Source organism: Planococcus sp. ISL-110 (assembly GCF_018613575.1).
Lineage (GTDB): Bacteria > Bacillota > Bacilli > Bacillales_A > Planococcaceae > Planococcus.
Map to the genome: position 1 here is coordinate 1 of NZ_JAGGPX010000020.1, position 57,671 is coordinate 57,671.

The 57,671-nt window shown below is 45.3% G+C and carries 60 protein-coding genes, 1 pseudogene and 1 riboswitch (1 of these 62 running past the window's edge); of the genes and pseudogenes, 47 read left to right on the top strand and 14 right to left on the bottom strand.

Annotated elements, in window-relative coordinates:
- Positions 1–125 precede the first annotated feature (125 nt).
- The 4 genes from J7I83_RS13475 to J7I83_RS13490 form a co-directional block, all read right to left on the bottom strand.
- Entirely contained in the window at positions 126–821 is a 696-nt protein-coding gene (locus J7I83_RS13475) for a hypothetical protein (protein WP_215101561.1), read from the bottom strand.
- 24 nt (positions 822–845) lie between these two features.
- On the bottom strand, positions 846–2,285 hold the full coding sequence (locus J7I83_RS13480; RefSeq protein ID WP_215101563.1) for an MATE family efflux transporter: 1,440 nt from the start codon (positions 2,283–2,285) through the stop codon (positions 846–848).
- Between the two features lie 614 nt (positions 2,286–2,899).
- Positions 2,900–3,301 carry a D-alanyl-D-alanine carboxypeptidase gene (locus J7I83_RS18150; RefSeq protein WP_215101780.1) on the bottom strand — a complete coding sequence of 134 codons (402 nt, stop codon included), beginning with the start codon at positions 3,299–3,301 and terminating at the stop codon, positions 2,900–2,902.
- Positions 3,302–3,316: 15 nt separating this feature from the next.
- The gene (locus J7I83_RS13490; protein ID WP_215101565.1) at positions 3,317–4,768 is read right to left on the bottom strand and encodes a UDP-N-acetylmuramoyl-L-alanyl-D-glutamate--2,6-diaminopimelate ligase; all 1,452 of its coding nucleotides are present in this window, start codon (positions 4,766–4,768) and stop codon (positions 3,317–3,319) included.
- A gap of 818 nt (positions 4,769–5,586) precedes the next feature.
- Here J7I83_RS13490 and J7I83_RS13495 point away from each other — a divergent pair.
- Together J7I83_RS13495 and J7I83_RS13500 are read left to right on the top strand one after the other, a co-directional pair.
- Entirely contained in the window at positions 5,587–6,492 is a 906-nt protein-coding gene (locus J7I83_RS13495; RefSeq protein WP_215101567.1) for a F510_1955 family glycosylhydrolase, read from the top strand.
- Between the two features lie 118 nt (positions 6,493–6,610).
- Positions 6,611–6,802 (top strand): annotated as a pseudogene (locus J7I83_RS13500) (hypothetical protein); the annotation flags it as partial.
- Between the two features lie 147 nt (positions 6,803–6,949).
- Here the strand turns inward: J7I83_RS13500 and J7I83_RS13505 are convergent.
- Entirely contained in the window at positions 6,950–7,930 is a 981-nt protein-coding gene (locus J7I83_RS13505) for a 4-hydroxy-3-methylbut-2-enyl diphosphate reductase (RefSeq protein WP_215101569.1), read from the bottom strand.
- A gap of 130 nt (positions 7,931–8,060) precedes the next feature.
- On the opposite strand from J7I83_RS13505, the gene J7I83_RS13510 reads away from it, so the two are divergent.
- From J7I83_RS13510 to J7I83_RS13530, 5 genes are all read left to right on the top strand, one after another.
- Positions 8,061–9,356: a DEAD/DEAH box helicase gene (locus J7I83_RS13510; RefSeq protein WP_215101571.1), complete on the top strand. Its 1,296-nt coding sequence runs from the start codon at positions 8,061–8,063 to the stop codon at positions 9,354–9,356.
- A gap of 12 nt (positions 9,357–9,368) precedes the next feature.
- The gene (locus tag J7I83_RS13515) at positions 9,369–10,262 is read left to right on the top strand and encodes a deoxyribonuclease IV (protein WP_215101573.1); all 894 of its coding nucleotides are present in this window, start codon (positions 9,369–9,371) and stop codon (positions 10,260–10,262) included.
- A 279-nt stretch (positions 10,263–10,541) separates the two neighbouring features.
- Positions 10,542–11,309, top strand: coding sequence for a metal ABC transporter ATP-binding protein (locus tag J7I83_RS13520; protein ID WP_215101575.1), 768 nt, complete (start codon positions 10,542–10,544; stop codon positions 11,307–11,309).
- On the top strand, positions 11,306–12,160 hold the full coding sequence (locus tag J7I83_RS13525) for a metal ABC transporter permease (RefSeq protein ID WP_215101577.1): 855 nt from the start codon (positions 11,306–11,308) through the stop codon (positions 12,158–12,160). Before J7I83_RS13520 ends, J7I83_RS13525 begins: the two co-directional genes overlap by 4 nt.
- On the top strand, positions 12,157–12,567 hold the full coding sequence (locus tag J7I83_RS13530) for a Fur family transcriptional regulator (RefSeq protein WP_215101578.1): 411 nt from the start codon (positions 12,157–12,159) through the stop codon (positions 12,565–12,567). Before J7I83_RS13525 ends, J7I83_RS13530 begins: the two co-directional genes overlap by 4 nt.
- 48 nt (positions 12,568–12,615) lie before the next feature.
- Here the strand turns inward: J7I83_RS13530 and J7I83_RS13535 are convergent, their stop codons facing one another.
- From J7I83_RS13535 to J7I83_RS13545, 3 genes are all read right to left on the bottom strand, one after another.
- On the bottom strand, positions 12,616–13,206 hold the full coding sequence (locus J7I83_RS13535; RefSeq protein ID WP_215101580.1) for a hypothetical protein: 591 nt from the start codon (positions 13,204–13,206) through the stop codon (positions 12,616–12,618).
- Between the two features lie 12 nt (positions 13,207–13,218).
- Complete coding sequence (gene ispG / locus J7I83_RS13540) at positions 13,219–14,340, bottom strand: flavodoxin-dependent (E)-4-hydroxy-3-methylbut-2-enyl-diphosphate synthase (RefSeq protein ID WP_285228703.1); 1,122 nt, start codon at positions 14,338–14,340, stop codon at positions 13,219–13,221.
- A gap of 187 nt (positions 14,341–14,527) precedes the next feature.
- Positions 14,528–15,046 (bottom strand): DUF1189 family protein, encoded by a 519-nt coding sequence (locus tag J7I83_RS13545; protein WP_251047652.1) that lies wholly within the window; start codon positions 15,044–15,046, stop codon positions 14,528–14,530.
- A 162-nt stretch (positions 15,047–15,208) separates the two neighbouring features.
- Between J7I83_RS13545 and J7I83_RS13550 the strand changes: the two genes are divergently transcribed.
- The 14 genes from J7I83_RS13550 to J7I83_RS13615 all read left to right on the top strand — a co-directional run bounded on the left by J7I83_RS13550 (position 15,209) and on the right by J7I83_RS13615 (position 29,394).
- Positions 15,209–16,840, top strand: a complete 1,632-nt coding sequence (locus tag J7I83_RS13550; protein ID WP_215101585.1) for a Na/Pi cotransporter family protein — start codon at positions 15,209–15,211, stop codon at positions 16,838–16,840.
- Between the two features lie 275 nt (positions 16,841–17,115).
- A complete protein-coding gene (locus tag J7I83_RS13555) occupies positions 17,116–17,595 on the top strand; it encodes a DUF456 domain-containing protein (RefSeq protein WP_215101587.1) in 480 nt (159 codons plus the stop codon).
- A 154-nt stretch (positions 17,596–17,749) separates the two neighbouring features.
- Positions 17,750–18,358, top strand: a complete 609-nt coding sequence (locus tag J7I83_RS13560) for a superoxide dismutase (RefSeq protein WP_215101589.1) — start codon at positions 17,750–17,752, stop codon at positions 18,356–18,358.
- 111 nt (positions 18,359–18,469) lie between these two features.
- A complete protein-coding gene (locus tag J7I83_RS13565) occupies positions 18,470–20,647 on the top strand; it encodes a peptidoglycan D,D-transpeptidase FtsI family protein (protein WP_215101591.1) in 2,178 nt (725 codons plus the stop codon).
- A gap of 168 nt (positions 20,648–20,815) precedes the next feature.
- Entirely contained in the window at positions 20,816–21,790 is a 975-nt protein-coding gene (locus J7I83_RS13570) for a PstS family phosphate ABC transporter substrate-binding protein (RefSeq protein ID WP_215101593.1), read from the top strand.
- A 73-nt stretch (positions 21,791–21,863) separates the two neighbouring features.
- A complete protein-coding gene (pstC, locus tag J7I83_RS13575; RefSeq protein WP_215101595.1) occupies positions 21,864–22,790 on the top strand; it encodes a phosphate ABC transporter permease subunit PstC in 927 nt (308 codons plus the stop codon).
- A 1-nt stretch (position 22,791) separates the two neighbouring features.
- Positions 22,792–23,670, top strand: a complete 879-nt coding sequence (gene pstA, locus J7I83_RS13580; RefSeq protein ID WP_215101597.1) for a phosphate ABC transporter permease PstA — start codon at positions 22,792–22,794, stop codon at positions 23,668–23,670.
- Positions 23,671–23,698: 28 nt separating this feature from the next.
- Entirely contained in the window at positions 23,699–24,511 is an 813-nt protein-coding gene (gene pstB / locus J7I83_RS13585) for a phosphate ABC transporter ATP-binding protein PstB (RefSeq protein ID WP_215101599.1), read from the top strand.
- Positions 24,512–24,529: 18 nt separating this feature from the next.
- Positions 24,530–25,189, top strand: coding sequence for a phosphate signaling complex protein PhoU (gene phoU, locus J7I83_RS13590; protein WP_215101601.1), 660 nt, complete (start codon positions 24,530–24,532; stop codon positions 25,187–25,189).
- 237 nt (positions 25,190–25,426) lie between these two features.
- Positions 25,427–25,576 carry a 50S ribosomal protein L33 gene (gene rpmG, locus J7I83_RS13595; RefSeq protein WP_006830468.1) on the top strand — a complete coding sequence of 50 codons (150 nt, stop codon included), beginning with the start codon at positions 25,427–25,429 and terminating at the stop codon, positions 25,574–25,576.
- Positions 25,577–25,640: 64 nt separating this feature from the next.
- Positions 25,641–26,216: a 5-formyltetrahydrofolate cyclo-ligase gene (locus J7I83_RS13600; protein WP_215101603.1), complete on the top strand. Its 576-nt coding sequence runs from the start codon at positions 25,641–25,643 to the stop codon at positions 26,214–26,216.
- Entirely contained in the window at positions 26,213–26,410 is a 198-nt protein-coding gene (locus tag J7I83_RS13605) for a YqgQ family protein (RefSeq protein WP_215101605.1), read from the top strand. Before J7I83_RS13600 ends, J7I83_RS13605 begins: the two co-directional genes overlap by 4 nt.
- Positions 26,411–26,646: 236 nt before the next feature.
- A complete protein-coding gene (locus J7I83_RS13610) occupies positions 26,647–28,551 on the top strand; it encodes an LTA synthase family protein (protein ID WP_215101607.1) in 1,905 nt (634 codons plus the stop codon).
- A 261-nt stretch (positions 28,552–28,812) separates the two neighbouring features.
- The gene (locus J7I83_RS13615) at positions 28,813–29,394 is read left to right on the top strand and encodes a hypothetical protein (RefSeq protein ID WP_215101608.1); all 582 of its coding nucleotides are present in this window, start codon (positions 28,813–28,815) and stop codon (positions 29,392–29,394) included.
- 78 nt (positions 29,395–29,472) lie between these two features.
- Here the strand turns inward: J7I83_RS13615 and J7I83_RS13620 are convergent, their stop codons facing one another.
- The 3 genes from J7I83_RS13620 to J7I83_RS13630 form a co-directional block, all read right to left on the bottom strand.
- The gene (locus J7I83_RS13620; RefSeq protein WP_215101610.1) at positions 29,473–31,440 is read right to left on the bottom strand and encodes an insertion element protein; all 1,968 of its coding nucleotides are present in this window, start codon (positions 31,438–31,440) and stop codon (positions 29,473–29,475) included.
- Between the two features lies 1 nt (position 31,441).
- Positions 31,442–31,660, bottom strand: coding sequence for a hypothetical protein (locus tag J7I83_RS13625; protein ID WP_215101612.1), 219 nt, complete (start codon positions 31,658–31,660; stop codon positions 31,442–31,444).
- Between the two features lie 308 nt (positions 31,661–31,968).
- Entirely contained in the window at positions 31,969–32,151 is a 183-nt protein-coding gene (locus tag J7I83_RS13630; protein ID WP_215101614.1) for a DUF2759 domain-containing protein, read from the bottom strand.
- Between the two features lie 152 nt (positions 32,152–32,303).
- On the opposite strand from J7I83_RS13630, the gene J7I83_RS13635 reads away from it, so the two are divergent.
- Positions 32,304–32,942: an MBL fold metallo-hydrolase gene (locus J7I83_RS13635; RefSeq protein WP_215101616.1), complete on the top strand. Its 639-nt coding sequence runs from the start codon at positions 32,304–32,306 to the stop codon at positions 32,940–32,942.
- 85 nt (positions 32,943–33,027) lie between these two features.
- On the opposite strand, the gene J7I83_RS13640 is transcribed toward J7I83_RS13635, so the two are convergent.
- Positions 33,028–33,264 carry a DUF2626 domain-containing protein gene (locus J7I83_RS13640; protein WP_215101618.1) on the bottom strand — a complete coding sequence of 79 codons (237 nt, stop codon included), beginning with the start codon at positions 33,262–33,264 and terminating at the stop codon, positions 33,028–33,030.
- Positions 33,265–33,579: 315 nt separating this feature from the next.
- Here J7I83_RS13640 and comGA point away from each other — a divergent pair, with 315 nt between their 5' ends.
- From comGA to gcvPB, 11 genes are all read left to right on the top strand, one after another.
- Positions 33,580–34,623 carry a competence type IV pilus ATPase ComGA gene (gene comGA, locus J7I83_RS13645; protein WP_215101620.1) on the top strand — a complete coding sequence of 348 codons (1,044 nt, stop codon included), beginning with the start codon at positions 33,580–33,582 and terminating at the stop codon, positions 34,621–34,623.
- Positions 34,577–35,620: a competence type IV pilus assembly protein ComGB gene (comGB, locus tag J7I83_RS13650; protein ID WP_215101622.1), complete on the top strand. Its 1,044-nt coding sequence runs from the start codon at positions 34,577–34,579 to the stop codon at positions 35,618–35,620. Before comGA ends, comGB begins: the two co-directional genes overlap by 47 nt.
- Positions 35,621–35,631: 11 nt before the next feature.
- Positions 35,632–35,949, top strand: coding sequence for a competence type IV pilus major pilin ComGC (gene comGC, locus J7I83_RS13655; RefSeq protein WP_215101624.1), 318 nt, complete (start codon positions 35,632–35,634; stop codon positions 35,947–35,949).
- A complete protein-coding gene (gene comGD, locus J7I83_RS13660) occupies positions 35,940–36,374 on the top strand; it encodes a competence type IV pilus minor pilin ComGD (RefSeq protein ID WP_353048283.1) in 435 nt (144 codons plus the stop codon). Before comGC ends, comGD begins: the two co-directional genes overlap by 10 nt.
- A 40-nt stretch (positions 36,375–36,414) precedes the next feature.
- The gene (locus J7I83_RS13665) at positions 36,415–36,663 is read left to right on the top strand and encodes a hypothetical protein (RefSeq protein WP_251047653.1); all 249 of its coding nucleotides are present in this window, start codon (positions 36,415–36,417) and stop codon (positions 36,661–36,663) included.
- Complete coding sequence (gene comGF / locus J7I83_RS13670; RefSeq protein WP_215101628.1) at positions 36,651–37,088, top strand: competence type IV pilus minor pilin ComGF; 438 nt, start codon at positions 36,651–36,653, stop codon at positions 37,086–37,088. Before J7I83_RS13665 ends, comGF begins: the two co-directional genes overlap by 13 nt.
- On the top strand, positions 37,069–37,272 hold the full coding sequence (locus J7I83_RS13675) for a hypothetical protein (protein ID WP_215101630.1): 204 nt from the start codon (positions 37,069–37,071) through the stop codon (positions 37,270–37,272). The genes comGF and J7I83_RS13675 overlap by 20 nt, the downstream gene beginning before the upstream one ends.
- Before the next feature lie 22 nt (positions 37,273–37,294).
- Entirely contained in the window at positions 37,295–37,807 is a 513-nt protein-coding gene (locus tag J7I83_RS13680) for a shikimate kinase (protein ID WP_215101632.1), read from the top strand.
- Positions 37,808–37,949: 142 nt separating this feature from the next.
- Positions 37,950–38,041: riboswitch (glycine riboswitch) on the top strand.
- A gap of 166 nt (positions 38,042–38,207) precedes the next feature.
- On the top strand, positions 38,208–39,308 hold the full coding sequence (gene gcvT / locus J7I83_RS13685; protein ID WP_215101634.1) for a glycine cleavage system aminomethyltransferase GcvT: 1,101 nt from the start codon (positions 38,208–38,210) through the stop codon (positions 39,306–39,308).
- Between the two features lie 27 nt (positions 39,309–39,335).
- Positions 39,336–40,703: an aminomethyl-transferring glycine dehydrogenase subunit GcvPA gene (gcvPA, locus tag J7I83_RS13690; protein WP_215101636.1), complete on the top strand. Its 1,368-nt coding sequence runs from the start codon at positions 39,336–39,338 to the stop codon at positions 40,701–40,703.
- Positions 40,696–42,159: an aminomethyl-transferring glycine dehydrogenase subunit GcvPB gene (gcvPB, locus tag J7I83_RS13695; protein WP_215101638.1), complete on the top strand. Its 1,464-nt coding sequence runs from the start codon at positions 40,696–40,698 to the stop codon at positions 42,157–42,159. Before gcvPA ends, gcvPB begins: the two co-directional genes overlap by 8 nt.
- 164 nt (positions 42,160–42,323) lie before the next feature.
- Here gcvPB and J7I83_RS13700 read toward each other — a convergent pair whose 3' ends face one another.
- Positions 42,324–42,470 (bottom strand): ATP-binding protein, encoded by a 147-nt coding sequence (locus tag J7I83_RS13700; RefSeq protein ID WP_215101640.1) that lies wholly within the window; start codon positions 42,468–42,470, stop codon positions 42,324–42,326.
- A gap of 336 nt (positions 42,471–42,806) precedes the next feature.
- Positions 42,807–43,190 (bottom strand): rhodanese-like domain-containing protein, encoded by a 384-nt coding sequence (locus J7I83_RS13705; RefSeq protein WP_215101642.1) that lies wholly within the window; start codon positions 43,188–43,190, stop codon positions 42,807–42,809.
- Between the two features lie 99 nt (positions 43,191–43,289).
- Between J7I83_RS13705 and J7I83_RS13710 the strand changes: the two genes are divergently transcribed.
- The 14 genes from J7I83_RS13710 to dxs all read left to right on the top strand — a co-directional run.
- Positions 43,290–44,126, top strand: coding sequence for a lipoate--protein ligase family protein (locus J7I83_RS13710; protein ID WP_215101644.1), 837 nt, complete (start codon positions 43,290–43,292; stop codon positions 44,124–44,126).
- 187 nt (positions 44,127–44,313) lie between these two features.
- Positions 44,314–46,872, top strand: a complete 2,559-nt coding sequence (locus J7I83_RS13715) for a vitamin B12-dependent ribonucleotide reductase (RefSeq protein WP_215101646.1) — start codon at positions 44,314–44,316, stop codon at positions 46,870–46,872.
- A 417-nt stretch (positions 46,873–47,289) separates the two neighbouring features.
- On the top strand, positions 47,290–47,730 hold the full coding sequence (gene aroQ, locus J7I83_RS13720) for a type II 3-dehydroquinate dehydratase (protein WP_215101648.1): 441 nt from the start codon (positions 47,290–47,292) through the stop codon (positions 47,728–47,730).
- Positions 47,727–48,794, top strand: coding sequence for a M24 family metallopeptidase (locus J7I83_RS13725; RefSeq protein ID WP_285228704.1), 1,068 nt, complete (start codon positions 47,727–47,729; stop codon positions 48,792–48,794). The genes aroQ and J7I83_RS13725 overlap by 4 nt, the downstream gene beginning before the upstream one ends.
- Positions 48,795–48,811: 17 nt before the next feature.
- Complete coding sequence (efp, locus tag J7I83_RS13730; RefSeq protein ID WP_215101652.1) at positions 48,812–49,372, top strand: elongation factor P; 561 nt, start codon at positions 48,812–48,814, stop codon at positions 49,370–49,372.
- A 128-nt stretch (positions 49,373–49,500) separates the two neighbouring features.
- Positions 49,501–50,004 carry an acetyl-CoA carboxylase biotin carboxyl carrier protein gene (gene accB / locus J7I83_RS13735; protein WP_215101654.1) on the top strand — a complete coding sequence of 168 codons (504 nt, stop codon included), beginning with the start codon at positions 49,501–49,503 and terminating at the stop codon, positions 50,002–50,004.
- Between the two features lie 17 nt (positions 50,005–50,021).
- Entirely contained in the window at positions 50,022–51,371 is a 1,350-nt protein-coding gene (gene accC / locus J7I83_RS13740) for an acetyl-CoA carboxylase biotin carboxylase subunit (protein ID WP_215101656.1), read from the top strand.
- A gap of 15 nt (positions 51,372–51,386) precedes the next feature.
- The gene (locus J7I83_RS13745; RefSeq protein ID WP_215101658.1) at positions 51,387–51,782 is read left to right on the top strand and encodes an Asp23/Gls24 family envelope stress response protein; all 396 of its coding nucleotides are present in this window, start codon (positions 51,387–51,389) and stop codon (positions 51,780–51,782) included.
- A gap of 207 nt (positions 51,783–51,989) precedes the next feature.
- Positions 51,990–52,379 (top strand): transcription antitermination factor NusB, encoded by a 390-nt coding sequence (gene nusB, locus J7I83_RS13750; RefSeq protein WP_215101660.1) that lies wholly within the window; start codon positions 51,990–51,992, stop codon positions 52,377–52,379.
- A gap of 14 nt (positions 52,380–52,393) precedes the next feature.
- Positions 52,394–53,254, top strand: a complete 861-nt coding sequence (folD, locus tag J7I83_RS13755; RefSeq protein ID WP_215101662.1) for a bifunctional methylenetetrahydrofolate dehydrogenase/methenyltetrahydrofolate cyclohydrolase FolD — start codon at positions 52,394–52,396, stop codon at positions 53,252–53,254.
- A gap of 84 nt (positions 53,255–53,338) precedes the next feature.
- Positions 53,339–54,700 (top strand): exodeoxyribonuclease VII large subunit, encoded by a 1,362-nt coding sequence (xseA, locus tag J7I83_RS13760; RefSeq protein WP_215101664.1) that lies wholly within the window; start codon positions 53,339–53,341, stop codon positions 54,698–54,700.
- Positions 54,693–54,929 carry an exodeoxyribonuclease VII small subunit gene (gene xseB / locus J7I83_RS13765; RefSeq protein ID WP_215101666.1) on the top strand — a complete coding sequence of 79 codons (237 nt, stop codon included), beginning with the start codon at positions 54,693–54,695 and terminating at the stop codon, positions 54,927–54,929. Before xseA ends, xseB begins: the two co-directional genes overlap by 8 nt.
- Positions 54,926–55,807, top strand: coding sequence for a polyprenyl synthetase family protein (locus J7I83_RS13770; RefSeq protein ID WP_215101668.1), 882 nt, complete (start codon positions 54,926–54,928; stop codon positions 55,805–55,807). The genes xseB and J7I83_RS13770 overlap by 4 nt, the downstream gene beginning before the upstream one ends.
- A 92-nt stretch (positions 55,808–55,899) precedes the next feature.
- On the top strand, positions 55,900–57,671 hold the 5' portion of the coding sequence (gene dxs, locus J7I83_RS13775) for a 1-deoxy-D-xylulose-5-phosphate synthase (protein WP_215101783.1). It continues 133 nt past the right edge of the window; only the first 1,772 of its 1,905 coding nucleotides appear in the window; its start codon is at positions 55,900–55,902; its stop codon lies beyond the right edge, outside the window.

The following is a 57,671-nucleotide window of genomic DNA, read 5'->3' on the forward strand; positions in this document are numbered from 1 at the left end:
GAAAGCGTCCGCCTGGAGCGCAGGATCCGGTATAAATACCATGAAATGTGTAATCATTCTGCATTACTTTTCTTTACTTCAGTATGGACTTCGCTTTTTGTGTTTATCATCTACTTTCTTCTAAGTTAATTACTTTCAGCAACTTTTACGACAAAAGGAAAATTGAGAACGCCGGTATCAGCGAATTTAAATTCAGCCCATAGTTTGTAAAACCCTGGGGATGGAAACTGAGCTTCAAATACGGTTTGGTCATTTGATATTGGATGAACATGGATAAAGCGTGTTCCTTGCTCATCCAGTACAACTACATGTCCCAATGCTCCCAAGTAAGGCAAAGGGGTATCATCGTGTAAATCAAAAGATAAAGTAGCGGATTTTCCGGCAATCAATTCGGGATGTTGAAACGTGACTGTTTTCCCTGCGAATTCTTTTGTTGAACTTTCGTTTTTAACAAGCGAATCCCAATTCGTTTCAGGTGTCTCAGCCCCTTCGCCGACGGTTATCATTATTGGCTCGATGACATAAGTCATCCCGGCAGGATTAATGTCAGCAAAAGCAAGGTAGCGCCCCGATGGCAGTTCCAACTCCACTTCATAATCTCCTGAGTCGTTCTCAACGGGATGGACATGTAAGAAAGTCTCTAAATCCGCACTGACAATAACCAGGTGCATTCTTTTTTCGTGAGTTTCTGTTAATGTTACTGCATTATTGTGAGTATCCCGAACTTCAATTGTCACAATTCCGGAATTATAAGCAGTATTTACTTGAACCTTAGGAAGTTTTTCATCCATTTCGTGATGGTGATGTTGATCATGTTTCATAATAAATTGCCTCCTTGTTGGCTATTAGTAGTTGTTGGCATTTGTCGACATGTTTTCTTTGTTTGTTTGCGGATGACACTGAGCTTCTGGTTCTGGCGCTTTCTCGAGCGCCATCCATTTATCGCGTCGAAATTGAATCACTAAAACCATTGCGCGAAACGTGATGTCTATGCCAATTGCAATCCAGACGCCGGCCAACCCCCATCCCAACTGTATTCCTAACAGGTATACGAGCAGTGTACGGATAGCCCACATGCCAAAAGCGGTCAAATACATAGGGAATTTTGTGTTGTTCGCCCCTTGAAATGCTCCGGTCAGAACCATTAACACAGCAAGAAAAGGTTGGAAAACGCCTGAAATTTTCAATGCAGTCCCAATATCACTGATTACTTCCGGGTCTTCGGTAAAGAATGAGGCGGCCCAGTCTCCAAAGAAGAACAAGACTGCTCCCAAAAGCGTCATGAACACTACGGTTAATTGGGTGGAAAGTTTTGCATACTTTCTGGCTTCTGCCAAGTTTCCGGCGCCAATCTGTTGACCTACCAGGATTGTTGCTGCGGTAGCAAAGCCATACCCAATCATGTAGGAAAACACTTCAACATTACCGGCAATCTGGTGAGCCGCAAAGGCATTGGTTCCAAGGGCTACCACGAACCCGAAATAGACTATTTGGCCGGCCCGCATGACCAAGCGTTCTCCGGCTGCGGGTGCACCAAGTGTGGAAAGTTCCATTAAGTGCCCCTTATCCAGTTGCCAGTATTCTTTTCTGAATGCCAGTACTTTTTCTTTGTTGACGTAGTAGAAAAGGGCTAAGCTGCCTATTAAACGGGAAACCACAGTGGCTATGGCAGCGCCGACAATTCCAAGTTCCGGAATAAACAAAAAACCGAATATCAAAACATAATCAAGTACAGCATTGATGCCGTTGATGACTATACTTATCATCATCGGCGTTTTGGTGTCACCGGCTCCTCTTAGAATCGCACTCATTACAAACATTAAAGACATGATGACAGAAGGAATCCCTACAATCCGTAAATACAATGATCCCAATTCCAGGACTTCTTCTTCAATGCCCATTAGCCGTAACAGTGGTTCTGCAAAGAACCATGTAGCCACGCCGGTGAGAATCCCGAAAAGGATTGCCAGAATAATGGATTGCTGGGAGATGTGCCTTGCCTTCTCGGGCTGGTTTGCGCCCAGGAAGTTAGCAATTCGGACATTGGCTGCAACCCCGATCGCCATAAACAGGGCAAAGTAAATGGCGAGGACAGCGTTCGTGATCCCAACTGCTGAAACGGCTGCCAAGCTAATTTGAGAAACAAAATAAGTATCCACAAAACCCAGCAGAGTCTGAAAAAAGTTCTCTATTACTGCGGGTATGGCTAATACAATTATAATCTTCAACCGATCTCTATCTGTCTTCGGTTGAAGAGGTTGGTCGATCAATATATTCTCTTTCATCAGTTACTCCTTTCTAGAACCCTCCCTCACAAAACAAAAGTACACATAAAGTGTGCCATGTTCCAATTGTTGAGAACTTTATTATGCAATGTTTCAATACATAACTTTCTATCCGGGTCTTTAGCTGAGTTTTATAAAGATTCACGGCTTCGTCTCTACAAAACAGAGACTAATGAGTTGATTCTTTACAGGCAACTATTCATTTCTCAGCTGTCTAAAATGCTCTAACGCTTTTTGTGGCTCTTCCGGATTGCTGAAAGGGCTGACTTTGGTTTCATTTTCTTTTAAGAACTTAGTTGCTTCTTTTAACTGTTGAAATGAGCCCATCATGTGATTCTAGGTGAGACGTGAGTAACCCGGTATCTGTAGATGGCAATAACTTAATAAAACATCTTTCCGTATGGTTATTTACTTGGTGCTATATAAACTTCTACCCTTAAACACCCTTTACAAACTCCATAGAAAATGCAGATTTACTTTTGACAAACTGGGACTGTACAAAGTTGAAAGTTCTACAACTTTAACAAGTGAATTTAGTAGGATCTATAAAGAGGATTCCGGAAAAGATTGTCATCGATGTTTAAAAAGGAAGTTTTCACTTTCGCAAACTGTTCTTAATAGGCAAGATGAAAGATTCCATACGGGAGGTTGCTGAGGGAGAAAAAAGAACAAGGCGGAAAAATAAAGAATCGGAAGTTTCCACCCAAGCGTGAAGATATTAAAGTAACTGGCAAGTTGTCGACTTTTTCCTTTTGGGTGACTGTGACAACATCATTAAAATTTACGCTTTCAATGGCAAAAATTGCTGTGGCGATTTTTTTTGCACTGGCAGGATACACCTGAGACCGTGTGTTCTTTTGGTAGAAGACTTTTCCAGTAGTTGCCTCTAAAATAATAGCTGCTTCACTGAATAGGCTAGGCAGGGAGGGGGCAACAGTTTTACTGAAAACTGTAGAAATGATAAATATGTTGTTAATAATTAAAATAGTTGAAACAATACTTAATTTTTCATAAATACTCCTGAGTGATTTTTATTTCAGCTTCGTTATAAAATTAATGGTTTCCCGGTCCGAGGCAGTCGGTAACTTGAAGTTTTGCCGATACTTCTCGTGTCCTTTGCCGGTAATCACAATCCAGTCGCCTGACTGGCTGTCTTCTATAGCATACTTAATGGCCAGAGTGCGGTCAGGAATAATGCTTCCCTTTTCACTTCCGTAGGTATCCTGTAAATTGCTTAGCGTTTTTATCATTTCATCAGAGGAAACGGAATTTAAGTCATCCAATGTTAAAACGTACTTGTCGCTTAAATCGGTTGTTAACGAAAGCATTGTCTGTCTTTTACTGGAGTCTCTGTCTCCCCGAAACCCGAAAATATGAATTATTCTTTTGGCGCCCTGCTGTTTTGCTGTCGTTAAGCAATAGGAAATAGCGTCAGGTGTATGCGCGTAGTCAACGATAACCGTAGCACCATTCAGTAGTGGATAGGCTTCAAACCGTCCTTCAACACCTTTAAATTCACCGGTTGATTTAAGAATATCATTCGGATTAATCCCGACTAACTTTGAAGTCATGTAAGCCATCAAGGTGTTATAAACGTTGTGTATTCCGTTCATAGGAGAATGGATAGTTCGGTATTCGTTGTCCTCCTCAATCAAGGCGCTGGATTTTTGTGAATGCAAACTCGAAATCCGAAGGTGATTTTCTTCGGACTCGCCGATCGTGTAAACGGTTTTTCCTCTGTTCCGTAAAATCTTTGTTAGTTTCATACCCCAGGGGTTATCCTTATTCACAATAGCTTTACCGTGGATTTTCAACTGGTTAAACAACAGCAATTTGATGGAGAAGTATTCTTCTATAGTGGAATGATAATCCAGATGTTCAGGGTGTAGATTAGAAAATAAACAATAGTCAAATTCAATGCCTTCTATCCGATGCTGGCTTAATGCGTGGGATGAAACTTCCATAATGATGACATCATCCTTGCTCATGGACAAAAGTTTATGTAAAACAAGCGGGTTGGGCGTTGTATGTGCGCTTTGAATTCTTTCACCATTAACAATATTTTGCAGGGTGCCAAATACTGAACAAGTTTTCCCGTTGCTTTCCAACATATGTTTTAACATGTAACATGTCGTTGTCTTGCCGTTAGTTCCTGTAATTCCGATAACTGTTTTGTGTTTCGCTGGATTGCCATAAAAGTTTCTAGCAATTATTCCAAGGGACTTACGGCTGCTTTCAACTAGTAAATAAGGTACAGGTAAGTTGGTAATGGGCTGTTCTCCTACTACCGCCACAGCACCTTTTTTTATTGCAAGATCAAGGAAGTCGTGGCCGTCTTTCTCAAAACCTTTAACGGCAACAAATAAATCTCCCTCACTGATGTTTTGCGAGTTATCTGAAATCCCTTGTATGTTTACGTCTGAAGTCAATTGGTTGAATTGAGATTTTAGTTCAAGACCATGTAGTAAATAACTTAATTTCATTTTTTCAAACCTCTCCGATGCCTTCTTTATAATCGACTTATATTAACCGAATAGTATTGAGAAAGTATGCAGTTTTGGAAGCAGGGAAGAAGTGTAAAGAAAATGACCTGCATGAAATGAAAATGTAAAAATCATTTTTCTGTACCAACAATAACAAAAGAGCTTTTTATAGTCTTCGCAGATGAATTTTTACACAAAACTTCTGTTGCTCGATTGAACTTAGGTTTTATACGTCATAAAAAAGATCAGGGTGGAACCCTTAGGCAACTGGAATGAGTAAAAGAGTCAGATACTTAGATTCAGTAAATAAAACTATTACTATCACAAAAGGAAAAAGCTATCTGCGCCTAGATAGCTTTTTCCTCAAATAACCCTAATTAAATATATAGAAGTTAATCAGCAGTGATTTCATTTTCTGTTACCCGCATATGGTTTGTTACTGCTTTTCTTATGGAGGCTGTATAATCAATTATATAAACAGTCGTTTCTGCGGCCGAGTTGATTACCACATTTGGTCATCCATTCCTTCCATGTGATCCCTCAGGCACTGCGCTTGATCCTGAATAATCCATATTCATGTCTTCATCAGAACCACTTGTCCATATGCAGCTCCTCGTCAAAGATATCCTTTTGTCATATTAAATCCATCTTTCTCTTCATCTTTCACTCAGTTTATCTTTGCTGTGCAGAAAAGATGTCATTCTTCTTGTTAATCGGGTGTTTATGCACAAAAAGTTGAAACTTTTCCATTAGACTGTATAAGTATGTTTATTCATATAAAGAATTTCAGGAAATCGATAAACTTGGAGGACATAAAGATGAAGAAGAGAATAATGGTGAATGCACTTCTATCAATGACCTTGCTAGCAGGGTGCAGTAATAATACAACAGGATCATTCGAAGTACCGTTTAAAGGGGAGTTAAGCCATGTGCACGGAATGGGCTATCCGGGAAATGGGGACAGCTTGTATTTTGCTTCACATATCGGGTTGAAAATTTACCGCGATAGCGAATGGTATGAAACCGCTGATAATTTTTACGATTATATGGGCTTTAATGCAGTGGGTAAGGGCTTCTATTCTTCTGGACACCCAAGTGCAGATTCAAATCTACCCAATCCGCTTGGAATTCAGCGGAGTGCAGATGGCGGAGAAACCTTGGAAGAGGTTGCATTTCAAGGGGAAACGGATTTTCATGCCATGGCTGTAGGCTACACTAGTCATGAAATTTTCTTGTTCAATCCAACAAAAAATTCCTTGCTGGCAGCTGGATTTCATAAAAGCAATGATGAAGGAGAATCGTGGGAGCCAGCTCAGGCTTCAGGATTAAAAGGAGAAGTGTCTGCGCTAGCCCTACACCCGACAGATTCGAACTTGGTCGCTGCAGCTACTTCTTCAGGTGTTTATTTCTCCCGTGATGCCGGAGAAACATTCGAGGTGGTTACAGCGGAAACTGAAACAGGAACAGCGGTGCATTTCACTGAAGACCACTTGTATTTTGGAAGCTTCGGAACAACTGCGGCTTTAATGAAGTATACTGTTGAAAATGAAGAGCTGGAGATGCTGAATATACCGGATCTTTCGGAAGATGCCATCGCTTTTATCGCACAAAACCCGAATGATGAGTTGGAGCTGGCTATCTATACATTGCAGGGTCAGGCGTACTTATCGGAAGACGGTTCACAGACCTGGGAAACGTTGCTGCAAGATGGGGAAAACGATTAAAGAAAACCGGAAATGAAGGAAGTTTTGGAACATACCGACTTTGGTGAAGTTCCACAAGAAGGACAAATAGTCGAAGAGAGATGGAACGAGAAAGAATTTATTGCGACCGACAGTCCAGGAAACGGCAGATGTCGTTCTTGTGAAGAGCAACCCGAATGACGTAGTGGCGTTAATTGATCTGTCGAAAAAGACTTGCCGAAAAACGGTTCAAAATTTATGGTGGGCAACCGGATACAATATTTTCGCCATCTCGCTTGCTGCAGGCATTTTAGCGCCGTGCTTAGGAAGAGTTTCGATACGAGTTCTATAAAAGCTAGCCTGTTTTTTAAGAAGCGTAGGAAAGAAAGACCATTCGAAGATGTTTATCAAATGGAGAATTTCTCAATTCGATCATACAGGACATAAAAAAAGGCTGCCGCCAAAAGTCAGGAAACTAACTTTTGGGGCAGCCTTCTTTTTATTCCCCTACCGGATACGGCTCGATGCGATCCGATGGTTTCGGGTGCTTGATTTTCGGTAAGATCTTGTTGAGTGGCACAGACCGTGTCAGTTCATGTGTGCTTGGGTCAGCCGGATCAAAAAGATCCAGGAACTTCATCACTTCTTTGACGATCGGCGTCGGTGTGGAAGCACCAGCTGTAATGCCGACTGTTTCAACGCCTTCCAGCCATTCCAACTTCAATTCGGACAAATCGGAAATGCGGTAGGCCGGCGTGCCGGCGATGTCCTGGGACACCTGTGCCAAGCGGTTTGAGTTATTGCTCATCGGATCGCCGATGACAATCAATAAATCGGCTTCGCCGGCCTGCTGCGCCACTGCTTCCTGACGCACCTGGGTAGCCAGGCAAATTTCCTTATGGACTTCAGAGTGCGGGAATTTTTCTTTCAGGCGTTTCATCATGTCCACAACATCCCATTGGCTCATTGTGGTTTGGTTGGTAACAATGATCTTCTCGGAATCCAGTTCCAGGCGGTTGACGTCTTCAACGGTTTCCACCAAATGGACCATGTCCGGTGCGACGCCGATTGCGCCCTCCGGCTCTGGATGTCCGCTTTTTCCGATATAGACGATCTGATAGCCATCTGCTGTTTTTTCGCGAATCAAGTCATGCGTCACGGTGACATCAGGGCACGTCGCATCAATCGATACGAGGCCTTTGCGCTTCGCCAGCTCGCGGACTTGCGGTGAGACACCATGGGCAGTGAAAATCACCGTGCCGGTTTCCACTTTTTCCAGGATTTCCAGACGGTTGCTGCCATCCAATGTTATGATGCCATCATGTTCGAACGCGTCTGTTACATGTTTATTGTGGACGATCATTCCTAGTATATAAATGGGGCGTGGCAAACTTTCGTCCATCGCAGCGTTCTTTGCGATGACCATGGCATCCACCACTCCGTAGCAATATCCTCTTGGCGATATTTTCATAACCTTCATCAAGTACCGCGCTCCTTTCAAAATCATACATTTATTATAACGGAGATGGCACTGCTTTACAAAAGTTGCATCGCGTAAAGCTGCTATTTTATGCTATAATATTTAGAGCTTAAGGAGGGAATTTAATCCCATGACAAAATTCAACGAATACCCATTCAAACCCTTCCTATTGGAAGCGGTAGAAAAACTCGGTTTTACAGAACCGACGCCGATTCAAAAGGAAATGATGCCCCATATATTGAAAGGTTCTAGTGCCATTGGCCAATCCCATACAGGGACTGGAAAAACGCATAGTTTCATTATCCCAATCGTAGAACGCATCGACGTCAGCAAACAGGAAGTGCAGGCGGTAATCGCAGCACCGACGCGTGAACTTGGAACGCAGATCTACAATGAGTTGCAGAAACTGGTTGTCGGATCCGGCATTGAAGTGAAATCGTTTATCGGTGGAACAGACAAGCAACGTTCAATCAACAAATTGAAAACACAGCCGCATATCGTCATTGGCACACCTGGGCGCCTGAAAGACCTGGTCAAAGAAAACGCCCTATTAGTACACACCGGAAAAATTCTTGTAGTGGATGAAGCCGATTTGGCTTTTGACCTTGGCTTTATCGAAGAAATCGATCAGGTAGCCGGCAAGATGCAGGACAATCTGGAGATGTATGTCTTTTCAGCAACAATTCCTGAAAAGTTAAAACCGTTCCTGAAAAAATACATGGAATCACCGGTTCATGTGAAAATCGGCGACAAACGTCCGACAGCAGATGGCCTAGATTTCTATTTAGTGCCTGTTCGCAGCAAAAAGAAAATGGAGCGCCTGCAGGATGTCATGAAAGTCATCAATCCTTATTTGGCAATCATTTTCGTCAATACCCGCACCAACGCCGATTATGTTGCTGACCAATTGGCGAGAGAAGGCATCCGTGTCGGCCGTGTCCATGGCGACTTGGCACCGCGTGAACGCGTTAAAATGATGCGTCAGATCCGCGACTTGGAGTATCAATACATCGTAGCGACAGATCTTGCTGCGCGCGGCATTGATATCCAGGGCGTCAGCCACGTCATCAACTATGAATTGCCGGAAGACCTGGAGTTCTTTATTCACCGTGTTGGCCGTACGGCTCGCGCAGGAATGAAAGGAGTAGCCATCACATTATTCAAGCCGGAAGACGACGACGCCATTGTCCGGATTGAAAAAATGGGCATTCCTTTCCAGCAAAAAGATATCGTCAAAGGCGAGTTCGTCGATTTGAAAGAGCGCCATAAACGTACAACCCGTACCAGACCGACGAATGAAGCGGATGCAAAAGCGAAAACGATGGTCCATAAACCAAAAGCCGTAAGACCGATGTACAAGAAGAAGATGAAGTGGAAAATGGACGAAATCAAAAAAGCGGAACGCCGCAAAAATCGCAAAAAGTAAGGAGATAGTTTCATGTTATTAGGATCTCACGTATCAATGAGCGGCAAAGGGATGCTGCTTGCAGCAAGCGAAGAAGCCGCCTCTTACGGAGCGTCGACTTTCATGATTTATACGGGCGCTCCTCAGAATACACGCCGCAAACCAATCGAAGACTTGAATATTGACGCTGGGCTTGCCCATATGGCGGCCAATAACTTAACGAATATTGTCGTCCATGCGCCGTATATCATCAATTTAGGCAATACCCAAAAACCTGAAACTTTCGCACATGGCGTGGAATTTCTTCAAAAGGAAATCGAGCGGACAGCGGCACTGGGTGCAAAGCAAATCGTTCTGCATCCCGGCGCCCATGTCGGAGCTGGAGCGGATGCGGGAATCGCCAAAATCATCGAAGGCCTGAATGAAGTATTGACCCAGGATTATCCGGTCAATATCGCACTGGAGACCATGGCAGGTAAAGGTACGGAATGCGGGCGCAGTTTTGAAGAAATCGCCGCGATCATCAATGGCGTGACCCACAACGAGCGCCTCTCGGTATGCTTTGATACTTGCCACACGCATGATGCGGGCTACAACATCAAAGAAGATTTTAATGGAGTCCTGGAAGAGTTCGACCGCATTGTCGGCATCGATCGCCTCCAGGTGCTGCACATCAATGACAGCAAAAATGTTCGCGGAGCGGGCAAAGACCGCCACGAAAACATCGGCTTTGGTGAAATCGGCTTTGATGCCTTGAATGGAGTTGTCCATCACCCGGATCTTATGCACGTACCAAAAATCCTCGAGACGCCTTATGTCGGACTGGATGCTAAAAACAAAAAGCCGCCTTATGCATTTGAAATCGAAATGTTCAAAGCGGGCATTTTTTCGCCAGGCGCCATCGAAGAATTGAAATCTCCACTATAGAGTTCAGAAGCTGAAGGCAGACCCATTTTTTAAGGGAACTGTCTTCAGCTTCTTATTTTTCATTTATCAGCAAGCGAAGAACATCTATAGAAAGGAGCGGAAGGCGGCGCTCCCGGCAGCTGGTGCCGTGACTTCTTATATCTTTTATTGTATTGATCACAGAATAATCACGGCAAACTGTGAAGTTATTTAAGCTCAATCTATTTACATTACCGGTAAACTCTACTATACTTTTTTAAGGTAAATCGTAATCATTATTATTAGAAAAGAGGCGACACTATGGTTGCGCCATTAATTGACATTAAAGACATCAGTTTTGAATATGAGCAGACAAAAGCGCTCCATAACATTTCCATGAAAGTGGAGGAAGGCGATTTTTTGGCGATTTTAGGTCCGAACGGCTCTGGAAAATCGACTTTGCTGAAAATCATGCTGGGGCTTATAAAACCAAGCAAAGGAAAGATCGAACTTTTTGGTGTGGATGCGAAGAATTTCAAGAACCGTGAATGGATCGGCTATGTATCGCAGAAGTCCAATTCGTTCAATTCAGGGTTCCCGGCGACTGTAGAGGAAGTGGTGGCAGGCGGTCTGGCCAAGAAAACCGGGTTGTTCCATCGTTTGCCGAAATCTGCTCACCAACAAGTGGCGGAAGCGCTGGAAGCGGTCGGCATGCAGGACTTCATGGGCCGAAGCGTCAGCGAGCTGTCGGGCGGCCAACAACAGCGGATTTTCATCGCACGGGCATTGGTGGCAAAACCAAAGATCCTGATTCTGGATGAACCGACTGTCGGTGTGGACCATCAGAATGTCCAGGCTTTCTATGACATGCTGGCCTCCCTGAACCGCGACAAGAATATTACATTGGTGCTGGTGACCCATGATGTCGATACCGTGACAGACCGTATCACGCATGTGGCCTGTTTAAACCAGACGATCCACTTCCACGGATTCAAAGAGCAGCTTCACACAATGAGCGATGAGCAGCGCGAAGCGTGGTATGGCCATTCTGTCCGAAAAATTCACCATATCGGAGGAAGCCACGCATGATTGAAGCTATATTATCCTATGAATTTTTACAGAATGCCTTTGCGGCCGGCTTGATCATCGGAATCATCGCGCCGCTGCTTGGTGTATTTATCGTCGTCCGCAGGCTTTCTCTCATTGCGGATGCCTTGAGCCATGTCACGCTTGCCGGAATCGCTGGAAGTTTGTATTTGAGCCAGAGCGTTGCTTCGTTGGCGCTCTTGAACCCTTTGTTCCTGGGTATTGCGGCCTCCGTTGCCGGTTCGGTGCTGATTGAACGTTTGAGAAGCCTCTACAAGCATTACGAGGAACTGGCTATCCCGATCATTTTGTCAGCGGGGATCGGTTTTGGCGCTATTTTCATTTCTCTGGCGCAGGGATTTTCCAATGACTTGTTCGGCTATTTGTTTGGATCTGTTTCAGCTGTCAGCAGGGAAGACCTGCTGATTGTGGCAGGAATCGCAGTCGTAGTGCTGGCATTCATCTATTTCTTCTTTAAGGAATTATTCGTTTTGTCTTTTGACGATGAGTACGCGAGAGCATCCGGCCTGCCTGCGAAGTGGATCCACTTCATGTTCATGATCATTACCGCTTTGGTCATTGCCGGATCCATGCGCATCGTCGGTATTCTACTGGTATCGTCACTAATGACGATTCCGGTTGCTACTGCTATGCGTGTCACGAAAAGCTTTAAGCAGACCATCATTCTGTCTATCGTCTTTGGTGAAATTTCCGTCATCACAGGGCTTGTCACCGCTTTTTATTTTGATTTGGCGCCGGGTGGCACAATTGTGGTTACGTCCATCTTCCTGTTGCTCTTGGTCATCATTTATAAAAAAATCATGGTTTCACTTAAAAAAGGAGCGATCGCATGAATTTAACCAATGCATGGAATATCCTGAAAGACAATGGCTTTAAAGAAACCTCAAAGCGCAACCAGATTTTGGAACTGTTTGCCAATGACGAACGCTATTTGACGGCTAGGGATTTGTTGGATGTCATGCAGAAGGATTATCCAAGCATGAGCTATGACACGGTGTACCGGAATCTGGCGACTTTCGTATCGCTCGGCATTCTGGAGGAAACGGAGTTATCGGGTGAGCGGCATTTCCGGATGCAATGCGAAAGCGACCATCATCATCATCATTTCATCTGTATGGACTGCGGCAAAATAAAGGAAATTCCGGTCTGTCCAATGGATATGTTGGGAGCCGCGTTGCCTGCATATGAGATTGCCAACCATAAGTTTGAAATATACGGGAAATGTCCCGAATGCAAATAAAAGCGAGAGTGGGAAAACCCCACTCTCGCTTTTATTTGTTTAGAACAATTATTTACCGCTCAATGTCTTTTGGATGCTGAATTCATTGTGCACCCATTCATTCGCTTCGAGCCAATCATAGACGCGTATAACATTGTTAGGAATCGGCTGCCGGTTATAAGGTGTATCGAACAGTACCACGGGTATGTCCAGCTCTTCAGCGATTTCCACGGCATTATCGTGTTTATCCTCGAAGAACAAATGGACATTGTGGCGTTTTGCTGTTTCGATTTTCTTGTGCGAACCGATCAATTCAATGTGGTCATAGGCGATGGCGTGTTCTGCAAACCAATCGAAAGTGATGTCACGGACATTGTCGCCTCTGGCAGAAATGTAATACAGTTCGTATTGGTCTTTCCAATTGTTCAGGATCTTCTTGGCATTTTCAGAAACCGGAGAAGCCGCGTAGATCTGCGGCTCGGAATCCCGAAACCAGGAATAGAATTCACCTTGAGCCAAATGGGGAAGGGCGGCGGTCAAATCATATTCCTTGATATCGTCCAATGTCAATTCACTCTTAAACTTTTCGTTTATATGAGAAATCAATGACGATGGCGAAGTCACTGTTCCATCAATATCAATGCCAAAACGGTATCTCATTTGCTCACAACCTTATGCTTGTTGTTGTTCCATTTCTTTTTTCTCTGCGGCTTGCTTCGCGAAATATTGTTCCGCTAATTTATCGATTTCAATTTTCAATTCATCAACCATTGTTGCCTCGGGAACTTTACGGACAGTTTTGCCGTTCATGAACAGCAAGCCTTCTCCGCGTGCACCCGCGATGCCGATATCGGCTTCACGGGCTTCACCGGGTCCGTTTACTGCGCAGCCCAGTACAGCCACTTTCAAAGGTGCTTTGATGTGGGAGATGTATTCTTCCACTTCATTGGCGATGGTGATCAAGTCGATTTCAATGCGTCCACATGTCGGGCATGAAATCAAGGTTGCCGCATTTGAGGAAAGGCCGAAGATCTTCAGCATTTCACGTGCCACTTTGACTTCCTCGACAGGATCGGCACTCAGCGATACACGAAGCGTGTTGCCGATGCCTTTGGCGAATAATGCGCCAAGGCCAGCTGCGCTTTTTACAGTGCCGGAAAACAGAGTGCCGGATTCCGTGATACCAAGATGCAATGGATAATCGAATGCTTTTGACGCCAATTCATATGCTTCAACAGCCAGGCTGACATCCGATGCTTTCAATGAAACGATGATGTCATGGAAATCCAGGTCTTCGAGGATCTTAATGTGGTGAAGGGCACTTTCGACCATACCTTCAGCAGTCGGGTAGCCGTATTTTTCCAGAATTTTGCGTTCAAGCGAACCGGCGTTGACACCGATGCGAATAGGAATGCCTTTAGCTTTTGCGGCATTGACAACAGCTTCCACTTTTTCGCGGCGTCCGATGTTGCCCGGGTTGATGCGGATTTTATCTGCACCCTGTTCGATGGCTATCAAAGCTAATTTATAATCAAAATGAATATCCACTACTAATGGAATGTTGATGCGCTCTTTGATGGCGCCAATCGAATAGGCAGCGCGTTCATCGGGACAGGCTACACGGACGATTTGGCAACCTGCTTCTTCCAAGCGTAAAATTTCAGCAACCGTGGCTTCCACGTCATGGGTTTTGGTGGTTGCCATACTTTGTATAAATAATTCATTACTGCCGCCGATCGTCAAATCTCCGACTTTCACAGGGCGTGTCTTTGAACGGTGTGTCATTTCGCTCATGAAAAAATCTCTCCTTTTTAATGATGGCCTAATCTATCGGCTCACCTATCTTTGTCCAACAATTGCCGGTCTCCCGAAAGTTGTCGGCTCAATTCCATTACCTATAGCCATTTTAGCAGTGTAGCGCTTGAAAAGACAAGAAAGACGGCTGAATACTGGCTTACTTTACATAAAATTTACCTTCGGATTATTTCTTTTGAAGCGGTGGTTTTTTGGGGTAGTAGCCGATCGCTAAATACAAATAGAGAAGAGTCAACAGGCTGGTGGCCAAAGAGACGTACAAGCCCAAATCGAAAAAGCTCAATATAAATGCCAATAATGTCGGAACTGTGACACTGAGAGCAGTGGTCCTCCATAGATGGCGGTATTCACCTCGGCGCTTTCTGGCATTCAAAATCACTAAGGCAATCGAGGCAAACAAACTGATTTTGATAAAATGATAAAGCGTAGTGGAGACAAACAAAAAAACCAAAGCGAATGGATACAGCAGCCATTCAATTTCCTCCACAAACTCCATGAGTCCAGCCATACTGCCCGTGGAATCGCCTAAACCGTAAATCCATTCGATAAAAGAGACAATTGTCAAAAGACCCACAAAGAGGAAGATAAACTGCATGATCTTACCGATAGTCATAATACGGACGGCAGCCTGCTTTTTAGGTTCCATTAAACTCGCTTTGAATAATTGGTATATATTCAAGATCATCTTCCTTTCATCTATATAATAATCGTAACATGCCGGCAGGAGAAAAAAACGCTGCTTTGTTACGGGAATGTAAATTTTAAATAAAGGTGTTTACAAATTCTTATTAAACTATTCATAATAGGATGGGTGTGAATATGAAAATTTAGGAGTTGAATAAGTATCGTGGAAATGAACTGGCAAGAAATCCTCTTTTCCTTCTTCGGTGGATTAGGGATTTTCTTATTCTCAATTAAGTTTATGGGTGACGCTTTGCAAAAAGCTGCGGGCGATAAACTTCGCGACATCCTCGACCGCTTTACAACCAATCCATTCATGGGTGTGTTGGTCGGGATTATCGTTACTATCTTAATACAATCAAGTTCAGGTACTACCGTGATCGTCGTTGGTTTGGTAAGTGCCGGATTTATGACATTGAGACAAGCGATTGGTGTCATCATGGGAGCGAACATTGGAACCACGGTGACCGCCTTTATCATTGGGCTGGATGTAGGGGCTTATGCTTTGCCGATCATGGCAGTTGGAGCCGCAATGATTTTCTTTGTCAAGAAAAATCAGATTCAAAACATCGGGCAGGTCATTTTTGGTTTTGGCGGTCTGTTCTACGGCATGGAATTGATGAGCGGGGGCATGAAGCCGCTTCGTGAATTGCCGGCCTTTATCGACATGACAATCAATTTGAGTGAATTTCCGGTTCTGGGAGTTGCCGTTGGAACGGTCTTTACGTTGATTGTGCAGAGTTCGAGTGGGACGGTAGCCATTCTCCAAGGTCTTTACGATGAAGAAATCCTGACGCTTGGAGCATCTCTGCCGGTCCTGTTCGGAGACAATATCGGAACGACCATCACAGCGGTTCTTGCGGCATTGGGCACTTCCATCGCGGCCCGCCGTGCTGCAGCAGTACACGTGCTGTTCAATATTCTAGGGTCGGTCATCTTCTTGATTTTGCTGGTTCCTTTTACTGCTTACGTAGAATGGATCTCCGGTGTACTGGCATTAGAACCGAGAATGCAGATTGCTTTTGCGCATGGTTCATTTAACGTAGCGAATACAATTATTCAATTTCCATTAATAGGTGCCTGGGCATACTTGGTGACAAAAGCCATTCCGGGCGAGGAAGTCCTGGTAGAATTTAAACCAAAGCATCTCGATATCCACTTTATCGAGCAATCTCCTTCGATTGCGCTTGGACAGGCAAAAGAGGAAATCCTGCGCATGGGCGCTTATTCGGTCCAAGGGCTGCAGGAAACCTATTCATATTTGATGACGAAGAGCAAAAAGCATGCAGAAATGGGTTACCAGCTGGAAGATGCCATCAATAACCTGGACAGCAAGATTACAGACTATCTGGTTTTGATTTCAGCAGAATCTATTTCAGCAGCCGACTCGACTCGCCATACAATGCTAATGGAGACAGTTCGCGATATCGAGCGGATTGGAGACCATTTTGAAAACATCATTGAACTGGTCGATTACCAGGAAAACAACAAAGTGAAAATTACAGCGGATGCAATGGAAGATTTAACGGAGATGTTCACTTTAACCATTGCTACAGTTGAAAAAGCACTTAATGCGTTGAATACGACAAGCCATGAGCTGGCTCGTGAAGTCGCAGAACAGGAAGACCTGATCGATAAGATGGAACGTAAATTCCGCAAAAAACATATTTTGCGCTTAAATGATGGCTTATGTACGGCACAAGCCGGAATCGTTTTTGTCGACATTGTCAGCAACCTGGAACGAGTTGGTGACCATTCAGTAAATATTGCAGAAGCAATCCTAGGCAACCGCGCTTAAAAAAAGAAAAACGAAAGCGCCTGTATAGAACCGACAGGCTTAAGGCGGTTTGCCGAATTGGCGTTTTGTGCCGCACAGGCAAAGGGACTTAAGACCCCGAGGTTCTAGGCGCTGAAGTCTGGACAAAGAAAAGCGGAAGCAGCCGAAAGCGGAAGCGGAAATAACCTGAAATGGCAGAACTCAAAACACAAAATAGCCTCTCTTTCATCCTGCTTTACATTTTAAAAAATGTAGGGCACGATAGAAGAGAGCTTTTTTTATAGGGAGGGTTACAGATGGAAATTGTCGGCTGGATTGTTATCCTGCTATGTTTCGTAATCGGTTTTATCGGCTTGATTTACCCGATCATTCCCGCAGTCCTGTTTGTCTTTGGTGGCTTTATCATGTATGGGCTGTTTTTCAGCTTCAGCGATTTGCCCTGGTGGTTTTGGGCGATCCAAAGCTTGTTCGTGATTTTGTTGTTTGGCGCGGATGCCATTGCCAACGCTTTTGGCGTCAAAAAATTCGGAGGTTCGAGAGCCGGACTTTGGGGCAGTACGATTGGACTGATCATCGGTCCGTTTATCATTCCGATTATCGGTATTTTGATCGGCCCTTTCCTTGGCGCAATCATTGCGGAAATCCTTGTTAATAAATCGTCCCTGAAAAAGTCGTTCCTGTCGGGCATCGGATCGGTAGTCGGATTTATCACTTCCGTCGTCACAAAAGGAATTATTCAGGTCGTTATGGTTTCCATCTTCTTTTTTACAATCTAGGCCAGTTTTTCGGCAAGGTTCCACGTGCTGTTAAATCAGGATAAATCAGTCAAAGGTCTGAATAAAAGGATTTGCCGTGCATTATGTTTGTACAGGTCTAGAAATTTTGATAGGCTAAGAAGGTAGACCAATAGACTCAAGGAGGAATTTAATTATGGCATATGAATTACCGGAATTACCTTACGCGTATGACGCACTTGAACCACACATCGACAAAGAAACGATGAATATTCACCACACAAAACACCATAACACGTACATTACAAACGTAAATGCGGCTTTAGAAGGCCACGATGACTTAGCTTCAAAATCAGTGGAAGAACTTATTGCTGATCTGGATGCAGTTCCTGAATCTGCACGTACTGCAGTCCGCAACAATGGTGGCGGACACGCGAACCACTCGTTGTTCTGGAAACTTTTATCTCCGAGCGGCGGCGGCAACCCAACGGGCGCTCTAGGCGAAGCAATCAACAGCAAATTCGGAAGCTTTGACGAATTCAAAGAGAAATTCGCTGCTGCCGGCAAAACACGTTTTGGATCTGGCTGGGCTTGGCTTGTTCTTTCAAACGGAGAGCTAGAAATCATGTCGACTCCTAACCAGGACTCTCCATTGATGGAAGGCAAAACACCATTGCTTGGACTTGACGTATGGGAGCATGCTTACTACTTGAAATACCAAAACAAACGTCCGGATTACATCAATGCATTCTGGAACGTTGTAAATTGGGAAGAAGCTTCAAACCGTTACGAAACAGCAAAATAATTGCCGACAATTGAAACTTTACACACACTTTTTCGTCTGAAAAAGTGTGTGTTTTTTTTATGTGATGATATACTGGTAAGTGGATATTTTTGCGAAAGGAGCAACCACCTCATGAAACCGCCTCAAAAAAGACGCGTTTCGCTTGCACGAGTGAAACTGCAATCTAACACTGTCTTTCGGATGAATATCCTCTTTTTCACCATTTTCCTCTTATTTTCCGTACTGATTCTCCGTTTAGGGTTTCTTCAGATCGTCAAAGGCGAAGACTATGCGCGTGCTATTGCCAGAACAGAAGAAGTCCCCGTCAATACCAGTGTGCCAAGAGGGCGCATCTTTGACAGCGAAGGGCGGGTTCAAGTCGGCAATACGCCGGTTAACGCCATTACCTATACCGCAATGCAGACGACCAAAAGAGAAGAAATGATGACCGTGGCAAAGGAATTGGCCAAATTGATCGAAAAAGACGATGACAAAGTGACGCTCCGGGATAAACAGGATTTCTATATACAATTAAATACCGAAAGCGCCAGCAAGAAAGTGACGGATAAAGAAAAAGCCGCAATCGCTGCGGAAGACATCACCGAAACCGAAAAGCAGCGCAAGCTTGATGCGTTGGTCAGAGAAAAGATCACGGATGAAGAACTGGACAGCCTGAGTGCTGAAGACCTGGAGGTTTTGGCCATCTACCGCGAAATGACTTCCGGTTATGCATTGGCTCCTCAAATGATCAAAAATGAGGACGTGACGGACGAAGAGTTCGCACGCGTTTCAGAACGCCTGACTGATCCGAATCTTAAAGGCGTCAATACGGTGACGGACTGGAAACGGGTCAAATCGAGCGATTTGACGATATTAGGAAGGACGACGACGCCGGAAACCGGAATCCCTGCCAACAAACTTGATTATTACCTGGCGCGCGACTACTCACGCAATGACCGTGTCGGAACCAGCTTTTTGGAACAGCAATACGAAGAAGTGCTGCAGGGCCAAAAATCGGTCGTCAAAAATGTCACCGATGGCAAAGGAAGTGTCATAGAGACCATTCCGGTAGATGAAGGAAAAGCCGGAAAAGATCTGGTTCTTTCAATCGACAGCGAATTGCAGAGTGAATTGGAAAAAATCGTGGAAGATAAGTTGCTGCAGCTGAAAGCCGGTCCGAGCTCGAAACTTGTTAAAGATGCCTACCTGGTCATGATGGATCCTCAGACTGGCGAAGTTCTTTCTATGGTAGGAAAGCGTCTGGGCAAAGATGAAGACGGCAAACAGGTCATCAATGATTATGCATTCGGCACATTTACGGCCTCTCATGAAATGGGTTCTACCATTAAAGGTGCAACCTTGTTGACTGGTTATTCCGAGGACGCAGTCGAGTTGGATGAAGTGCAAATAGATGAACCCTTAAAATTTGCCGGCACTGCCCAAAAGAACTCCATTTTCAATACGCAATTATTCAACCGCATTCCAATGTCGGATATCATGGCTATAGAGCGCTCCTCCAACGTCTATATGTTTAAGATTGCCATGAAGATTGCAGGCGCGGAATATCAATACAACCGAGGATTGTATATAGCTCCGGAAAGTTTTGCTGTCATGCGGAATTCATTCGCACAGTTTGGCTTAGGAGTGAAAACAGGCATCGATTTGCCAAATGAAGCGACAGGTTATCTGGGCGGAACATCTCCAGGAGCCAAACTTCTCGATTTATCCATCGGCCAGTTTGATACGTATACGCCTCTGCAGCTGGTACAGTACATTTCAACGATTGCTAATGACGGATACCGGATGGAGCCTCATGTTGTTAAAGAGATTCGTGAAGCTTCCAGGGACGGAGAGACACTTGGGCCGATTGAAACCATTGTTGAGCCCAAAATCCTAAACCGGATCAACAATTCACAGGAAGAAATTGACCAAGTCCAGACCGGGATGCGCAATGTGTATATCGGAAGTTCCGGATCGGCGCGTGCCCAGTTCAGTGATACACCTTACACTGCTGCCGGGAAAACCGGAACTGCGGAAGTTTATTTTTACGAAAAAGACCATAAAATGAACGGTACATATGCCATCAATATTGCGCATGTGGGCTACGCACCTTATGAAAATCCTGAAATTGCTTATGCAGTGGTAATTCCATATGTCACGACCGATCCCGAAAATGTTCCAAAAGCCAATAACGAAATCGCCCGTGCGGCAGCTGACAAATACTTTGAATTGAAAAACAAAGAGTCCGAGGCAGCATCGAATTTAATTAAAGCGCCCTATAGCGATTCTGTTATTGTAGAAGGCGAATAGACCCGAGCCCTAGATAAAGTTCTCATTGTGAGAATCATATCTTGGGGCTTTTTTCTTATGGAAAGCAACCGATTTACAATTTCTTAACATTGCCTTTATATGTCCTCAACAAACTCTCTTTATAGTAGAAAAGGTAAACAAACATAAACTTTAGGGGGAAACAATGCAATGAGAAATTGGAAATTCGCAATGGCATCTACTATTCTTGGTTCGGCTTTAATTCTTGGTGCATGTGGCGGCACGGAAGAGTCTGGCGATACCGGTTCAGAAACAGAAGAAACAGGTTCAGATACGGCTGGAGAAGAAGCAGTTGTTGAAGGATCCGTAATAGGTGACGGATCTTCTACCGTAGCGCCGATCTTAGAAGGCATCGTTGAAGAATACGCCGGAGCTCAGCCGGATGTTCAAGTTACAGTAGGTGTTTCAGGCACGGGTGGCGGATTTGAAAAGTTCATCCAAGGCGAAACAGATTTCTCTAACGCTTCACGTCCTATAAAAGAAGAAGAAGCTGCCGCGCTTGAAGAAGCCGGAATCGAGTATACAGAATTCCTATTGGCTTATGACGGCCTGTCAGTTGTAGTTAACCAGGAAAACGACTTTGTAGATAATCTTACAGTCGAACAACTGAAGAAACTATGGGTGGAAGATGGCACAACGAAAATGTGGTCGGACATCGATCCTGAATGGCCAGAAGAAGAAATTGTCTTCTATGCACCAGGAACTGCTTCAGGAACTTACGATTACTTTAACGAAGTGATTCTTGAAGAAGAAGATATTGAAAGCTCGGCGACTCTTTCAGAAGATGACAATACTTTGGTGCAGGGAGTTCAAGGCAGCCCGAACTCAATCGGATTCTTCGGTTACGCGTACTTTATAGCAAACCAGGATACATTGAAATTAGTTCCAATCGAAGGAATTGAGCCGAGTGACGAGACAATCGAGTCTGGTGAGTATTCACCATTATCACGTCCACTATTCGTTTATGCGAAAAACTCAGCAATTAGCGAAAATGAAGCAGCATATGATTTCATGCAATACACAATTGAAAACGCCGGAGCTATGGCAGAAGCAGTTGGGTATGTGGCATTGAATGAAGAAGATTATGAAGCTGGCTTAGCAGATCTTGAAGCTTTAAAAGAATAAACAACTAACAGTCTATTCCAGTCTCAGGGTGAGCAGCCACTGCTCACCTTTTGCGGTTGAAAGGGGATTCTATATGCGACCATCTGTGCAGGAAATGATCGCGCAGTCGAGAGGCAAAAGGAACAAGAAAGTGATCGAAAAAATCATTCCAATCATTTTATTTTTGATCGCTTCTGTTTCAGTTTTGACATCCATCGGGATTGTCTTGACATTGATTTTTGAAACCATCACATTCTTTACACGCGTACCATTTTTTGATTTTATTACAGGCACAACCTGGCTGCCATTTTCCAATAACGAAGCCCAGTTCGGCATTTGGCCTTTGATCATCGGTACGCTGAAAATAACAGTAATTGCGATTATCGTAGCTGTGCCGATCGGCATTTCAGCAGCGATTTATTTGAGTGAATACGCCAGCGAGAATGTACGGCGTGTTATAAAGCCGGTTCTTGAAGTCTTGGCTGGTGTTCCGACAATCGTCTATGGTTTCTTCGCATTGACATTCGTTACACCGGTGCTTCAGGCAGTATTTCCGGAAATCAAAATCTTTAACGCGATTTCTCCCGGAATAGTCGTCGGCATCATGATCATTCCAATGATTGCCTCCTTGTCGGAAGACGCCATGTCTTCTGTGCCGAAAAGTATACGCGAAGGGGCTTTGGCGATGGGTTCGACAAAGTTTGAAGTGGCTTGGAAAATTACCATACCAGCCGCACTTTCGGGAATTGTGGCTTCGATAGTCCTGGCAATATCCAGAGCAATCGGCGAAACCATGATCGTGTCGCTTGCTGCAGGCTCGACACCAAGATTCGATGGAGATTTTACCGGTTCGATCCAGACCATGACAGCTTATATTGTCCAGGTATCAAAAGGGGACGCCGGATACGGAACGACAATCTACTATTCCATATACGCGGTAGGATTCACGCTTTTCCTCTTCACCATGGCCATGAACATCCTTGCCAGCTACGTCTCGAAACGTTTCAGGGAGGAATACTAATATGAGATATATCGAACAACAAACAGTAGTCAAACGGATGAATGGCAGATTGATTGCCAACGCCATCTTCAAATATATCTTCCTTGCTGCTACGCTACTGGCATTATTGGCATTGGTCATTTTGCTTTACCGGATCGTATCGCAGGGAGCCGGAAATTTATCGATTGATTTCCTGACCAACTTCGCATCACGCTTCCCGGATCAGGCCGGCATCAAAGCGGCGCTGGTCGGTTCGTTATGGCTGATGATGGTCGTCGCACCGACTTCGATTATTTTAGGTGTCGGATCGGCAATTTATCTGGAAGAATACGCAAAGCAAAACCGCATCACCAGTTTTATCCGAATGAATATCTCAAACCTGGCAGGCGTTCCATCAGTTGTGTTTGGCTTGCTTGGATTGACAATATTTGTTCGTGCAATGGCATTGGGAAACAGTATTTTAGCTGCAGGATTCACAATGAGTTTATTGATCCTGCCAGTCATCATTGTTGCGGCACAGGAAGCGATCCGTGCAGTTCCAGGTGAACTTCGCGATGCTTCCTACGGGATGGGCGCCACTAAATGGCAGACCATCGTCAATATCATCTTACCAGCGGCCATTCCGGGAATCTTGACGGGAAGCATTCTGGCTCTGTCACGTGCCATCGGGGAGACAGCGCCATTGATCGTCATTGGTGTGCCGGTCATCATTCAGTTTTTGCCGGAAGGCGTCATGGACACATTCACGGCCTTGCCTATGCAAATCTATGATTGGTCAAGCAGGCCACAGCAGGAATTCCAAGCGGTCGCAGCAGCAGGAATCATCGTTTTGATGGCAGTTTTGCTTTCCATGAATTCGATCGCTGTAATCATCCGCAACAAATTCGATAAACGCTATTAATGCAAATTATGTGGAAGGGGTTCTACAAATGACAACTATTATTACAAATAAGTCAGCATCTGGGACGGAAGCAGACCAAACGGGGAAAAAAGCGGTTTATGAAACCAAACAGCTCAATCTTTGGTATGGCAGCAACCATGCGTTAAAAAATATTGACCTGGAAATCATGGAAAATGAAGTCACGGCCATTATCGGACCTTCCGGATGTGGGAAATCAACATTCATCAAGACCTTGAACCGTATGGTCGAATTGGTGCCGTCAGTAAAAACATCCGGTGAAATCCTGTACCGCGGACGCAATATTTTCGACAATGACTATGGTGTGGAAGAGCTTCGGACTCGTGTCGGCATGGTTTTCCAAAAACCGAATCCATTTCCAAAATCCATTTATGACAATGTGGCCTATGGCCCGCGTATCCACGGCATCAAGAAGAAGAAAATCCTGGATGAAATCGTTGAAAAAAGTTTACGTGGAGCAGCCATTTGGGAAGAAGTTAAAGACCGCCTGAATGAAAATGCCTACAGCATTTCCGGAGGCCAGCAGCAGCGGATCTGTATCGCGCGTGCACTGGCGATTGAACCTGATGTCATCCTGATGGATGAGCCAACATCGGCACTGGATCCCATTTCGACATTGAAAGTGGAAGAATTGGTCCAGGAACTGAAAAAGGACTACAGCATCATCATCGTAACGCATAATATGCAACAGGCAGCTCGGATATCAGATAAGACTGCGTTTTTCTTGAACGGCGAAGTGATTGAGTTTGATTACACCGATACCATTTTTTCAAACCCTTCCGACAAACGGACGGAAGATTATATTTCAGGCCGATTCGGTTGATGGAAGGAGGCGGAACTTTTGTCCTTACGCGAAAAATTTGAGTTTGAACTGAATTCTGCACAAGAACAATTGATCGATTTGAGTACGATGGCAGTTAATGCCTTGAATAAATCGATGGAAGCATTGATCAATCAGGACGTCGATGCAGCACTTGAAGTGATCGAAGGCGATAAAGATATCAATCAGCTGGAGGAGTTTATCAATGACCGGGTGATCTTGTTGATCGCCAAACAATCTCCGGTTGCTACGGATTTGAGACGTTTGGTTGTTACGATTAAAGTGGCGTCAGATATGGAACGTGTAGGAGACTACGCGGTCAATATCGCTAAAGAAACCATCCGCATCGGCAACCAGGAGCTGCTGCCGCAAATCACGCAGATCCAGCAGATGCAGAAACTCGCTGTTGCCATGCTGCGTCAGGTCATCGATGCGTTTGTCGAAGAAGACGTCGTCAAAGCGAAAGAGATTGCCGAACTGGATGACCAAGTGGATGAATTATACGGTGATGTGATCCGCAGGCTGATGCAAGCGGGCGGAGAAAATCCGGACAGGCTCAGCCAGATTACTCAATTGGCGTTTATCAGCCGCTATATGGAACGCTCTGCGGACCACGCTACCAACATCGCTGAACAATTGTTTTACTTAGTAAGAGGCCAGCATTACGATTTGAATAGATAGCAGGAAACTCCAATTTGTTAGAGTCTAGCTTGTGAATCATCAGCAAATGGTGGATCTTTTAGATAGCAGAAAAAAGGACCAGAAGCAAAAAAGCTGCCGGTCCTTTTTTTTTATTTAGAAAGGTTCAATTAATTGGGTTTTTACAGTAGACTTTATGATGGAATATGCTATAATAATTAAGTCGTATAGATCACGCTTATTTATAAATGATCTTTGAAAGAATTAGGAGGGATACCGATGCGTGTTAACATCACTTTAGCTTGTACAGAATGTAGCGAACGTAACTACAGCACTGTTAAAAATAAGCGCAACAACCCTGAGCGTCTTGAAATGAAAAAATATTGCTCACGTGAAAAGAAAATGACAGTACACCGTGAAACGAAGTAATTCATTGAAAGCCAAAACCTCCAGGGGTTTTGGCTTTTTTCTTTGTAAAGGAGCAGGTGCTGATATGGATAAAGTTACGGAGCGAAAAGAAGTACTCGCTTTGCTAAACAGAATGACACTAGAAGAATATAGAAAAAAGTCCGAAATGGTGGTTAGCCGTTTGATGGAAGATCCGGCTTTTTTGGAAGCGGGCACCATTGGCATGACCCTTTCTTCCTTTCCTGAAGTGAATACTCTCGTGTTGCTGGAGAAATGTTGGGAAGCGGGAAAAAAAGTAGCTGTACCCAAATGCCATCCGGCGAGCCGAGGCATGGATTTCCGATTGATCGAAAACACGGATCAATTGGAAGTCGTCTATATGAAACTGCAGGAACCGGTCGTCTCAAAAACTAGCTATATAAAACCGGATGCTATCGACCTGTTGATTGTGCCGGGCGTAGTTTTTTCGAAACAGGGCTTTAGAATTGGCTTTGGCGGAGGATATTACGATCGATTTTTAGAAGATTATGAGGGCATTACGCGTTCTTTGGCTTTTGACTGCCAGATCAGGGAGTCGATTCCCGTGGAAGTCCATGATCTGCCGGTACAGGGCATCTATACAGAAAGCGGATTTATCAATACGGGGGCGGTGATCGAATGAAAAACCTATTCGATGTCATGCAATTGCTGAAGCGCTATGGCACGATTATCTATACGGCCGATTACAAGGCGGATCTTGATTTAATGGAAGATGAGGTTAGAGAACTGTATCGGCTGCAGTTTATTTCTGCAAAAGAGTACGCTTCGGCACTGCTTATTCTCCGCCAAAAAAAATCGGAGTATAATAAGAAATAAGTTTGTTTAACGAAACTTCCTCCGTTTTCATTCGTCTAGAATAAGGGTAATTACTTCAAATTTCCATAAATTTCTTTTATACTAAACCATTATGGTAGTGTATTGGTTTGAAAAATCACCGCTTCTGCCTGTTTTCTGCAAAGAGATATGAAAAGCGACAAATCGAAATCATCTGCTAAACTTAAAATTTATGTACAGAACACACCAATTTAATTGAATAAGGAGGGAGGCCGGGTATGCTGAAAAAAGAATGGCCGAAACATTCAATCCTGGCAATCGCCATCATCGCCACTTGGCTAAAAACATATATTGTTTACAAGACCAGTTTCTCGATCACAATTGATAACCTGTTGCAGGAATTTATCCTGTTTATTAACCCTTTGAGCATGCTGTTGTTCATCTACGGCATCTCGCTGTTCTTTAAGAGCGAGAAAGCCAAGAACCGCTATTTGGTTGCTGTGGCAGTCATAACATCGATAATCCTCTACGGAAATGTTGCTTTTTACCGCTTTTTCAGTGATTTTATTACCTTGCCGGTCCTGTTCCAGACTGAGAATTTCGGTGACTTGGGATCAAGTGCGGCAGCCAGTATATTCTGGACAGATTTGCTGTATTTTGCAGACGTTGCCATCATCTTGCTGGCGATTAAATTCATCAAGGTAAAGCCGATTGCTGCTGTTTCCTCGTCTATGCAGCGCAAGACCTACTACATTCTTGCGCTTGCTGTCTTGTTCTTCAACTTGGGACTTGCCGAAGCAGAGCGTCCGCAATTGCTGACTCGCAGCTTTGACCGCGAGATGCTGGTGAAAAACTTGGGAATGTACAATTATCATCTATACGATATTTATGTCCAGTCCAAATCACAGGCGCAGCGTGCACTGGCTGACGGCTCTGAGCTGGTTGAAGCCAATAACTATGTGCGCGCAAACCAAATCGAACCTTCTGAAGAAATGAAGGGCATTGCCGAAGGACGCAACCTGATTGTCGTGACTTTGGAATCTATGCAGAGTTTCGCGATCAACAGCGAAATGAACGGGCAAACGATCACGCCGTTCCTGAACTCCTTGACAGAAGACGAAGACACCATTTATTTCGAAAACTTTTATCACCAGACGGGCTTGGGCAAAACTTCGGATTCGGAATTTTTGCTTGAAAACTCCCTCTATCCGTTAAGCGGCGGTGCGGTATTCTTTACGCACAGCGGCAATACCTACAATTCCATGGCAGAGAGCCTCGGCAACAATGGCTACTCAACAAACGTCCAGCACGCCAACACAAAAAGCTTCTGGAATCGCGATATTATGTACGAATCGATGAACGTTGACGAATTCTATGATATCGAAAGTTTTGAAGTTGGCGAAGGTGAAGCGGTCAACTGGGGCATGAAGGATATACCGTTCCTGGAGCAGTCGGTCGACCATATGGCGGAGATGAAGCAGCCTTTCTACAGCCGCTTGCTGACGCTTACTAACCATCATCCATTTACATTGGATGAAGAAGACAAACTGATCGACGAATACGATTCAAATTCAGGTACCTTGAACCGTTATTTCCAGACAGCTCGCTATTTGGACGAGTCAATCAAAGTTCTTTTCGAAGATTTAAAAGAAAAAGGGCTATACGAAAATTCGATCATTGTCATGTACGGTGACCATTATGGGATTTCTGAAAACCATAACGAAGCCATGAGCCAGTATCTGGGCGAGGAAGTGACAGATGTCACTTCTGCTGAACTGCAGAAAGTTCCGTTCTTTGTCCACATCCCGGGCTATGGCGGAGGCCATGTCAACGATGAAGTCGGCGGACAGATTGATATGCGTCCGACAATCATGAACCTGATGGGGGTGGATGCGTCAAAAGACATTCAGTTTGGCGGAGATCTATTTTCAGAAGAACATGAGGAATTCGTTGTGTTCCGTGATGGGCGTTTTGTAACAGATGAAGTAGTTTACGCAGGAAATGTCTGCTATGACAAGGAAACCGGCGAACCGACCGAAGAAGAGTTGTGCACGCCTTATATCGAGCAGGCGTTTACCGAACTTGAATATTCCGAGTCAATCATCAATGGCGACCTGCTTCGTTTTTACGATGAAGAAGATGGGCAATTGACAACCATTCCTGAAGGGGATTTGGAGCAATAAAAAGAGAGGGCGCTCTGCGTAACGGGTTCCGTTTCCTATCGCAAAACTTAAAAATACGATACAAAATGTAATCGGAAATGTATAACTAATTGCACCTCAATTCGTGAGAAATTCTGGAAATTCACAGTCTTGGAATTGGGGTATTTTTCATAATCAAATTTGTTTAATGTGTTCATTACAAAATTTTAAATTTATGAAAAAATCTAATTTTTAAAGGTTTTCTTGGGTATTTATGTTATAACAAAGAGAGGGGGTACAAAAATGAAAAAAAATATATTAACGTTAGTAATACTGTTGTTTTCGATACTTTTAATCGGGTGTAACAATGAAATTCGAGAGTCACAAAAGACAGAGGAAATAATTGAAGTGTCCAAGCAAGAAAAACAGAGTGAAAAAAATATTATTGAAAGTGAAGAAGAATCCCTTCCATCTTTCACGGATATTGACGCACCTTCCATTACTCTTTTATCTTCTAATGGAGAAAAAAAGTTTCCAACTTTTGACCACTCTTACGGAGAAATTTGTTGGAATAATTGTGATGAATTTAAACAATACAATTACCCTTCTATTCATAGTGGTAAAGTCGAAATTGGTGACCAACTCCAGGTTGATTGGAGTTCATTGAAACCTCTGCCAACAGAAATTCATTTAATCCAAATAGATTATAGTGATGAATACAATTTAAAGGAACTGGTCAAAGAACAAAAAGATCCTGAAAATACAATGTTCAAAGTTGCAATTGACGAAGAAATGATTGGAAATCAATATGCTCTAGAATTCATATGGAAAGATGAGACTTCTACTTCGGGGAAAAGTATAATGAATTTTAAACTAGAAAAGTGAATTTGAAAAATATTAACATAAGAACTTATATATCAAAATATGAAAACGCCAACCCTAACTGGATTGGCGTTTTATATTTTATCGTTTGTATATAATATCTTCCCAAGTATAAATCTTGTCGGCAATACCTAAGCGCTGTGCTGGAGTTTTTAGTTTTTTAATTTTCTTTCCGTCAATTCCGATTTCTGGTTTGCCCACTTGATAGGTTTTACAGAAGTTATAATAGGTTCTTAAAATCGTGATACTCATTTGTGCGTATTTCGGATTGAAGTTTGAATAGATATAACTTTTCCCGTCTCCACGACTTGTCACAAGTGGTCGTTCAAGAATCGAGATTGACCGTCTGATCTCTTGAAGAAATGTATTAACAGAGTTGTCGTTCGCCTTTACAATTAATCGTGCCAAATGTTCATCTGACAATTTCGATGTGTCGGACAGAACATTAATATATCTGCTTCCTCTATCAGCCATCGCAATTGGATGTTCGATCTTATTTGGCTTATGAATATTATAAAGTGTTCCGTCGGGCGCTGTTTTGGTTTCATAGAATTTATGAATAGCCAATTTTTCTTTCAGATACGCAACGGCTTTCTCGTAATGCGATAAATCTTTCATTCCTCTGGTTTCGGCCCAGTCCTGAAGATATTTACCCGATTCGATAAATTCCTTATATGCTTCTTCTCTTGACAGTGTTTTATCAAAGTTACTCACTAGATACTGAGCCCGTCCGTTTTTCATCTCCTCTGCGAAAATTCTTCTGATCGCTAATTTCAATACCCGATCATCATCACTGACGAATCGCCATTTAGGTGTTTTAACCATTTTCTTGATGAGGAACATTTGAGCCATTGCGGTGTACGTGTGATTTACGTGAAGTCCATCTACATATTCTTTTCTGCGGTTTAATTCAATCATTTCACTGTGATATTCAGTCATTGTCTGTAAATCGTTTGGCGACGGTGGTTGTGGGAAATACGAGTGCTGGGTAAATTTAGCGTTCTTCCGTAGTTCCTCGGTTAAATGATCGTCTTTATAAGTGATTGTATCGAACTTAATTTGATTAAATGTCACATCCCAATCATAAGCAACATCGGCACGGAATACATATCTTGACCTCATATCCGACGAAATGACAACTTGTGTCGGCAATTGCTTTTCGTTACCTCTTTTAAATTTTTTTGTCTGACCTTTCTTACGAACATTGTTGAGGACATACATCATCATATCGGTGTTGACCCAAATTCTTGGGAAAACTTTTTTCTCGAATGCCTTTTCTCTTGTTTCAAGGAATTCCAAACAACACCGATATAGCCATTCCAATTTTTCATAGTAAGTGGAGCGACCAATTTTCAAGACTTTACAAGTGCTTGATACAGGAATGTGTTGAATAATCATATCTGCGAATACTGGCAGAATATCGTTTCGTTTTTGATGATAAGAGGTCGTTTCTGCTTTTGTCGGTAAAATGTTCGTGTACTTCTTGCAGGTCTTACACTGGACAATCTGTGCGTTTGAAGATGCCTTTCCGCGTTTATAAAATGTCTTTGGTTGCGTGAGGAAGGTCTCAGGATTAGCACATCCATCTTTGTGAAAATGATAAACAGGATTTAAGGGCACAACTGAATTTAATCGTACTAAGCGTTCAATTTCCGTTGCCAAAGACCAATTTGAGTAAGCCTTGGTATTGCAGTTCAAAGTTGGTATGCCGTTCGGATCGTTTGGGTCAGCATTACAAATTATGTTTCGGTCGGGCGTGGTCCCTGTAATCGTATACCGTTGATTTTTGCCGATTCCGTATTTAGTTTGTGGTTGTAAATGATTTTTGCAAAAAGGATTTGCACAGAAGTTTAATTGGATTTCGTGTGTTTTGCCTTTCCAAGTGAAATCCGTGGGTCTGAATGCAAACTTAACGTTTTGAGTTTTCATTTTTTTGTCTGACAAGGTGAGGTAATCGTGGTGTCGTTGTGTGATTTCTGAGGGTGGGATATTCGGGTCTGTTAGGCAAATGCGGTCGGTGAAGTTTGCGAGACGTTTGATTTTAACCATCTCATAACCCCAACTCTCGTTTGACGCGGGTGTTGCTGCGTTTACTTTCGATATGAGCGATAAAGTCTTTGTCGTTCAGTAAGTGCGGTAACACTTCTTCTAAAACCTGAGATTCTGTTAAGCCTGTGTAGTCGGAATAATGCTCTAGAATCTTGTGCGACTTGAAGGATAACTTAAACTGTTTCGGTGTTGCGTTCGGATACTTTGGTTCGATTTTCATTTGTTCATCTCCCTTTTTTAGATAAATTTGTGTAAGGCAATTTGTATACCAATTTGTCGCCTTACACTACTGATTGTATGCTAACAAATTGGGGTGTCAATTACATAACAAAAAAAGATGATATTTGAATAAAAAACTTGTTCTATCAACAAAAAAAGACCGACAAATTAGCGTACAATTTGCCAGTCATTTTATTATACATTTTAGAGTTTTGCGATAGGAAACGGAACCCGTTACGCTCTGCGTCCTCTCTTTTTTTACGGCATGAAAAAAAGCTGATGCGTTTGACCGCAGCAGCTTTTTTCTGATTAATGTAGTCCTGGTGGATAACCCTGTGTGATAATTGTTGCAACTGTAAAGGCGCCGAAAATTACAAACGTTCCAAAGTTAAAAAGAAAGCCGAGGACTTCTTTATTTTTTAGCGTTTGTACAGTGCCGATTGCTGCAAGAACTGCAGTAAGTCCAAAAATAACCATTAACATCCAACTCATCGAATGACACTCCCTTCAACTTAAACAGCCAGTGCCGCTTTGTTCTCTTTATATTGTAAAGAAATTCCTACGTTTTGTCGAGGATAAAAAGTGTCAGTATGTTGACAGTCCTCTAAAGTGCGGCATGTTATAATCAAGGAGAGGTGAAGAAAATGCTGAAAATCGATCAACTGGAGCTGGGACCTATCCAGACCAACTGTTACATCATTTCGGACGATCAAAAAGAATGCTTGATTTTCGATCCGGGAGAAGAAAGCGCAAAGATCCAAGCGCTGTTGAAAAAGAAGAACCTGAAACCGATCGCGATTCTGCTGACACATGCCCACTTTGACCATATTGGGGCAGTGGACGATGTCCGGGATCGCTATTCGATACCGGTTTACCTCCACCAGCTGGAGAAAGATTGGTTGAGCAAGCCGAATTTGAATGGTTCAGGCAAGTATGCAGCTTTGCCGGATTACCGGGTGAAGGATGCAGACGTTTTATTGACCGACGAAAAGCACCTGCAGATTGGTTCTTTCCAAATGGACGTTCTACACACACCTGGGCATTCCCCGGGCAGTGTCAGTTTCTCATTCGGCAATGAGGGCTTTGCTATTGTGGGTGACACGCTGTTTCGCGGCAGCATCGGCCGTACGGATCTGATCGATGGCTCGGAGAAAAAGCTGCTGCAGTCCATACACGACTCGCTGCTGACGCTTCCTGAACATATGATCCTCTATCCTGGCCATGGGCCTGAAACGACTCCTGAACAGGAAATGGACAGCAACCCGTTCCTGACAGGGTTTTAAAGGCTGAAGACCTAAAACATCAAAAAACAAAAGGCGCATTGGAGAAATCCAATGCGCCTTTTGTTTTTTTTTGTATTCGTATTGATTAATGCCCAGGAACATGGATGAACGTAGTGTAATAAGTGAAGCCTACGAAAAATATTGTCAGATAGGCACCAAAAATATACATATACATGCGCTCAGAAATATTTAAGAATCCAAGAAGAACAAAAAATCCGGTGTTAGCGACCATTAATAATGATACTTCAACCATATCGCCTACATAAAAAAGAACTGCGAATATACCAGTCCACCATCCCATTAACTTGAACATATTATTCATGGGTAATCCCTCCTTTGCCACAACACAATAATCTCTTGTTTATTATATAGGAAATAGAGTGAATGTGTAAACAGCGAGTTCATCTTTCTTTGTGACAAACAGGTGTACGGGCCTTTAAAGACAATATTCCCTTCAAAAAAATTCCATTTATTGTTTTTTGAAGTCTAAAGCGAGTGGCTTCAAATATGAGATTTGGCGTGAATCCGGCGTTCAAAATTTTATTTTGGCAAAAGCTGTTCCCTTGTCAAAAAGAGCCGGTTATACTATGTGTGAACAGAGAGGCGGCCTTTGTTCAAAGCGAAATAGGAGGTGGATATGCAATCGATTATCGAGCGCCGCTGTGTTGACCTTTTGTACGACGCGGCAAAAAATGGCACGACAGACATCCACATCAAACCCGAACCATCCTGCTATACCGTTTCTTACCGCTCATTCCAAAATCTGCGGCAAGTGACACAACTCCCCTTTGATCTGGGTGATCGCATGATCGCTTATTTCAAATACCTATCCCTTTTAGATATGAGTGAAAGAAGAAAACCCCAAACCGGTTCATTCCAGCTTCCCATCAACGACTTATCCCATTATTTTCGCATTTCAACTTTGCCTTCTGTGCTGACAAAAGAAAGCATCGTCATCCGGATCATGCCGGACGATAATGCCCAATCCATCCATCAGCTGGCAGCTTTCCGAGACTCAGCCCGTCTGCTGGAGAAATTGTCTGAAGCCTCCCAGGGCCTCATTCTGTTTACTGGCCCTACAGGCTGCGGCAAATCGACTACTTTATACTCGCTGCTGAAACATTGTGCAGAAAAATTGAACCGCAACATCATTACCTTGGAAGATCCCGTAGAACGCAAGAATCAGGCAATTCTGCAAATCCAGGTCAATGAAAAAGCAGGCCTCAGCTATGCAGCGGGACTGAAAGCGATACTCCGGCACGATCCTGATATCATCATGATCGGTGAGATCCGCGACGCAGAGACGGCGCAAATTGCCGTTCGTGCAGCCTTGACGGGGCATTTGGTTTTTTCGACCATCCATGCCAGACATTCTGTCGGCTGTCTGCACCGGCTGCGCGATTTGGGTATATCGTTTGAAGATATGTCGCAAACCCTTGTTGCCGTTTCAGCCCAAAGGATCATTCCGATGTTTTCTGATATCGGACAGTCGGAATCCTGCCATCGCGCACTATATGAAATTCTGGACGGCGAACGGCTGGAAGATGCCCTGCTGTCAGCTAGCTTGAAAAAAGCTTATACATTGCCAGAAGATCTATCGTTTGAAGGACAGATACGGGAAGGAGTGAAAATTGGTGCGATTCAAGCTTCCTATGCGCTCAGGCAGGACACGTCTTCGTGACCGTGAACAATTCCTGACGCGTCTGGCCGTCCTGATGAAAGAAGGATATCTGCTGCCGGTTGCGCTGAGCTTATTGCTGCCGATGCATACATCCAAGCTGGACGAAACGCTGAGCGGCATAACCGTTATTTTAAAAAGTGGAGGGAATGCCGCTGAAATCCTGAAATATTTAGGATTCAAGGATCATGTGCTGTTTCCTGTCGAAATTGCTGAATACCATGGACGGCTGCCCGAGTCGATTGACAGCATTGCCAAAAGCTTCGCGCGGACCGAGCAGGTACAGAAAAAGTTGAAAAACATCCTGATCTATCCGGTATCTTTGCTGATCTTTACCTCTGTGCTGTTTTTGTTTTTCCGCACCAGCTATGTACCGAATCTGACTGACATGATGGAGTCGCTTCAGTCCGGAGATGACTCTTCCGGGGTACCGGCTTATTTGCTGAACCTTCCGGACTTTTTCATTGCAATCTTCGCAGCATCGGCGCTGGCTGTTTACGTCTTCAGACAATTGCTGAAGAGGCAGGACATCGAGCAGCAAATCAACTGGCTGCTGGCCATTCCTATCCTCCGAGGCTTCATGAAGCTGTACTGGTCGCACCTGTTGTCCCGTGAACTCGGAACTTTGCTGCACAGCGGCATTTCCATGCAGGAGTCGCTCAATCTGCTGCAGCGTCAAAACTACCATAAGATCATCCAGTTTATGACAAGGCTGTCCCATGAAGAACTGATGATGGGACAGACATTCTCCACATCGCTCGAGCGTTTTTCGTTTGTTTCCAGGGATATGCCCGCTTTTGTCCAGCATGGCGAAATGACCGGCTACCTGGGGAAGGAATTGATCCTTTACAGCGAAGTGCTGATGGAGCGGATTGAACAGCAGACGCAGCAGCTGCTGCGCATTATCCAACCAAGTTTCTTTATTATGATTGCCATCTGCATTGTAGGCGCTTATCTTGCGATTTTAATGCCGATGTATAACCTGGTCCATACCATTTGAGGAGGAAGAATATGCGCTTTTTAAAAAATCAAAAAGGATTTACTTTAATTGAAATGCTGATTGTCATGCTGATCATCACAGTGCTGATTGCCATCGCGATTCCGAATGTCACGAAACAATCATCAGCTGTCGATGAAAAAGGGTGCAAAGCATTCGTGCAGATGGTCCAAGGACAGGTGGAATCCTACCGAATGGACCTGAAAGTGGTACCAACCTTGACGGACCTTGTAACGGAAGGTTATCTGAAAACAGGAGAAACGGATTGCCCGAACGGCGATGTGGTGAATATTTCGGTTGATGGAGTGGTGACATCCACAAAATCGTCGTAAAAGAACAGGGTTTCACCTTGCTGGAGATGCTGTTGGTGCTGGTAGTTCTCATGGCAATCGTTTCCGTTTCGATTCCCGGCTACCAGGCCTTTGCGGTAAAAAAAGAAGAACAGCGTTTTTTTGACGTACTCCAACAAGACATTTATTTCGCACAAAGCCAAAGCTATTCATTGGGAAAAACCGCAAAAGTCGTTTTCAGGGAAACCAAAGGAACTTACGAAATTTTTACAGATCTTCAGTCAGTGGTGTCGTCCAGAAAACTGCCTGATTCGGTGGCGCTGAAAAAGACCAGCAACCTCAATGAAATCTATTTCAATTCAAATGGTTCAGTCGTCCAGTCCGGGACGTTCCGTTTTGCTACAAGCAGCGGAGAAAAGACATTGGTCGTCCATCTTGGGAGAGGGAGGGTGGTGTTTTCTGAATGAGAGAGGGATTTCCTGGGCAGAAACCATGGTGAGCCTATTTATGATCTTTATCATCTTCGGCAGTTTGCTGCCGGTCATGCTCAGTGTTCAGCAAAGTCTGCAAATGAAAAAAGAACGCGTCAGCGCTTATGAAACCCTGCACGAAGCCGCGAGAGAAATTAACTCGACAGGTTCGGTACAGGGGCAGCGGACAGTCAATGGCATCGTCTACAACTGGCAAATGGCCGATCGGCTGTGTGTCGATTATGCGGATTATCAAGGAAAGAAGGAGCAGCTATGCGCCGAATAGCCCGGCTGGATGAGAAAGGATTTTCGTTTTTAACGTCCATTTTCGATTTGCTGGTACTCATGACGATGCTGCCGCTGATTGTTCTGTTCTTCGGATTCGCTGTCGGCTTTACCGAAGATTTGGATGCGCACCAGGCAGAATGGCAATTGTTTGCTGTCGATTTACAGAGCTACCTGAACAACAGCGAATCGCTTGAGATCATCAATGGAGGCAGCGGAATCCGTGTCGTCCAGCTGGGGGAGGAATTTGATATCGAACTGTATACCGACATGATCCGCAAACAAAAAGAAAGAAAAGGCCATGAAGTCATGCTGACACGCGTTCGGCTATGCAGTTTTTCACTGGATGGCAACATGCTGAAGGTCCGCACTGAATTCACCACCGGCAGTCTGGAAGAGGCAGAGTATGTTTTTACGCAGCCTTAAAAACGAGAAAGGTGCCGTCTACCCCATTGCCATCGTCTTTTTCCTGTCGGCTCTGCTGCTGTTATCCCACACGCTGACGCTCTATTCCATCCAATATAAAACGTATGATGGTTTGGAAAATATGCACAGACATGCTACGATACAACTACTGAAGGATATTGAGCAAAAAAAAATACCTGAGTAGAGGTAAGTATCGGGTGGGTAGGATGAACAGAATATATTTGATTGGATTCATGGGCTGCGGCAAAAGCGCGGTCGGCAGGAGGTTGAGTTTCCTGTTAAAACTACCCTTCTATGACATGGACAAAGAGATTGTCCGGCAGACAGGGAAAACGATTCCGGAAATTTTCGAGCAGCACGGCGAAGCATATTTTCGGGACCTGGAAACACAGTTTTTGCAAAATTTTAAAAATGATCATTGCATCATCTCTACAGGCGGCGGCGTCACGATGCGAAAAGCAAACCAGAGGATCATGAGAAATACAGGGCTGGTGCTTTTTCTGGATGCTCCGTTCCGTGAAATCTGGCGGCGGATTCACCGGGATCCGAACCGCCCCATTATCCGCCAATCCAGCCGTGAGGAAATTGAAGCGCTGCATAAAGCCCGTTACCGGGACTACAAGCAAACGGCGCATATTACAATCCGCACGGAATTCAGGACATTGCGGCAAATTACACAATATGCCGCTTTTCAAGTAAATCGGCTAAAAGGCGAATGAATTGATTTTAATTAATCAATTCGTTCGCCTTTTGTCCTTTTAAAGAAAAAAGATTGCGCTTTCTATGGATCAATGTTAGGATATATTCAAAGTTATACTATTCTGTATAACGGTTTGGACCAATCAATCTTGATTTGGGCGGATGATTGTACGAGGAGAGAACGCAAATGCGTCGCCGAAGGAGCAAATGACAGAAGTTATGAATCTCTCAGGCAAAAAGACTCGTACAGGACGCATCTCTGGAGAATGCTGCATGTCAGCTACCAACGAGGAAAGCCATTATGGTAAACTTTCAGGTTCCAGGACAGAGATTTCCCTTTAAGGGAAATCTCTGTCCTTTTTTCGTGTCTTGGCACACTGTGTCAGCCGGAAGGGGTTTGAAGAATGAGGAGGAAAATCATTGGCACAGTTAAAGCGTACACCTCTGTTTGAAACGTATTCGAAATATGGCGGCAAAACGATCGATTTTGGTGGTTGGGAACTGCCTGTGCAATTTTCGAGCATTAAGGAAGAACATGAAGCGGTCAGAACAAAAGCAGGGCTTTTTGATGTATCGCATATGGGTGAAATCTTCGTCACAGGAGCAGACAGTTTAGACTATCTCCAGCATCTGGTAACAAACGATGTGTCCAAAATTCAAGATGGCCAGGCGCAGTATACAGCGATGTGTTATGAAGACGGCGGCACGGTAGATGACCTGCTGGTGTATAAATTAGCAGACGAGCATTATTTGCTTGTTGTCAACGCATCCAATATCGAAAAGGATTTTGAATGGATGGAACAGGCAAAAAAAGGTGATGTAACATTGGATAACGCTTCTGAACGCTACGGTTTGTTGGCGCTGCAGGGTCCTTTGTCTGAAAAGGTGCTTCAGCGCCTGACAAACGAAGACCTTTCAGCGATCAAACCATTCCGCTTTAAGCAAGAGGTTGAAGTGGCAGGACAAAAGGTCATTTTATCGCGGACCGGCTATACAGGAGAAAACGGTTTTGAAATCTACGCAGGGCCTGATGCGCTGGTTGTTCTTTGGGACAAAATCCTGTCGGAAGGCAAACCGGAAGGCGTCTTGCCTGTAGGGCTTGGCGCACGTGATACATTGCGCTTTGAAGCTTGTCTTGCTTTATACGGCCAGGAATTGTCGAAAGACATCACGCCGCTTGAAGCAGGCATCAATTTTGTCGTAAAGCTCAAAAAAGAACAGGACTTTATCGGCAAACAAGCATTGGCAGCCCAAAAAGAAGCTGGCGTTCCGCGTAAATCGGTAGGCATTGAAATGATCGACAAAGGCATACCGCGCCATGGTTATGCGGTATATGCAGGAGACCAGAAAATCGGAGAAGTGACTACAGGCACCCAGTCACCAACCTTGAAGAAAAATATCGGTCTGGCTTTGGTTTCGAGTGAATGGGCTGAATTGGGAATCGAATTGGAAGTTGAAATTCGCAACAAACGATTAAAAGCGAGAACAGTGGAAACACCATTTTATAAACGATCCAACTAATTTAACTTGAAAAGGGGACTGCACTCGATGAAACATCGCTATTTACCAATGACGTCTCAAGACGAAAAAGAAATGCTGGAAACGATCGGCATCAGCTCAATCGATGAATTGTTTTCGGATATCCCGGAAAAAGTCCGTTTTAAAGGCGAATACAACATCAAAGCAGCCAAATCAGAGTCTTCACTGACAAAGGAATTGGCACAGCTTGCAGCTCAAAACGCTGACACCAACCGTTATGCTTCTTTCCTTGGAGCGGGTGTTTACGACCATTACAAGCCGATTATCGTAGATCACGTGATTTCACGTTCTGAATTTTATACTGCCTATACGCCTTACCAGCCGGAAATCTCCCAGGGTGAATTGCAGGCCATCTTCGAATTCCAGACGATGATCAGCGAATTGACGGGCATGGACATTGCCAACTCTTCTATGTATGACGGCGGAACGGCACTTGCCGAAGCCGGAATGCTTGCTGCAGGGCACACGAAACGCAAGAAAATTCTAGTATCACATGCAGTCCATCCGGAATCGCGTGACGTTGTCCGCAGCTACGCACTTGGCCAGTCTATCGAAGTTATCGAAATCCCGTTGAAAGATGGCCACACTGACTTGGATGCTTTAAAAGAGATGATCGATGAAAACGTCGCAACTGTGATGATCCAATACCCGAACTTCTTTGGACAGGTTGAAAACCTGAAAGAAATTGAACCGATTGTCCACGAAGCCGGCGCGTTATTATCCGTTTCTTCGAATCCGTTGGCACTTGGCGCGCTTACGTCTCCGGGCCAGCTCGGAGCGGATATCACAGTAGGCGATGCACAGCCTTTCGGCATTCCGGAAGCATACGGCGGCCCTCATTGCGGTTATTTCGCCGTCACGAAAAAATTGATGCGCAAAGTACCGGGGCGCTTGGTTGGTGAAACGACGGATGAAGAAGGCCGCCGTGGATTTGTGTTGACCTTGCAGGCGCGTGAACAGCATATCCGCCGCGACAAAGCGACTTCCAATATCTGCTCGAACCAGGCTTTGAACGCTTTGGCAGCATCGGTTGCTATGACAGCACTCGGCAAAGTCGGCACTCAGGAAATCGCCAAACAGAACATCATCAAAACACATTATATGAAACAGCAATTGAAAAGAGCAGGTCTTGAAATCGCATTTGAAGGCGCTCATTTCAATGAAGTCGTTGTGAAAATGGAAGAATCCATCAAGCAGTTGAACGACCGTTTATTTGAAAACAACATGATCGGCGGCTATGACCTCGGCTTGAGCTATGATGAATTCAAAGGCCATATGCTGGTTGCGGTCACGGAGCAACGGACAAAAGAAGAAATCGATGCATTTGTGCAGGAAATTGCTGCAAAAGTGAAGGAAGCGGGGGCTACTCATGCATAAGGACAACCAAGCGCTAATTTTTGAATTGACCAAAGAAGGCCGCGTCGGCTATAGCCTTCCGACACTTGACGTACCGGAAGTTGACTTGAGCGAGCTCTTGCCGAGTGATTTGATCCGCACGGAGGCAGCTGAACTGCCGGAAGTATCGGAACTTGATATTATGCGCCATTATACGGCGTTATCCAACCGTAACCATGGTGTGGATTCCGGATTCTATCCATTAGGTTCATGTACCATGAAATACAATCCGAAAATCAACGAAACCGTTGCACGGTTCCCTGGATTTGCGAATATCCATCCATTGCAGGATGAGAAAACCGTTCAAGGGGCTCTTGCCTTGATGTTTGATCTGCAGGAGCATCTGAAAGAAATTACCGGCATGGACGAAGTCACTCTGCAGCCTGCCGCAGGTGCACATGGTGAATGGACCGGGTTGATGATGATCCGTGCCTACCATGAAGCACGGAGCGACTTTAAACGGACAAAAGTCATTGTGCCGGATTCGGCGCATGGCACCAATCCGGCGTCAGCGACGGTTGCCGGATTCGAAACTGTAACAGTCAAATCAAGCGATCAGGGACTTGTGGATTTGGAAGACCTGAAGCGCGTTGTCGGGGAAGATACGGCGGCGTTGATGCTGACAAATCCGAACACGCTCGGATTGTTTGAAGAGCAGATTATGGAAATGGCAGCCATCATCCACGAAGTTGGCGGCAAGTTGTATTATGACGGCGCCAATCTGAACGCGGTTATGTCAAAAGCACGCCCGGGAGATATGGGCTTTGACGTGGTTCACTTGAACTTGCACAAAACCTTTACTGGCCCTCACGGCGGTGGCGGACCTGGATCTGGCCCAGTAGGTGTGAAAAATGATCTGCTTCCATATTTGCCAAAACCGGTATTGGTGAAAAAAGACGATGCCTATACATTCGATTACGACCGTCCGGAATCAATCGGCCGTGTCAAGCCGTTTTACGGCAACTTCGGCATCAACGTGCGTGCCTATACGTATATCCGTTCCATGGGGCCGGATGGCCTGAAAGCAGTTACGGAATACGCGGTATTGAACGCCAACTACATGATGCGAAGACTACAGCCTCATTTCGATTTGCCGTATGACCGCCATTGCAAGCATGAATTCGTCTTGAGCGGCCGCCGCCAAAAGAAACTGGGTGTCCGTACATTGGATATGGCGAAACGCCTGCTTGACTTCGGCTATCATCCGCCAACCATCTACTTCCCATTGAATGTGGAAGAAGGCATGATGATCGAACCGACAGAAACCGAATCCAAGGAAACTTTAGATTCGTTCATCGATGCGATGATCCAGATTGCCAAAGAAGTGGAAGAAAATCCTGAGATCGTCCAAAATGCACCACACACGACGGTCATCAGCCGTTTGGATGAAACAAAAGCAGCACGAAAACCAGTACTTCGTTATTATAAAGGCGAATAACATCGCAAAAAGGCGTGGAAGCTATTGGGCTTCCACGCCTTTTTGCCGATCAATAAAATCCAATCGACAGGCCTTTAGTCAGCTTGGCCATATCAGTAAGTTCCACATCTGAAAAAATCTGTTTGATGTCGAGTTTGCGCAGGGACTTGGAAGGAGCCGGAATTTCATAGGCCGGCCAAAACGGCAACACGGTTAATCAATGCCGGATCAATTTTATCGGGGCAATTGGAGGTTCCGATGCCGAACAGCCCTCCGCGTGATTTTGTGCCGACCAAGGCGTTCAGAAAGACGGAGCGGGTAAAGTCTGGCATGGAGCCGATCTCCAGAACGGCCAGAGCCAGTCTGGAGACGATCCCAAAGGCCTCTTGTATGGTGTAGCTGTTGGTGAACCCGGGTGATTTGCCAATAGACGACAGGCGCTTTCGTGGAGCCGGTGATGGATTTGGCGAGCGAGCCATATAACAGGATGCTAAATCAGTTTGTTTTCGAAGCTTTCCTGGATTTTTAGATTGCCGCCGTACAAGTCGTTGGAAGCATTGGTGATTTTCCCAAAAGGATGGCAGTTTTCAAAAGGAGTTCCCATTTCAAATAGAGTGAGATAAAAAAGTGAAAAAACCCTTCCAGCAATGTGGAAGGGTTTTTGAAGCTTAGGCTTTGGATTTTACTTTTCCGGTCCATTGTTTGAATCCGCCTTGCAGCTGGAACAATTGATCGTAGCCTTTTTTCTTTAGGAAAACTGCGACACGTCCACTGCGTGCTCCGTTCTGGTCATATAAGTAGACCGGCTTGTCCGAACGGATTTCCTTGTAGCGCTGACGTAATTGTGATTGTGGAATATTGCGTGCTCCCAGGATATGTCCAGCCGCAAAATCTTTCGGTTCGCGTACGTCAATCAATTGGGCTTTTCGGTAGCCTTCAATAAATTTTTCTTGTGTCAGGTTAGTGACCGCTTTTTTGATGCGGAAATAAGAAATGACCGCGTAAATGATGATTGCCAAAACGATGGCGATCGTGATGTATAAAAATTCCAATGTTCTTGCCCCTTTCTCATCTTCCTTTATTATAAGAGAAGAGATGACGGATATTCAATGCCAATGTTACACTAATTATCGGAAATAGGAGGCGATCTTGTGAAATATCCAAAATGGATTTTTATAAACTCAGGGGCGAACAGCCCTTCTTACAATATGGCGCTTGATGAAGCCTTGCTGACATGGCACAGTGAAGGGCTTATTCCGCCGGTCATCCGTTTTTATAGCTGGGAGCCGGCCGCATTGTCGATCGGTTATTTTCAGAAAGTGGAAAAGGAGATCGACATGGAAGCCGTCAACCGGCTTGGCCTCGGATTTGTCCGCCGGCCGACAGGAGGCAGAGGGGTTCTTCATGAGCATGAGCTTACATATAGCATCATTGTCAGTGAAGATTATCCGGATATGCCGGAAACGGTTACAGAAGCTTACCGCGTGCTGAGCGAAGGGCTGTTGGAAGGCTTTAAAAATCTCGGACTGGATGCCCGTTTTTCGGTTCCGGATACGGATGACAAGCGCGCTGACTTGAAAAAACCAAAGTCGGCGGTTTGTTTTGATGCCCCTAGCTGGTATGAAATGGTCGTTGAAGGAAAAAAAGTGGCGGGCAGTGCACAAACACGCCAAAAAGGTGTGATTTTGCAGCACGGTGCGATTCTGATTGACTTGGATGCCGAGAAGCTGTTGTCGGTTTTTAAATTTTCGAGCGAAGAGGCGAAAGAGCGGATGCGCATCAAAATCCCCGAAAAAGCAGTATCGATCAATTCGCTGCGTCAGCAGCCGGCTACTGCGGAAGAATGCGTCCTTGCATTCAAGAGCGGATTCGAGAAGGCCTTGGCCATCGATCTGCAGCCATACACCTTGTCGGAACAGCAACTCGCCGAAGTCAAGGCTTTAGAAGAAAAAAAATACGCGAATGCCGAATGGAATTTCCGTGTTTAAGTGTCTTTTGGCTCATTTTGTGGATTCCCAAAGCTGGAAACCTTGCTAAATAAAGCTTTTTAAACAGGCTGGATTCTACAGCAGAAAATTATTATTGAAAACGAGTTTCAATATGTAGTATGCTGGGAATTGAAGTAATACTATATATAGTATCTGACTCCATATAACACAAAGGAGGAATTGTCAAATGGTTTCCGCCACACAATCCCAGTATTCATTAAATTCAAGAGCGTTAAACGAGGATATCGAAACGTTCCCGCAAGTTCACACAATTACTCCTGATATGAAACTAACGCATAAAGGGGTATCCCGCCTCGTAATGATTGACCGTTATTCGTTTAAGGATACGGAGAAAAAGACCCTAAAAGCAGGCGATTTTGTTGTCTTGACTGTCAAAGAAGATCCGAAATTCCCGGCTCGTGGCCTTGGCTACATCGTGTCCATCGATCAGCAGACCAACAAAGCGCAGGTTTGGATCGAGGAAGATTACAGAAGCGCCATCGACAATCCGAAGGAACAAGAAGCAGGTATCGTCAATCGCCCGATCGAAGTGATCGAGAAGCCGCTGGAAGTTTTTTACGAGCAGATTGCGAGACGCAATGCGACTGGTCTTGCTTCGGTGGAGAAAACTCCTGAAAAACGCCAGGAATGGTTCGAGAAATTCTACCAGCAATTGGTCGGATTGAAGTTCATTCCAGCTGGCCGTGTGCTATACGGGGCAGGTGCCGATACGGATGTAACGTATTTCAACTGTTACGTGATGCCATTTGTAGCCGATTCACGCGAAGGCATTTCCGATCACCGCAAACAGGTGATGGAGATCATGAGCCGTGGAGGCGGAGTCGGCACCAGCGGTTCAACACTTCGTCCGCGCAACACATTGGCTCGCGGAGTCAACGGCAAATCGTCGGGTTCTGTATCTTGGCTGGACGATATCGCCAAGCTGACACATCTTGTAGAACAGGGTGGATCAAGACGCGGGGCACAGATGATCATGCTTGCAGACTGGCATCCGGATATTGCAGAATTTATTATTTCGAAAATGCAGAATCCGCGCATTTTGCGCTATTTGATTGAAAATACAAAAGATGAGACCATTAAAAAATTGGCTCACGATAAACTGAAATTCAAGCCTTTGACAGAGCAGGAAAATGCGATGTACCAGGGAATCCTGAACTACCGCGCGATTCCTGGAATGGGTGGATTCAACGAGAAAATCATGCGCGACGCTGAAACGAAGCTGAACGATGGCGGAACTTATACGGTTCACAACGAAGAATTTTTGACAGGTGCCAATATTTCAGTCACTTTAACCAGCGATTTCATGACAGCTGTCGAAAACGATGCGGATTTCGACCTTCGCTTCCCGGCAGTGGAGTCCTATTCAAAAGAGGAAATGGCCGTCTACAACGAACAATGGCAGGAAATCGGCGACGTCCGTGAGTGGGAACGTATGGGCCACGGTGTCCGTGTTTACCGCACGATGAAAGCCCGTGAACTGTGGAACCTGATCAATATCTGCGCGACGTATTCAGCTGAACCCGGCATTTTCTTTATCGATAATGCCAACGAAAAAACAAATGCGGCGGCATATGGACAAAAAGTCGTTGCCACTAACCCTTGCGGCGAACAGCCATTGGCACCGTATTCTGTCTGCAACCTGGCTGCGGTCAACCTGGCCCGGTTTGCAGATCCAAAAACAAAGACAGTCGATTTTGAAGCTTTAAAAGATACGGTTCGCGTCGGCGTCCGCATGCAGGACAATGTTATTGATGCAACTCCTTACTTCCTGGAAGAAAACCGGGTGCAGGCACTCGGCGAACGCCGTGTCGGCCTTGGTGTCATGGGACTTGCCGATTTATTGATCTACTGCGATAAGGAATACGGCTCGCCGGAAGGCAATGACCTTGTGGATGAAGTCTTCAAGACAATTGCCACGGCAGCGTATGAAGTCTCGACTGACCTAGCAGCAGAACGCGGCAGCTTCCCATTCCTTGTCGGCAAAACCGATGACGAAACGGCAGCACTCCGAAAAGCCTTCACCGAAACCGGGTTTATGCAGGGCATGCCGGAACATGTACGCGAAGCGGTTCTTGAAAAAGGAATCCGCAATTCGCATTTACTGACAGTGGCACCAACAGGGTCTACTGGTACGATGGTCGGCGTTTCAACCGGACTTGAACCATATTATTCATTCACATACTACCGCAGCGGCCGCCTCGGCAAATTTATCGAGGTCAAAGCTGACATCGTCCGTGAATACCTGAAGAACAATCCGGAAGCCAATGAAGAAAACCTGCCGAAGGCGTTCGTCACGTCGATGGATTTGGCGCCGGAAGCACATGCAGATGTCCAGTGCATCATCCAGCGTTGGATCGATTCATCCATTTCGAAAACAGTCAATGCACCACGCGGCTATACAGTCGAACAAGTGGAGGGCGTTTATGAGCGTCTTTACAAAGGCGGAGCAAAAGGCGGTACGGTTTACGTCGATGGCAGCCGCGACTCACAGGTTCTGACATTGAAAGCCGAAGACAACACTTTTGAAGAAGAGCAACAGCCGGAGGAAACGAGCAAGCGTCCGATCGTCTTGATCGACACGATTCAGGATCTCCGTTCTACCAATGTCAGCATCGGTTCTGAAGTGGGCGACACCTGCCCGGTTTGCCGTAAAGGGACAGTGGAAGAAATGGGCGGCTGCAACACCTGCACCAACTGCAACGCTCAACTAAAATGTGGATTATAAAATGACCAGCGCGATGGCCCAACAGCCATCGCGTTTTTTTATGTTTGAATTTAATGGGAAATAGCCTGTCGGTTCTAAAAGGGCGCTTCCGCATTTCTTTATTGTCCAGCTCCGGCAGCCAGATTCTAGGGTCATAAGCCACTCCAGCTGTGCGGCTGAAGAAACGCCGCTTCGCCGGAGCGTCTTATGCCCGTCGAATCCAAACGGCTGCTTCCGCATTTCTTTATTGTCCAGACTCCAGCAGCCAGCCCCTCGAGTCGCTTCACCCTTACCAACAATGGCAAAGGCCGCCATTACTGGTAAGGCTTCCAGCGCTTGTCGGGGCTAAACGGCTGCTTCCGCATTTCTTTATTAGTTGCTCGATTGTTCCGATATGTTAAAATAATTAAGAATGTGTCAGGGGAAGGAGAAGGTCAAATGCGCGTATTGGTTCTGAATGGCCCTAATTTAAACCGCCTGGGCAAGCGGGAGAAAGAAGCATACGGAACGTTTACACTGGAAGAGCTGGAGCAGGAGCTGGTGGAGTTTTCCTATCACCATAATATTGAATTGATTTGCCGGCAGTCGAACCACGAAGGGGAATTGATCGACTGGATTCACGGAGCGGGTGATGAAGCGCTTTCAGGCATCGTCTTGAATGCGGGAGCCTATACGCATACGAGTATCGCCATACGCGACGCCATTGCTGCTATCGAGGTCCCAGTAATTGAAGTACATATATCAAATGTCCACAAACGTGAAGAATTCCGCCACCATTCGTATATCTCTCCAGTTACTATCGGGCAGATTGTCGGGTTTGGACAGGACGTCTACAAATTGGCGCTGCAAGCATTGATCTTAAGACAAGAGAGAGGATGAACACATTGAAACTTCAAAAGTTACGCGCTGAAATGAAGCGCCGGGATGTCGAGGCAATACTTGTCACCAGTCCCTTCAATCTTCGCTATATCACCGAATTTACCGGAACTGCAGGCCTGGCGATTGTCACGCAGGAGGAAGCGGTTTTCATTACGGATTTCCGCTACACGGAACAGGCAAACGACCAGATCAAAGAGTTCGAAGTGGTGCAGGCAAAAAAAAATCTGATGGACCAAGCCGTTCAGACCGTCAAATCTTTGGGCATTCATACGCTTGCTTTTGAGCAGGATTACATGACTTTTGCTACGGCGATCCAGTATAAAGCGGAAATGGATGCAGAATTGGAACCCATCAGCAACTTGATTGAAAAGATCCGCATGGTCAAGACGCCTGAGGAAGTTGCCATCCTGAAAGCCGCTGCCAAAATCGCAGATGAAGCCTTTGAGCATATTTGCGGATTTATTCGTCCTGGGCTTACAGAGCTGGAAGTTTCCAATGAGCTCGAGTTTTTCATGAGAAAACAAGGAGCAACTTCATCGAGTTTCGATACCATTGTCGCTTCTGGACTGCGGTCGGCGCTGCCGCATGGTGTGGCGACGGACAAAGTCATCGAAAAAGGCGACATGATCACACTGGATTACGGAGCCCTTTACAACGGGTATATCTCGGACATCACCCGTACGGTAGCTGTCGGCGAACCTTCAGCGCAGATGAAGAGAATCTATGATATTGTATTGAAGGCACAGCAAATGGGCGTGGAGAAAATCGGGCCGGGCATGAGCGGCATCGAGGCAGATGCCATTGCGCGCGACTTTATCAAGTCCGAAGGTTACGGGGAAGCATTCGGCCATTCAACCGGGCACGGCATCGGTTTGGAAGTCCACGAAAGCCCCGGCCTGTCATTCAGATCGGAAACGGTTTTGGAGCCGGGCATGGCTGTAACGGTGGAACCGGGAATTTATCTGCCAGGAGTTGGCGGAGTCCGCATCGAAGATGATATACTGATAACCGAGTCAGGAAATGAACGGTTGACTAACTCCACAAAAGAGCTTCGCATTTTATAACAAACGGAGGAACTATTATGATTTCAGTAAACGATTTTAAAACAGGTGTCACAATTGAAGTGGACGGCGGAATTTGGCGCGTTATGGAATTCCAACATGTAAAACCAGGAAAAGGCGCTGCTTTCGTGCGGACAAAACTTCGCAACCTGCGTACAGGAAGTGTCACTGAAAAAACTTTCCGTGCGGGTGAAAAAGTCGCCAAAGCACAAATCGACAACAGCAAGATGCAGTATTTGTATGCCAATGGCGATATGCATGCATTTATGGATACAGAGACTTACGATCAAATCGAATTGCCTGAAAAAAACATTGAATACGAATTGAAATTTCTTCAGGAAAACATGGAAGTTCAAGTAATCCAGTTCCAGGGAGAAGTGCTTGGCGTTGAATTGCCGAACACGGTAGTCCTTGAAGTGGTTCAAACAGATCCAGGCATCAAAGGCGATACAGCAAGCGGTGGGTCAAAACCTGCGAAACTGTCAACCGGCTTGTCTGTCCAAGTGCCATTCTTCATCAATGAAGGTGATCGCTTGATCATCAACACGACCGATTCTTCATACGTGTCACGAGCTCAATAATAAACAGAAGGCCTCTATATTTTAGAGGCCTTTTTTTAAAAAGTCGTCTCAGCTATTTCAAAATAGACTGAAAAAGTCTAAAATGGAATAGAAATCAGTTAAATACATATTAGGGGAGTAGGATGAATATGAAAATTCAAGAAATCCGTGAAATCATCAAATTGGTAGATGGGTCATCTATTGAGGAGTTCTCTTATGAATTTGAAGGCGTCAAAGTCAAAATGAAGAAAAGTGGTTCGGGCAAGGTCCAGCAAGCCGACAGTTCGTCCGTCCAGCCCCAAGCACCAAAAGCTGTAGAAGCGCCAAGTGCACCAGCACCGGCAAAAGAACCAAACGCTGAAGAACTGGTATCGCAGGAAGCGCCGGAAATCCCGGTTGACAACCATGCCGAGTACCACAAAATTCTTTCGCCGATGGTTGGCACCTTCTATGAGTCGCCATCTCCGGATGAGGCAGCATACGTACAGGCAGGAACAAAAGTGACAGCCGATCAAGTGGTCTGCATCGTTGAAGCCATGAAATTATTCAATGAAATCGAAGCTGAAGTGGATGGGGAAATTGCTGAAATTCTTGTAAAAGATGGTCAGCTTGTTGAATACGGCCAGCCATTATTCCTAGTGAAAGCAAACTGAGGAAAGGGGAGATGGCGATGAAGAAAGTATTGATTGCAAACCGTGGAGAAATTGCGGTCCGTATCATCCGTGCCTGTAAAGAGATGGATATCGAGACGGTCGCTGTATACTCAGAAGCAGATAAAGAAGCTCTTCATGTCGAACTTGCAGATGAAGCGTATTGCATCGGTCCGAAATTATCGAAAGACAGCTATCTGAACTTTTCCAATATCATGTCAGTTGCCAAATTGACAAATTGTGACGGCATCCATCCGGGATATGGATTCCTGGCTGAAAACGCCAGCTTTGCCGAGCTTTGCGAAGCTTGCGACATCATGTTCATCGGTCCAACTGCAGATGCGATTTCACGTATGGGCACGAAAGACGTGGCACGTGAAACGATGCGCAAAGCAGGAGTGCCTGTCGTTCCAGGCTCAACCGGAATCGTTGCAAGCGAAGAGGATGGATTGCGCATTGCCGATGAACTCGGATTTCCAGTTATCATCAAAGCGACTGCTGGTGGCGGCGGAAAAGGGATCCGTGTGGCACATACGCGTGAGGATTTCATCAAAGGCTTGAACATGACACAGAAAGAAGCGGCAGCAGCTTTCGGCAATCCGGGTGTCTATATCGAGAAATTCATCGAGGATTTCCGCCATATCGAAATTCAGGTGCTTGCCGATTCCCATGGCAACGCCATTCATCTAGGCGAGCGTGACTGTTCTATCCAGCGCCGCATGCAAAAACTGGTCGAAGAAGCGCCATCACCGGCCCTGTCGCCAGAATTGCGCGCTGAAATGGGCGATGCCGCGGTCAAAGCAGCTTTGGCTGTCAACTACCGCGGAGCGGGAACAGTGGAGTTTATCTTTGATGCCGTCAACCAGAAATTCTATTTTATGGAAATGAACACACGCATCCAAGTGGAGCATCCGGTTACCGAAATGATTACAGGAATTGACTTGATCCAGCAGCAGTTGAAAGTGGCATCAGGTGAAACACTTGCCTATAAACAAGAAGACGTGACGTACAAGGGCTGGTCGATCGAATGCCGCATCAATGCGGAAAATCCGGCCAAGAACTTTATGCCTTCGGCTGGAAAAGTTGATATGTATCTTCCTCCAGGGGGCTTGGGTGTAAGAATTGATTCCGCTATGTATTCAGGGTATACGATTCCGCCTTATTATGATTCCATGGTGGCCAAACTGATTACGTTCGCGGATACGCGTGAAGAAGCAATTGCGAAAATGAAGCGCGCGTTGGATGAATTCGTCATCGAAGGCGTGTTTACGACGATTCCGTTCCATTTGAAATTAATGGATCACGAAGTATTCAAATCAGGTGATTTCAATACGAAATTCCTTGAGAAATACGATGTACTGGGATCATAAGGAGGAGCTTGGCAAATGGCAGAAAAAACGGCACCTTATGTACGCATGAAATCACATGGAGCACAGGATTTGGGCAATATTGAAGTGGCCCCGGAAGTATTGGAGATTATCGCAAGCATTGCTGCAACGGACATTGAAGGCGTTGCCAGCATGCGCGGAAATTTCGCTTCTGGTGTTGTTGAGCGTTTGGGGAAAAAAGTCCACGGCAAAGGCATCAAAACCGATTTGTCTGAAGAAGGCTTGGCAATTGATGTTTATTGCGTGATCAATTATGGTGTTTCCATTCCGAAGACCGCTTTAAAGATTCAAGAACAGGTCCGACAGACGCTTGAAAACATGACCTCACTTCAGACACAAGAAGTGAATGTCCATATTACCGGTGTCAATTTCGAGCCCAAAGCAGCAGAATAAGCAGTGAGGCTGTCCTGAAGACCAAACAATGGCTTCGGGACAGCCTCCTCTTTGTTTTTACCGGCTAATCCCAAAATATTCCTGCGTGGAACACGAGTTTCGGAGGGCGCTAACGGCCTATTGACCGAACATTTCAAACATGGAAGTTCAGCCGTAATACCTGTATAATGAGGGATAATTAGCTGTGAAAAGGAGATCGGATATATTATGAAACGACACGAAGCACGTGAAAAAGCGCTTCAGACCTTATTTCAATTAGAGGGCACTGAACTGACCATCGATGAAGCCATGGACCATGTAATGGCTGGAGAAAACGATAATTTCTATAGTTTGCTGGTGCAGGGCACCCATGCCAATATGGCAGAGATCGATGAAAAACTTGTTGGCCACCTGGAAAACTGGTCGTTGGAACGTCTGCCGAAGATTGAACGGACGATTCTTCGCATGGCTATCTTTGAGCTGGGCTATATGGAAGATGCTCCGGCGCGCGTCATCATGAACGAAGCCATTGAACTGAGCAAAACCTTCGGAGATGATAAATCCAGCCGGTTTGTCAATGGGGTCCTTTCGAAGTTTACAGAGGAATCAGCAACTTAATTGGAGGAGTTTACATGACTGCAACATTGATTGATGGAAAAGCGGTAAGCCAGAAAATTAAAGTCCAGGTAAAAGAGCGCGTAGAAAAGCTTGCGCAACAGGGAATCATCCCAGGCCTCGCCGTCGTGCTGGTCGGGGAAAACTCCGCCTCCCTTACATATGTCAAAAATAAGAAAAAGACCTGCGAGGCACTTGGAATGCGCTCTGATCTTCATCAGTTTGCGGATACGTTGACAGAGCAGGAACTGCTTGCGAAAATAGAGGAATTGAACCGGGATCCGCAAATCCACGGCATTCTTGTGCAATTGCCGCTGCCAGAGCAAATCGATGAGTTCAAAGTCATTTCGGCAATTAGCCCAGAAAAAGATGTGGATGGCTTCCATCCGATTTCAGTCGGCAATATGATGATTGGCAAAGACGCCTTCTTGCCGTGCACGCCGCACGGCATCATGGAGCTGCTGTCCCATTACGGCATCGACCCTGCGGGAAAGCACGCCGTGGTGATCGGCCGAAGCAATATCGTCGGCAAACCGATTGGCCAGCTGCTGCTTCAAAAAGATGCGACGGTAACCTATTGCCATTCCAAAACCAAGGATTTGGCGAAATTTACGACGCAGGCGGATATCCTGATTGCTGCGATCGGCAGAGCGAAATTCATTGATCATACATTTATCAAACCGGGTGCGGTCATCATCGATGTCGGCATGAACCGCGACGACAACGGCAAATTATGCGGGGATGTCGACTTCGAGGATGTCCAGGAAACTGCTGGCTTCGTAACGCCGGTACCAGGCGGTGTCGGACCGATGACCATTGCAATGCTGATGGGCAATACATTGGAATCCGCAGAAAAAGGGTTATCAAAGACAAACTAGGTATAAGCATGTAAAATAAAGAGCAATAGGGCTGTTTTTCGAAAGAAAGACAGCTTTTTAAATTCACAGACAGGGGTTGAAAGTGTGTCAACCGACCCATACTTAAGTGTCAAAGCGTTAACTAAATACATAAAGAAGAAATTTGATGCCGATCCTCACCTTCGCGACGTCTATGTCAAAGGTGAGTTGTCGAATGTTAAAATCCATACCAGTGGCCATATTTATTTTACATTGAAGGACAATGCCGCACGGTTGCCGGGCGTCATGTTTTCTGCGAGCGCCAAATCGGTTAAATTCAAACCGGAAAGCGGCATGACCGTGCTGATCCGCGGGGATATCTCGGTCTATGAAGCATCCGGCCAATATCAATTGTATGCACAGTCCATGCAGGCTGACGGCATCGGTGATTATTACCTGGCGTTTGAACAATTAAAAGAAAAGCTTGCCAAAGAGGGGCTGTTCAATGCCTCCCATAAAAAGACCTTGCCACGTTTTCCGAAAAGAATTGCGGTGGTGACTGCCCAGACAGGTGCCGCTGTACGCGATATCATCATTACACTCCATCGGCGCTACCCACTGGCAGAAATTGTGCTGTATCCGACGCTTGTGCAAGGGGCTGGAGCGACGCAGTCCATCGTCCAGTCGGTCCAGGCTGCCAATAAAGGGGATTATGATGTGTTGATCGTTGGGCGGGGTGGCGGTTCGATCGAGGACTTGTGGGCTTTCAATGAAGAAGCGGTGGCACGCGTCATCTTTGATTCGCGGATTCCGGTCATTTCCGCCATCGGCCATGAAACCGATACGACCATCGCGGATTTTGTCTCAGACCTTCGGGCACCAACGCCGACGGCTGCTGCAGAACTGGCTGTGCCGAGCCAGGCAGAACTGCTGGAACGAATTTCAAGCTATCGCAGCCGCCTATACCGGACCGTTTCTGGGACCGTCAACCAACAAAAGCAGTCCTTGAACCGATTAACCTCATCTTTTCCTCTGGCCTATCCGGAGCGTCTGTACCGGCCGTTCATTGAACGTGTCGAGCGCGCAACTGAGTCGCTGCAGCGTGAATCGCTCCAGCATCTAAAGCGCTCACAGGAACGCTACCGGACGCTGGATCCGCAGTTGAAATCACGCGTGCCGCTTCAACGGATCCGCCAGTCGGAAACAGAAGTGACAGAACTGGCAAGAAGACTTGACTATCAGATGAACCAACTTTTGAAGAATCGCACGCAGCAGTTGTCGTCAGCGATTCGCACGCTTGATGCGCTGAGTCCGTTGAAAATTATGGACCGTGGCTATTCGATTCCTTATATAGAAGGAGCTGTCGTTAAAAGTGTGTCGCAGGTCAAAATGGGCGACCGCCTGACCATCACGATGCAGGACGGCACCGTGCAGACGACTGTCAATGAAATAAATCCAGCAAACAGAGGAGACCGAAATGATGGCTGAAAAGAAAATCATGTTCAATGATGCAATGGAACAACTTGAGGAAATTGTCCGCCAGCTTGAACAGGGGGATGTTCCGCTTGAACAGGCGCTGACGCTTTACCAGAAAGGCATGGAGCTTTCAAAAGTCTGCCACGATAAATTACAGAATGCGGAAAGCCAGTTGGTGACCATGATGAAAGACGGCAAAGAAGTGCCGGCTGACATAGAAATGGGCGGGAATGCCAAATGAATTTAACCGAGTTCCGCGCCCATTATGAACCACTTATCCAACAGCAAATGGCTGAGCAGATCCTGTCTTTGTCGATTCCCGATTCGCTGAAAGAATCGATGCATTACTCGCTGCAGGCTGGCGGGAAACGGATTCGTCCGATTCTTCTGCTGGCCGTACTTCATGAGCTGAGCGGCCAGGAACACCCGGATGCCCTCAAAGTGGCGGCAGCAATTGAAATGATCCACACCTATTCACTGATCCATGATGATTTGCCTAGCATGGATAACGACGACTTGCGGCGCGGCATGCCGACCAACCATAAAGTGTTTGGGGAAGCTGTCGCCATTCTTGCCGGCGATGCGCTGCTGACTTACAGCTTTGGCATCGTGGCACGCCTGCAGCATGTTTCAAGCGATGATAAAGTACGTCTGATTGATTTGATGAGCGTTTCGTCAGGAGCTGAAGGAATGGTCGGCGGGCAGGTGCTGGATATTGAAGGCGAAGAGAAGCAGCTGACGCTGGAAGAACTAGAGCAGGTGCATCGCTTGAAAACAGGTGCGCTATTGACTTACAGCATTTTGGCCGGCGGCATCCTGGCGCAAGCTTCCAATGAAGAAATTATGGCGCTAAGCAGATTCGGTGAGCACCTGGGGCTTGCTTTCCAGATTCAGGACGATATCCTAGATGTAACGGGAACTTCCCAAGAACTTGGAAAAACGGCTGGCAAAGATGAATTCAGCGAAAAAAGCACCTATCCAAGCCTGTTGACTTTGCCGAAAGCCAAGCAAAAGCTCGAATTTCATGCTTCTGAAGCCATTAATGCTCTTCAATCGCTAAAAGGTGAAAAAGCATTACTTTTACAATTAACACATTTGATTGTCCAAAGAAAAAGCTGATTTCTAAGGCTCTGATTTGTACATTCGCTGTGTATTGATATAAAATGAACAGACAGTCTGAAGGAAAATTTTATAAAAGGTGCGTGATGGCAATGGATCTTCATTCGATTACTGGTCCATCTTTCTTAAAAGAGCTGAATACCAAACAGCTTGAAGTATTAAGTGAAGATATAAGACGGTTTCTAATAGAAAATTTATCAAGAACAGGCGGGCATATCGGTCCGAATCTCGGTGTCGTGGAACTGACAGTTGCGCTCCACAAAGTATTCGACAGCCCGTCCGACAAGTTTATCTGGGACGTGGGGCATCAGTCCTATGTTCACAAAATTTTGACTGGCAGAGCCAGCCAATTCGATACCCTGCGTCAATTTAAAGGCCTCTGCGGATTTCCGAAACGCAATGAAAGCGATCACGATGTCTGGGAAACCGGCCATAGCTCGACTTCATTGTCGGCAGCGATGGGAATGGCTGCAGCACGTGACATTAAAAAAGACAGCAACCATGTCATCCCGATTATCGGTGACGGGGCATTAACAGGCGGTATGGCCTTTGAAGCGCTTAACCATATTGGCCATGCGAAAACGGATATGGTCATCATTCTCAATGACAACGAAATGTCCATCGCTCCAAATGTCGGTGCCATGCACAGTATGCTTGGCCGGATGCGGACAGCTGGAAAATACAATAAAGTCAAAGATGATCTGGAATATCTATTGAAAAAAGTTCCTGCAGTCGGCGACAGACTCGCGTCAACAGCTGAACGGGTAAAAGATTCCTTGAAATATCTTGTGGTTTCAGGAATGTTCTTCGAAGAAATGGGCTTTACCTATTTGGGGCCAATCGATGGCCACGACCTGGAAGAGCTGGAAGAAAATCTTCGCTATGCCAAGAAAACAAAAGGACCAGTTCTGCTGCATGTCGTTACGAAAAAAGGCAAAGGCTTCTTGCCTGCAGAACAGGATGTAATTGGAACGTGGCATGGCATCGGACCTTATAAGATGGAAACCGGAGATTTAGTGAAGTCTTCTTCAAAAGCGCCTTCATGGAGCGGCCTGGTAGCGGAAACTGTCCGCAAGCTGGCTCGCACAGATGAACGGATTGTGGCGATTACGCCAGCCATGCCAGTCGGTTCGAAACTCGAAGGGTTTGCTTCAGAATTCCCTGACCGCATGTTTGATGTCGGGATTGCAGAACAGCATGCTACAACAATGGCTGCTGGATTGGCGACACAGGATATGAAACCATTCCTGGCTATTTATTCCACATTCCTGCAGCGCGCGTATGATCAGGTGGTTCACGATATCTGCCGCCAAAATTTAAATGTCTTTATCGGGATCGACCGTTCCGGCCTGGTTGGGGCAGATGGTGAAACGCATCAAGGCGTATTCGACATCGCGTTCCTGCGCCATTTGCCAAATATGGTCATCATGATGCCAAAAGACGAAAATGAAGGCCAACATATGGTCAAAACAGCCATCGATTACAATGGCGGACCGATCGCCCTTCGCTATCCAAGAGGCAACGGCTTAGGTGTGCCGATGGACGAAGAGCTTCAAGCCTTGCCGATCGGTTCATGGGAAGTGCTGAAAAGTGGAACTGATGCGGTAATCTTGACGTTTGGTACAACCATTCCGATGGCATTGCATGCAGCAGAACAATTGCTTGAGCAAGGCATTTCAGTCCAAGTAGTGAATGCCCGTTTCATCAAACCGATGGATCAGGCGATGCTGCACCGCATCTTTGAGCGCAAAATCCCAGTGGTGACGATCGAGGAAGCCGTTCTTCAAGGTGGATTCGGCAGTGCTGTTCTGGAATTTGCACAGGAAAATGATTACCGCGAGTCTGCTATTGACCGTTTGGGCAT

Bases quoted from the DNA above. Each gene is read 5' to 3' on its own strand.
- J7I83_RS13475 (WP_215101561.1), bottom strand. From the start codon at position 821: ATGAAACATGATCAACATCACCATCACGAAATGGATGAAAAACTTCCT.
- J7I83_RS13480 (WP_215101563.1), bottom strand. From the start codon at position 2,285: ATGAAAGAGAATATATTGATCGACCAACCTCTTCAACCGAAGACAGAT.
- J7I83_RS13490 (WP_215101565.1), bottom strand. From the start codon at position 4,768: ATGAAATTAAGTTATTTACTACATGGTCTTGAACTAAAATCTCAATTC.
- J7I83_RS13495 (WP_215101567.1), top strand. From the start codon at position 5,587: ATGAAGAAGAGAATAATGGTGAATGCACTTCTATCAATGACCTTGCTA.
- J7I83_RS13505 (WP_215101569.1), bottom strand. From the start codon at position 7,930: ATGAAGGTTATGAAAATATCGCCAAGAGGATATTGCTACGGAGTGGTG.
- J7I83_RS13510 (WP_215101571.1), top strand. From the start codon at position 8,061: ATGACAAAATTCAACGAATACCCATTCAAACCCTTCCTATTGGAAGCG.
- J7I83_RS13515 (WP_215101573.1), top strand. From the start codon at position 9,369: ATGTTATTAGGATCTCACGTATCAATGAGCGGCAAAGGGATGCTGCTT.
- J7I83_RS13520 (WP_215101575.1), top strand. From the start codon at position 10,542: ATGGTTGCGCCATTAATTGACATTAAAGACATCAGTTTTGAATATGAG.
- J7I83_RS13525 (WP_215101577.1), top strand. From the start codon at position 11,306: ATGATTGAAGCTATATTATCCTATGAATTTTTACAGAATGCCTTTGCG.
- J7I83_RS13530 (WP_215101578.1), top strand. From the start codon at position 12,157: ATGAATTTAACCAATGCATGGAATATCCTGAAAGACAATGGCTTTAAA.
- J7I83_RS13535 (WP_215101580.1), bottom strand. From the start codon at position 13,206: ATGAGATACCGTTTTGGCATTGATATTGATGGAACAGTGACTTCGCCA.
- ispG (WP_285228703.1), bottom strand. From the start codon at position 14,340: ATGAGCGAAATGACACACCGTTCAAAGACACGCCCTGTGAAAGTCGGA.
- J7I83_RS13545 (WP_251047652.1), bottom strand. From the start codon at position 15,046: ATGATCTTGAATATATACCAATTATTCAAAGCGAGTTTAATGGAACCT.
- J7I83_RS13555 (WP_215101587.1), top strand. From the start codon at position 17,116: ATGGAAATTGTCGGCTGGATTGTTATCCTGCTATGTTTCGTAATCGGT.
- J7I83_RS13560 (WP_215101589.1), top strand. From the start codon at position 17,750: ATGGCATATGAATTACCGGAATTACCTTACGCGTATGACGCACTTGAA.
- J7I83_RS13565 (WP_215101591.1), top strand. From the start codon at position 18,470: ATGAAACCGCCTCAAAAAAGACGCGTTTCGCTTGCACGAGTGAAACTG.
- J7I83_RS13570 (WP_215101593.1), top strand. From the start codon at position 20,816: ATGAGAAATTGGAAATTCGCAATGGCATCTACTATTCTTGGTTCGGCT.
- pstC (WP_215101595.1), top strand. From the start codon at position 21,864: ATGCGACCATCTGTGCAGGAAATGATCGCGCAGTCGAGAGGCAAAAGG.
- pstA (WP_215101597.1), top strand. From the start codon at position 22,792: ATGAGATATATCGAACAACAAACAGTAGTCAAACGGATGAATGGCAGA.
- pstB (WP_215101599.1), top strand. From the start codon at position 23,699: ATGACAACTATTATTACAAATAAGTCAGCATCTGGGACGGAAGCAGAC.
- rpmG (WP_006830468.1), top strand. From the start codon at position 25,427: ATGCGTGTTAACATCACTTTAGCTTGTACAGAATGTAGCGAACGTAAC.
- J7I83_RS13600 (WP_215101603.1), top strand. From the start codon at position 25,641: ATGGATAAAGTTACGGAGCGAAAAGAAGTACTCGCTTTGCTAAACAGA.
- J7I83_RS13605 (WP_215101605.1), top strand. From the start codon at position 26,213: ATGAAAAACCTATTCGATGTCATGCAATTGCTGAAGCGCTATGGCACG.
- J7I83_RS13610 (WP_215101607.1), top strand. From the start codon at position 26,647: ATGCTGAAAAAAGAATGGCCGAAACATTCAATCCTGGCAATCGCCATC.
- J7I83_RS13615 (WP_215101608.1), top strand. From the start codon at position 28,813: ATGAAAAAAAATATATTAACGTTAGTAATACTGTTGTTTTCGATACTT.
- J7I83_RS13620 (WP_215101610.1), bottom strand. From the start codon at position 31,440: ATGGTTAAAATCAAACGTCTCGCAAACTTCACCGACCGCATTTGCCTA.
- J7I83_RS13625 (WP_215101612.1), bottom strand. From the start codon at position 31,660: ATGAAAATCGAACCAAAGTATCCGAACGCAACACCGAAACAGTTTAAG.
- J7I83_RS13630 (WP_215101614.1), bottom strand. From the start codon at position 32,151: ATGAGTTGGATGTTAATGGTTATTTTTGGACTTACTGCAGTTCTTGCA.
- J7I83_RS13635 (WP_215101616.1), top strand. From the start codon at position 32,304: ATGCTGAAAATCGATCAACTGGAGCTGGGACCTATCCAGACCAACTGT.
- J7I83_RS13640 (WP_215101618.1), bottom strand. From the start codon at position 33,264: ATGAATAATATGTTCAAGTTAATGGGATGGTGGACTGGTATATTCGCA.
- comGA (WP_215101620.1), top strand. From the start codon at position 33,580: ATGCAATCGATTATCGAGCGCCGCTGTGTTGACCTTTTGTACGACGCG.
- comGC (WP_215101624.1), top strand. From the start codon at position 35,632: ATGCGCTTTTTAAAAAATCAAAAAGGATTTACTTTAATTGAAATGCTG.
- J7I83_RS13665 (WP_251047653.1), top strand. From the start codon at position 36,415: ATGATCTTTATCATCTTCGGCAGTTTGCTGCCGGTCATGCTCAGTGTT.
- comGF (WP_215101628.1), top strand. From the start codon at position 36,651: ATGCGCCGAATAGCCCGGCTGGATGAGAAAGGATTTTCGTTTTTAACG.
- J7I83_RS13675 (WP_215101630.1), top strand. From the start codon at position 37,069: ATGTTTTTACGCAGCCTTAAAAACGAGAAAGGTGCCGTCTACCCCATT.
- J7I83_RS13680 (WP_215101632.1), top strand. From the start codon at position 37,295: ATGAACAGAATATATTTGATTGGATTCATGGGCTGCGGCAAAAGCGCG.
- gcvPA (WP_215101636.1), top strand. From the start codon at position 39,336: ATGAAACATCGCTATTTACCAATGACGTCTCAAGACGAAAAAGAAATG.
- gcvPB (WP_215101638.1), top strand. From the start codon at position 40,696: ATGCATAAGGACAACCAAGCGCTAATTTTTGAATTGACCAAAGAAGGC.
- J7I83_RS13700 (WP_215101640.1), bottom strand. From the start codon at position 42,470: ATGCCAGACTTTACCCGCTCCGTCTTTCTGAACGCCTTGGTCGGCACA.
- J7I83_RS13715 (WP_215101646.1), top strand. From the start codon at position 44,314: ATGGTTTCCGCCACACAATCCCAGTATTCATTAAATTCAAGAGCGTTA.
- aroQ (WP_215101648.1), top strand. From the start codon at position 47,290: ATGCGCGTATTGGTTCTGAATGGCCCTAATTTAAACCGCCTGGGCAAG.
- J7I83_RS13725 (WP_285228704.1), top strand. From the start codon at position 47,727: ATGAACACATTGAAACTTCAAAAGTTACGCGCTGAAATGAAGCGCCGG.
- efp (WP_215101652.1), top strand. From the start codon at position 48,812: ATGATTTCAGTAAACGATTTTAAAACAGGTGTCACAATTGAAGTGGAC.
- accB (WP_215101654.1), top strand. From the start codon at position 49,501: ATGAAAATTCAAGAAATCCGTGAAATCATCAAATTGGTAGATGGGTCA.
- accC (WP_215101656.1), top strand. From the start codon at position 50,022: ATGAAGAAAGTATTGATTGCAAACCGTGGAGAAATTGCGGTCCGTATC.
- J7I83_RS13745 (WP_215101658.1), top strand. From the start codon at position 51,387: ATGGCAGAAAAAACGGCACCTTATGTACGCATGAAATCACATGGAGCA.
- nusB (WP_215101660.1), top strand. From the start codon at position 51,990: ATGAAACGACACGAAGCACGTGAAAAAGCGCTTCAGACCTTATTTCAA.
- folD (WP_215101662.1), top strand. From the start codon at position 52,394: ATGACTGCAACATTGATTGATGGAAAAGCGGTAAGCCAGAAAATTAAA.
- xseB (WP_215101666.1), top strand. From the start codon at position 54,693: ATGGCTGAAAAGAAAATCATGTTCAATGATGCAATGGAACAACTTGAG.
- J7I83_RS13770 (WP_215101668.1), top strand. From the start codon at position 54,926: ATGAATTTAACCGAGTTCCGCGCCCATTATGAACCACTTATCCAACAG.